60 protein-coding genes and 2 pseudogenes (1 of these 62 cut by a window edge) are annotated in these 55,532 nt (G+C 54.2%); 34 read left to right on the top strand and 28 right to left on the bottom strand.

Annotated elements, in window-relative coordinates; all coding sequences use genetic code 11:
• The 6 genes from ACE3MN_RS15835 to ACE3MN_RS15860 all read right to left on the bottom strand — a co-directional run.
• A protein-coding gene (locus ACE3MN_RS15835) for a Dam family site-specific DNA-(adenine-N6)-methyltransferase (protein WP_375364108.1) crosses the window boundary here: on the bottom strand, positions 1-348 show its start. The gene continues 588 nt to the left of window position 1, outside the view; 348 of the gene's 936 nt are visible here — the first part of the coding sequence; the start codon lies at positions 346-348; its stop codon lies off the left edge, out of view.
• Positions 349-580: 232 nt separating this feature from the next.
• The gene (locus ACE3MN_RS15840) at positions 581-1,147 is read right to left on the bottom strand and encodes a 3'-5' exonuclease (RefSeq protein WP_114261171.1); all 567 of its coding nucleotides are present in this window, start codon (positions 1,145-1,147) and stop codon (positions 581-583) included.
• Positions 1,144-1,368 carry a hypothetical protein gene (locus ACE3MN_RS15845; protein WP_004213098.1) on the bottom strand — a complete coding sequence of 75 codons (225 nt, stop codon included), beginning with the start codon at positions 1,366-1,368 and terminating at the stop codon, positions 1,144-1,146. Before ACE3MN_RS15845 ends, ACE3MN_RS15840 begins: the two co-directional genes overlap by 4 nt.
• 68 nt (positions 1,369-1,436) lie before the next feature.
• Positions 1,437-1,709, bottom strand: a complete 273-nt coding sequence (locus ACE3MN_RS15850; protein WP_004213097.1) for a hypothetical protein — start codon at positions 1,707-1,709, stop codon at positions 1,437-1,439.
• A 15-nt stretch (positions 1,710-1,724) separates the two neighbouring features.
• The gene (locus ACE3MN_RS15855; protein ID WP_105890092.1) at positions 1,725-2,102 is read right to left on the bottom strand and encodes a hypothetical protein; all 378 of its coding nucleotides are present in this window, start codon (positions 2,100-2,102) and stop codon (positions 1,725-1,727) included.
• Between the two features lie 15 nt (positions 2,103-2,117).
• Entirely contained in the window at positions 2,118-2,336 is a 219-nt protein-coding gene (locus ACE3MN_RS15860) for a hypothetical protein (RefSeq protein ID WP_049070281.1), read from the bottom strand.
• Positions 2,337-2,469: 133 nt separating this feature from the next.
• Here ACE3MN_RS15860 and ACE3MN_RS15865 point away from each other — a divergent pair, with 133 nt between their 5' ends.
• Complete coding sequence (locus ACE3MN_RS15865) at positions 2,470-2,685, top strand: hypothetical protein (RefSeq protein ID WP_375364109.1); 216 nt, start codon at positions 2,470-2,472, stop codon at positions 2,683-2,685.
• Between the two features lie 104 nt (positions 2,686-2,789).
• Here ACE3MN_RS15865 and ACE3MN_RS15870 read toward each other — a convergent pair whose 3' ends face one another.
• Complete coding sequence (locus ACE3MN_RS15870) at positions 2,790-3,059, bottom strand: regulatory phage cox family protein (protein WP_023300861.1); 270 nt, start codon at positions 3,057-3,059, stop codon at positions 2,790-2,792.
• Between the two features lie 122 nt (positions 3,060-3,181).
• Between ACE3MN_RS15870 and ACE3MN_RS15875 the strand changes: the two genes are divergently transcribed.
• The 6 genes from ACE3MN_RS15875 (at position 3,182) to ACE3MN_RS15900 (ending at position 6,356) form a co-directional block, all read left to right on the top strand.
• Positions 3,182-3,481, top strand: coding sequence for a helix-turn-helix transcriptional regulator (locus tag ACE3MN_RS15875; protein WP_038423230.1), 300 nt, complete (start codon positions 3,182-3,184; stop codon positions 3,479-3,481).
• A gap of 115 nt (positions 3,482-3,596) precedes the next feature.
• Complete coding sequence (locus tag ACE3MN_RS15880; protein WP_375364110.1) at positions 3,597-4,580, top strand: tyrosine-type recombinase/integrase; 984 nt, start codon at positions 3,597-3,599, stop codon at positions 4,578-4,580.
• A 263-nt stretch (positions 4,581-4,843) separates the two neighbouring features.
• Positions 4,844-5,857, top strand: a complete 1,014-nt coding sequence (locus tag ACE3MN_RS15885) for a sensor domain-containing diguanylate cyclase (protein ID WP_049089987.1) — start codon at positions 4,844-4,846, stop codon at positions 5,855-5,857.
• A 57-nt stretch (positions 5,858-5,914) separates the two neighbouring features.
• Positions 5,915-6,016 (top strand): YoaK family small membrane protein, encoded by a 102-nt coding sequence (locus tag ACE3MN_RS15890; protein ID WP_004101234.1) that lies wholly within the window; start codon positions 5,915-5,917, stop codon positions 6,014-6,016.
• Between the two features lie 20 nt (positions 6,017-6,036).
• Positions 6,037-6,090: a hypothetical protein gene (locus ACE3MN_RS15895; RefSeq protein WP_367400250.1), complete on the top strand. Its 54-nt coding sequence runs from the start codon at positions 6,037-6,039 to the stop codon at positions 6,088-6,090.
• 140 nt (positions 6,091-6,230) lie between these two features.
• Entirely contained in the window at positions 6,231-6,356 is a 126-nt protein-coding gene (locus ACE3MN_RS15900; RefSeq protein ID WP_004138323.1) for a hypothetical protein, read from the top strand.
• Positions 6,357-6,404: 48 nt separating this feature from the next.
• Here the strand turns inward: ACE3MN_RS15900 and ACE3MN_RS15905 are convergent, their stop codons facing one another.
• The 3 genes from ACE3MN_RS15905 to lpxP all read right to left on the bottom strand — a co-directional run bounded on the left by ACE3MN_RS15905 (position 6,405) and on the right by lpxP (position 8,438).
• Positions 6,405-6,668 (bottom strand): DUF2534 family protein, encoded by a 264-nt coding sequence (locus tag ACE3MN_RS15905; protein WP_004131510.1) that lies wholly within the window; start codon positions 6,666-6,668, stop codon positions 6,405-6,407.
• A 128-nt stretch (positions 6,669-6,796) separates the two neighbouring features.
• On the bottom strand, positions 6,797-7,435 hold the full coding sequence (leuE, locus tag ACE3MN_RS15910; protein WP_049085394.1) for a leucine efflux protein LeuE: 639 nt from the start codon (positions 7,433-7,435) through the stop codon (positions 6,797-6,799).
• A gap of 88 nt (positions 7,436-7,523) precedes the next feature.
• Positions 7,524-8,438: a kdo(2)-lipid IV(A) palmitoleoyltransferase gene (gene lpxP / locus ACE3MN_RS15915; protein ID WP_004138325.1), complete on the bottom strand. Its 915-nt coding sequence runs from the start codon at positions 8,436-8,438 to the stop codon at positions 7,524-7,526.
• An 879-nt stretch (positions 8,439-9,317) separates the two neighbouring features.
• On the opposite strand from lpxP, the gene fecI reads away from it, so the two are divergent.
• The 7 genes from fecI (at position 9,318) to fecE (ending at position 16,884) form a co-directional block, all read left to right on the top strand.
• On the top strand, positions 9,318-9,839 hold the full coding sequence (fecI, locus tag ACE3MN_RS15920) for a ferric citrate uptake sigma factor FecI (RefSeq protein WP_024359511.1): 522 nt from the start codon (positions 9,318-9,320) through the stop codon (positions 9,837-9,839).
• Complete coding sequence (gene fecR / locus ACE3MN_RS15925) at positions 9,836-10,783, top strand: ferric citrate uptake sigma factor regulator FecR (RefSeq protein WP_131930781.1); 948 nt, start codon at positions 9,836-9,838, stop codon at positions 10,781-10,783. The genes fecI and fecR overlap by 4 nt, the downstream gene beginning before the upstream one ends.
• 96 nt (positions 10,784-10,879) lie before the next feature.
• Positions 10,880-13,210 carry a TonB-dependent Fe(3+) dicitrate receptor FecA gene (gene fecA, locus ACE3MN_RS15930; RefSeq protein ID WP_131930780.1) on the top strand — a complete coding sequence of 777 codons (2,331 nt, stop codon included), beginning with the start codon at positions 10,880-10,882 and terminating at the stop codon, positions 13,208-13,210.
• A gap of 58 nt (positions 13,211-13,268) precedes the next feature.
• Positions 13,269-14,171 (top strand): Fe(3+) dicitrate ABC transporter substrate-binding protein FecB, encoded by a 903-nt coding sequence (locus ACE3MN_RS15935; protein ID WP_131930779.1) that lies wholly within the window; start codon positions 13,269-13,271, stop codon positions 14,169-14,171.
• The gene (gene fecC, locus ACE3MN_RS15940) at positions 14,168-15,166 is read left to right on the top strand and encodes an iron-dicitrate ABC transporter permease FecC (RefSeq protein WP_064411092.1); all 999 of its coding nucleotides are present in this window, start codon (positions 14,168-14,170) and stop codon (positions 15,164-15,166) included. Before ACE3MN_RS15935 ends, fecC begins: the two co-directional genes overlap by 4 nt.
• Positions 15,163-16,116, top strand: a complete 954-nt coding sequence (fecD, locus tag ACE3MN_RS15945) for a Fe(3+) dicitrate ABC transporter permease subunit FecD (RefSeq protein WP_131930778.1) — start codon at positions 15,163-15,165, stop codon at positions 16,114-16,116. Before fecC ends, fecD begins: the two co-directional genes overlap by 4 nt.
• The gene (fecE, locus tag ACE3MN_RS15950) at positions 16,117-16,884 is read left to right on the top strand and encodes a Fe(3+) dicitrate ABC transporter ATP-binding protein FecE (RefSeq protein ID WP_131930777.1); all 768 of its coding nucleotides are present in this window, start codon (positions 16,117-16,119) and stop codon (positions 16,882-16,884) included.
• 36 nt (positions 16,885-16,920) lie between these two features.
• Here the strand turns inward: fecE and fraE are convergent, their stop codons facing one another.
• The gene (fraE, locus tag ACE3MN_RS15955) at positions 16,921-17,964 is read right to left on the bottom strand and encodes a fructose-asparagine asparaginase (protein WP_024359518.1); all 1,044 of its coding nucleotides are present in this window, start codon (positions 17,962-17,964) and stop codon (positions 16,921-16,923) included.
• A gap of 278 nt (positions 17,965-18,242) precedes the next feature.
• On the opposite strand from fraE, the gene ACE3MN_RS15960 reads away from it, so the two are divergent.
• Together ACE3MN_RS15960 and ACE3MN_RS15965 are read left to right on the top strand one after the other, a co-directional pair.
• Complete coding sequence (locus tag ACE3MN_RS15960; RefSeq protein WP_024359519.1) at positions 18,243-19,430, top strand: HD-GYP domain-containing protein; 1,188 nt, start codon at positions 18,243-18,245, stop codon at positions 19,428-19,430.
• A 75-nt stretch (positions 19,431-19,505) separates the two neighbouring features.
• Positions 19,506-21,290 (top strand): sensor domain-containing diguanylate cyclase, encoded by a 1,785-nt coding sequence (locus tag ACE3MN_RS15965; protein ID WP_024359520.1) that lies wholly within the window; start codon positions 19,506-19,508, stop codon positions 21,288-21,290.
• A 71-nt stretch (positions 21,291-21,361) separates the two neighbouring features.
• Here the strand turns inward: ACE3MN_RS15965 and ACE3MN_RS15970 are convergent, their stop codons facing one another.
• Positions 21,362-22,246 (bottom strand): LysR substrate-binding domain-containing protein, encoded by an 885-nt coding sequence (locus tag ACE3MN_RS15970; protein WP_131930776.1) that lies wholly within the window; start codon positions 22,244-22,246, stop codon positions 21,362-21,364.
• A gap of 100 nt (positions 22,247-22,346) precedes the next feature.
• On the opposite strand from ACE3MN_RS15970, the gene ACE3MN_RS15975 reads away from it, so the two are divergent.
• Together ACE3MN_RS15975 and ACE3MN_RS15980 are read left to right on the top strand one after the other, a co-directional pair.
• Complete coding sequence (locus ACE3MN_RS15975; RefSeq protein WP_024359522.1) at positions 22,347-22,649, top strand: carboxymuconolactone decarboxylase family protein; 303 nt, start codon at positions 22,347-22,349, stop codon at positions 22,647-22,649.
• 5 nt (positions 22,650-22,654) lie between these two features.
• Entirely contained in the window at positions 22,655-23,041 is a 387-nt protein-coding gene (locus tag ACE3MN_RS15980; protein WP_004138337.1) for a tautomerase family protein, read from the top strand.
• Positions 23,042-23,197: 156 nt separating this feature from the next.
• Here the strand turns inward: ACE3MN_RS15980 and ACE3MN_RS15985 are convergent.
• The 5 genes and pseudogenes from ACE3MN_RS15985 to ACE3MN_RS16005 form a co-directional block, all read right to left on the bottom strand.
• A pseudogene (locus ACE3MN_RS15985) lies at positions 23,198-23,365 on the bottom strand (isocitrate/isopropylmalate family dehydrogenase); the annotation flags it as partial.
• 634 nt (positions 23,366-23,999) lie between these two features.
• Complete coding sequence (locus ACE3MN_RS15990; RefSeq protein WP_014228923.1) at positions 24,000-24,692, bottom strand: EAL domain-containing protein; 693 nt, start codon at positions 24,690-24,692, stop codon at positions 24,000-24,002.
• A gap of 354 nt (positions 24,693-25,046) precedes the next feature.
• Positions 25,047-26,105, bottom strand: coding sequence for a diguanylate cyclase (locus tag ACE3MN_RS15995; protein ID WP_004224164.1), 1,059 nt, complete (start codon positions 26,103-26,105; stop codon positions 25,047-25,049).
• A gap of 422 nt (positions 26,106-26,527) precedes the next feature.
• Positions 26,528-27,955 (bottom strand): tail fiber domain-containing protein, encoded by a 1,428-nt coding sequence (locus tag ACE3MN_RS16000; RefSeq protein WP_014907806.1) that lies wholly within the window; start codon positions 27,953-27,955, stop codon positions 26,528-26,530.
• A gap of 68 nt (positions 27,956-28,023) precedes the next feature.
• Positions 28,024-29,403, bottom strand: a pseudogene (locus ACE3MN_RS16005) (DUF1983 domain-containing protein); the annotation flags it as partial.
• Between the two features lie 366 nt (positions 29,404-29,769).
• Here ACE3MN_RS16005 and ACE3MN_RS16010 point away from each other — a divergent pair.
• Genes ACE3MN_RS16010 through ACE3MN_RS16020 form a run of 3 tightly spaced genes read left to right on the top strand, consistent with a single transcriptional unit; the run spans position 29,770 to position 31,754 of the window.
• Positions 29,770-30,348 carry a 3'-5' exonuclease gene (locus ACE3MN_RS16010; protein ID WP_110184620.1) on the top strand — a complete coding sequence of 193 codons (579 nt, stop codon included), beginning with the start codon at positions 29,770-29,772 and terminating at the stop codon, positions 30,346-30,348.
• Positions 30,349-30,400: 52 nt separating this feature from the next.
• Positions 30,401-30,646 (top strand): excisionase, encoded by a 246-nt coding sequence (locus ACE3MN_RS16015; protein WP_012542206.1) that lies wholly within the window; start codon positions 30,401-30,403, stop codon positions 30,644-30,646.
• Positions 30,627-31,754 carry a site-specific integrase gene (locus tag ACE3MN_RS16020; protein ID WP_014228877.1) on the top strand — a complete coding sequence of 376 codons (1,128 nt, stop codon included), beginning with the start codon at positions 30,627-30,629 and terminating at the stop codon, positions 31,752-31,754. The genes ACE3MN_RS16015 and ACE3MN_RS16020 overlap by 20 nt, the downstream gene beginning before the upstream one ends.
• A 117-nt stretch (positions 31,755-31,871) precedes the next feature.
• On the opposite strand, the gene icd is transcribed toward ACE3MN_RS16020, so the two are convergent.
• A complete protein-coding gene (gene icd / locus ACE3MN_RS16025; RefSeq protein WP_014228876.1) occupies positions 31,872-33,122 on the bottom strand; it encodes an NADP-dependent isocitrate dehydrogenase in 1,251 nt (416 codons plus the stop codon).
• Positions 33,123-33,358: 236 nt separating this feature from the next.
• On the opposite strand from icd, the gene rluE reads away from it, so the two are divergent.
• The 5 genes from rluE to purB are packed head-to-tail and all read left to right on the top strand — an operon-like array spanning position 33,359 to position 37,726.
• Positions 33,359-34,009, top strand: a complete 651-nt coding sequence (rluE, locus tag ACE3MN_RS16030) for a 23S rRNA pseudouridine(2457) synthase RluE (RefSeq protein ID WP_004138338.1) — start codon at positions 33,359-33,361, stop codon at positions 34,007-34,009.
• Between the two features lie 20 nt (positions 34,010-34,029).
• Positions 34,030-34,506: an NUDIX hydrolase gene (locus tag ACE3MN_RS16035; protein ID WP_004138340.1), complete on the top strand. Its 477-nt coding sequence runs from the start codon at positions 34,030-34,032 to the stop codon at positions 34,504-34,506.
• Positions 34,507-34,544: 38 nt separating this feature from the next.
• Positions 34,545-35,651: a tRNA 2-thiouridine(34) synthase MnmA gene (mnmA, locus tag ACE3MN_RS16040; RefSeq protein ID WP_004138341.1), complete on the top strand. Its 1,107-nt coding sequence runs from the start codon at positions 34,545-34,547 to the stop codon at positions 35,649-35,651.
• Positions 35,652-35,710: 59 nt separating this feature from the next.
• On the top strand, positions 35,711-36,352 hold the full coding sequence (gene hflD, locus ACE3MN_RS16045) for a high frequency lysogenization protein HflD (RefSeq protein WP_049130905.1): 642 nt from the start codon (positions 35,711-35,713) through the stop codon (positions 36,350-36,352).
• A 3-nt stretch (positions 36,353-36,355) separates the two neighbouring features.
• Positions 36,356-37,726: an adenylosuccinate lyase gene (gene purB / locus ACE3MN_RS16050; RefSeq protein WP_004131470.1), complete on the top strand. Its 1,371-nt coding sequence runs from the start codon at positions 36,356-36,358 to the stop codon at positions 37,724-37,726.
• A gap of 54 nt (positions 37,727-37,780) precedes the next feature.
• Here the strand turns inward: purB and ACE3MN_RS16055 are convergent, their stop codons facing one another.
• From ACE3MN_RS16055 to ACE3MN_RS16065, 3 genes are all read right to left on the bottom strand, one after another.
• A complete protein-coding gene (locus tag ACE3MN_RS16055; protein WP_102650269.1) occupies positions 37,781-38,143 on the bottom strand; it encodes a cupin domain-containing protein in 363 nt (120 codons plus the stop codon).
• A gap of 82 nt (positions 38,144-38,225) precedes the next feature.
• On the bottom strand, positions 38,226-39,032 hold the full coding sequence (locus ACE3MN_RS16060; protein WP_049130909.1) for an AraC family transcriptional regulator: 807 nt from the start codon (positions 39,030-39,032) through the stop codon (positions 38,226-38,228).
• Positions 39,033-39,119: 87 nt separating this feature from the next.
• Positions 39,120-40,349, bottom strand: a complete 1,230-nt coding sequence (locus ACE3MN_RS16065; RefSeq protein WP_064411136.1) for an MFS transporter — start codon at positions 40,347-40,349, stop codon at positions 39,120-39,122.
• Between the two features lie 100 nt (positions 40,350-40,449).
• Here ACE3MN_RS16065 and ACE3MN_RS16070 point away from each other — a divergent pair, with 100 nt between their 5' ends.
• The 4 genes from ACE3MN_RS16070 to ACE3MN_RS16085 all read left to right on the top strand — a co-directional run bounded on the left by ACE3MN_RS16070 (position 40,450) and on the right by ACE3MN_RS16085 (position 44,326).
• Positions 40,450-40,896, top strand: coding sequence for a winged helix-turn-helix transcriptional regulator (locus ACE3MN_RS16070; protein ID WP_004138352.1), 447 nt, complete (start codon positions 40,450-40,452; stop codon positions 40,894-40,896).
• Positions 40,897-40,980: 84 nt separating this feature from the next.
• Entirely contained in the window at positions 40,981-41,655 is a 675-nt protein-coding gene (gene phoP, locus ACE3MN_RS16075) for a two-component system response regulator PhoP (protein ID WP_004101181.1), read from the top strand.
• On the top strand, positions 41,652-43,118 hold the full coding sequence (gene phoQ, locus ACE3MN_RS16080; RefSeq protein WP_024359527.1) for a two-component system sensor histidine kinase PhoQ: 1,467 nt from the start codon (positions 41,652-41,654) through the stop codon (positions 43,116-43,118). Before phoP ends, phoQ begins: the two co-directional genes overlap by 4 nt.
• An 86-nt stretch (positions 43,119-43,204) precedes the next feature.
• On the top strand, positions 43,205-44,326 hold the full coding sequence (locus ACE3MN_RS16085) for a cupin domain-containing protein (protein WP_004131462.1): 1,122 nt from the start codon (positions 43,205-43,207) through the stop codon (positions 44,324-44,326).
• A 116-nt stretch (positions 44,327-44,442) separates the two neighbouring features.
• Here the strand turns inward: ACE3MN_RS16085 and pepT are convergent, their stop codons facing one another.
• Entirely contained in the window at positions 44,443-45,672 is a 1,230-nt protein-coding gene (gene pepT, locus ACE3MN_RS16090; protein WP_102650270.1) for a peptidase T, read from the bottom strand.
• 257 nt (positions 45,673-45,929) lie between these two features.
• On the opposite strand from pepT, the gene potA reads away from it, so the two are divergent.
• From potA to potD, 4 genes are read left to right on the top strand one after another with little or no spacing between them, the layout of a single operon-like run.
• Positions 45,930-47,066: a spermidine/putrescine ABC transporter ATP-binding protein PotA gene (gene potA / locus ACE3MN_RS16095; RefSeq protein WP_004138358.1), complete on the top strand. Its 1,137-nt coding sequence runs from the start codon at positions 45,930-45,932 to the stop codon at positions 47,064-47,066.
• The gene (gene potB / locus ACE3MN_RS16100; RefSeq protein ID WP_004131456.1) at positions 47,050-47,907 is read left to right on the top strand and encodes a spermidine/putrescine ABC transporter permease PotB; all 858 of its coding nucleotides are present in this window, start codon (positions 47,050-47,052) and stop codon (positions 47,905-47,907) included. The genes potA and potB overlap by 17 nt, the downstream gene beginning before the upstream one ends.
• Entirely contained in the window at positions 47,904-48,689 is a 786-nt protein-coding gene (potC, locus tag ACE3MN_RS16105) for a spermidine/putrescine ABC transporter permease PotC (protein ID WP_004138360.1), read from the top strand. The genes potB and potC overlap by 4 nt, the downstream gene beginning before the upstream one ends.
• The gene (gene potD / locus ACE3MN_RS16110) at positions 48,686-49,732 is read left to right on the top strand and encodes a spermidine/putrescine ABC transporter substrate-binding protein PotD (RefSeq protein ID WP_024359528.1); all 1,047 of its coding nucleotides are present in this window, start codon (positions 48,686-48,688) and stop codon (positions 49,730-49,732) included. The genes potC and potD overlap by 4 nt, the downstream gene beginning before the upstream one ends.
• Before the next feature lie 346 nt (positions 49,733-50,078).
• On the opposite strand, the gene ACE3MN_RS16115 is transcribed toward potD, so the two are convergent.
• The 6 genes from ACE3MN_RS16115 to lolC are packed head-to-tail and all read right to left on the bottom strand — an operon-like array spanning position 50,079 to position 55,370.
• Complete coding sequence (locus ACE3MN_RS16115) at positions 50,079-50,384, bottom strand: hypothetical protein (RefSeq protein ID WP_102650272.1); 306 nt, start codon at positions 50,382-50,384, stop codon at positions 50,079-50,081.
• Between the two features lie 28 nt (positions 50,385-50,412).
• Positions 50,413-51,258, bottom strand: a complete 846-nt coding sequence (cobB, locus tag ACE3MN_RS16120) for a Sir2 family NAD+-dependent deacetylase (protein WP_024359530.1) — start codon at positions 51,256-51,258, stop codon at positions 50,413-50,415.
• Between the two features lie 14 nt (positions 51,259-51,272).
• Entirely contained in the window at positions 51,273-52,184 is a 912-nt protein-coding gene (gene nagK, locus ACE3MN_RS16125; protein WP_024359531.1) for an N-acetylglucosamine kinase, read from the bottom strand.
• Positions 52,185-52,232: 48 nt separating this feature from the next.
• A complete protein-coding gene (gene lolE, locus ACE3MN_RS16130) occupies positions 52,233-53,477 on the bottom strand; it encodes a lipoprotein-releasing ABC transporter permease subunit LolE (RefSeq protein ID WP_024359532.1) in 1,245 nt (414 codons plus the stop codon).
• On the bottom strand, positions 53,477-54,178 hold the full coding sequence (lolD, locus tag ACE3MN_RS16135) for a lipoprotein-releasing ABC transporter ATP-binding protein LolD (RefSeq protein WP_004138368.1): 702 nt from the start codon (positions 54,176-54,178) through the stop codon (positions 53,477-53,479). Before lolD ends, lolE begins: the two co-directional genes overlap by 1 nt.
• Complete coding sequence (lolC, locus tag ACE3MN_RS16140; RefSeq protein ID WP_004131430.1) at positions 54,171-55,370, bottom strand: lipoprotein-releasing ABC transporter permease subunit LolC; 1,200 nt, start codon at positions 55,368-55,370, stop codon at positions 54,171-54,173. Before lolC ends, lolD begins: the two co-directional genes overlap by 8 nt.
• Between the last annotated feature and the right edge of the window lie 162 nt (positions 55,371-55,532).

Below are 55,532 nucleotides of genomic sequence, written 5' to 3' on the forward strand. Positions count from 1 at the left end.
AAATGATGCAGCCCACCGTACAACGTAATCATCTGCACACTCGTCATCCCACGACAGGTGGTTGAACAACTTGCGCTCTTCGTAATAGCTATCTTCGTTATTGCCATTTCTGAATAGGTTCCTGGCGATCAGTATCAATCTTTCAGGGTCTTCCCTGAGCGCGAGGAAGAAATTGATCAATGCGCGATTGCTGTCACAAAGCACATAGCGGCGGTATTCCGTATTCATAAAGACTGTGCCACTGCCTACAAAGGGCTCAATCAAGCAATCGGCTTTAGGTAAGTGCTTCAGCAGCTCCGGCAACACGCGGGTTTTACCGCCAGCCCACTTAAGAGGTGACTTAATCATTTGCGGCATTCCTGGTTATAGGTTTCATGGGTCATCAGTCGCCACTGCTTACCACCGTTTTTGCTGAGCAAACGCCAACGGAGGCCAATGCGGATCACGAGATAGGCGTGTGGCTTGACGCGGGTGTAATTACGCTGTCCACGAGCAAAGCAATTCAGGGCGGCAAGCGCCCTCTTACAAACCGGCAACGGCGCGTTACAAACAACAGATAAATGCGAATGCATGGCGGCCCTCACAGCGATCCAATGTGTGGAGAGGTCAATCGCTGCCAGATTTCGCAGACTTGTTCCGCTTGATATCGCGCGTCAGTGAGCGTGTAACGTGCCAGAGCGCTTCTCGCATGAGGCGCATAGTCTGTGGCCGCAGCAAGGTCGAGAAGTGAACGAATGCAGCGGTATTTTGTGCCTTCAGGAAAAATGCCTGACACCTCTGAGCGATCCACTGCATAGCGAAGTGAAACCAGTTTTTCCGGGGTATCTTTGAACCATACGAATAACGCCGCGTTCCGGGGATAGGTCTTATCGGCGATGAAAGCAGCAAGGCTGCAAAGTACATCTTCTTCAGCTTCGGTTGCGCTCATTACTTCGGCGCGCCAGTGAGAATCTTTTTTCATCCAATCGAATGCCGTACTAATGCTGATACGGCCCTTCAAGCTTTCAGATTTACGAATGTCTATCGAAGAATAAAAAACCTTTCCGATCTGCCCTGTTGAGGGTTCAAAAAACACAGCTTCAATGGCGCACAGAGGTGATGACGGTTCCTTATTAACGTTAATCAAATCGATCATTAAGTGATTCATGGTCTACTGCCCTCGCTGGTGATTGTTTCGTGGTTGGCTATCCACTGCTCAAGTGCTGAATAAATCTCTTCGGGGGTAAGGCCTTGCTCTTTCAGCAGGCCCATACGAATGCGCAGCAATCCGAGTAAGTGGGCGCGCTCGCCTTTGCGCGCATTGGTGCTGATTCCCATAAACTCTGGATCGCTTATTCCGCCTTCCGGCTTTATTGACGTAACCGACATGCAACCTCCTGAAAAAGGCAAAACGAATCCCCGGCAAAGTGAATGCCGTTATTTTTAAAGCGGGTTAATTAATTGTTTGGACGCGATTTTCTTTTAATCTGCTTAAATATCCTTTCATGCCAGTAATACATGAAATCAATAAAGGTCATTCGCGCGCGATCGTGATTACCGCGAATTGCTTTTTCGAGCCCGTAAATTATTAAATCTTTAGACGGGCTTTTTGAGCTAATGGTGATACGAGCACCATTTTTTAGATGTACAGTGAACCCCTGCTCGGCACTTTCCACTGCTTCTCGAATCAGCATTTCCTGTTCCCAAGATGTTTTTTCTTCGGTGAACATGGCGTACTCCGATGATCAGTTAAAGCGAGGGGGCTCCAGCCGCCAGGAGGCTCTAGCTCCCAGTTTCAGGTGTTCCAGGATCTCCGGTGTAATCTCTACGGTTACAGCCTGCGGTTGAACAAACTTCATAGCCTTCTTCAGTTGCTCAGCGTCCAGAGATAGAAGGTCGTATGGTTTAGGGATATCACCATCGGTCACGGAAATAATGATGTTGCGGAGTTCTTCAAGAGTGCATTCATCATTCTCGCCTTGAAGCATTGCGAAATGATAAAGGTGGGATACGCCATGGCGTAAAAGCTGGAGAGAGTAATCATGATTCCATTCCAGAAACTCTTTATTGAAATGGAAGCATTGTAAAAGCGAGTTAATTTTGTCTGCATATTCGAGTTTCATTTTCGCCCCCAGAGATTAAAAAGCAATAAACCGCTTTTTACTCATGATTCTGTCAATCGTTCGGCATGCTTCTGATAAAGCAAAGTCAATGCCGTAATAATGGCCTGTGTGCGTAATTTGATAGCGCTGGCGGTTGTACGGTTTTTTGCGTGGGAGTTTCAGAATAGTAAAGCCACAGTAAAGACTGGTTTTGCTATTCAACTGCAACACCCCCTTACCAACCCCACTCTTCATATGAGAACTCCGTCAAACAAAAGATATTCATTGAATTGTTAAGCCATTCATGATGGCTTGTTTATGGTATTTTTTTATGGCCTGCATTCCGCCAAGAATGGGCAGGCAACTACACATAAAACAAGGAGTTTCAATGTCTAGTAATGAAGTTCGTAAGGATCCCTATGTTATCGCCAAGCAATATGGTTACGTCGAAGGCGAATCTGGTATGGCTTTTATTGGCTTTGGCTTCCCGCAAAAAGTCTCCATTCCATCCACCGACCGTTTCTTTGTTGGGCTCGCCTTGGATGAGATCGAAGAGTTGGCCGCCATTCTGCAAGAACACGTCAACAGAAATCGTGGCAAGTAATTGCTTGTAGGGAACCAGCGCCACCAATGTGGCGCTTTTCATATCGCCACGGTAGAAAATTTGCCCTTGTAATGCACTATCTGATTCAGCAGGGTCGAGCATTTTCATTCTCCCAGTCCAAGCCACATCAACCACCCTTCCCTGATCTCCTTCGGACGACTTTCGTAGGCCAGTTTCATGCCGTTGTTCCAGGCTGGAAGGTAAACCCAGTACTCGCCCGCACGGCCAGAAGTAGACTGGGGATCGGTCATCTCGATTACAGGAAGCTTCCCTTTTTCGATCATGCCCTTCACCGCAGCAGGGGTTTTCCCGATGAGTCTGGCGAACTCCTGATAAGGCACAGCATCCGTGCTACTTACAAGCTGTTTGCTCATCTGTTACATTCTCCTTTGGTGTAATTAATTGCTCCTAATGGGCAATAGTTGCTCCTATTGGTTATTCATCTATCGATTAAAAACATCATCGATAGGTTTAATATTCTACTATAGGTGATTTCATGTCAACACCGATCCATGAAAAGATAAAGCTCATTCGAGAGTCAGAAAGGTTAAATAGAAGGCAATTCAGCGACTTAACAGGCCTCGTATATGGTTCATTTTGTAGCTATGAGGCTGGAGATAAAAAGCCTGGGATAGAGCCAATTATGAAAATCCTTCAGCACCCCCGCTTTATCAAATACACACTGTGGTTTATGACCGATCAGGTATCCCCTGAATCCGGTCAAATCGCACCGGCCCTCGCACACTTTGGGCAAGACTTAACAACCTCGCAGCACTCAGACCAAAAGACTGGTTAACAATTAACCGGTCTTACATACATTTCAAATGTCTATTATTGGTCGAAAAGTATTCATCACATAATTGCAACGCGTTAAGGCCTAAAGGCAAACGCCCCCATCGGAGGGTTTTCTTATGACTATTAAGAAACTCGATGATGGTCGATATGAAGTGGACATCAGGCCTGCTGGTCGCAATGGAAAGCGTATCCGCAGGAAGTTTGATAAGAAAAGTGAAGCGGTAGCGTTCGAGAAGCATACCCAGTTCAACCATCACACCAAAGAATGGTTATCAAAACCGACGGATAAGCGGCATCTGTCTGAACTGATACAGCTTTGGTGGAATTTGAAAGGCAAGCATGAGGAGCACGGTCGGATAAACCGCAACAAGTTAGACGTGTTTTGCAGGATTACAGACGATCCTTGTGCTTTTCAGATTACGAAAGCGCTGATTAGTCAGTATTACGCGGCAAGAAGAAGCCAGGGTATTAAAGCTTCCACCATTAACCGCGATCTCAACAGTATCAGTGGTATGTTCACAGCGCTTATCGAGGCCGAGTTGTTTTCGGGTGAACATCCGATCAGAGGGCGGAAGAAGTTGAAAGAAGAAGTCCCAGAAACTGGCTATCTGACAGAGGACGAAATCAAGCACTTGCTCTTTAAACTGGATGGCGACAACAAGAAGATAGCTATTCTGTGTTTAAGTACTGGTGCTCGCTGGGGTGAAGCGGCTCGACTCAAGGCAGAAAACATCATACAGAACCGTGTGACGTTCGTTAAAACCAAGAGTAACAAGCAGCGGACTGTTCCAGTTTCAGCGGAAGTGGCAAAACTCATAGCGGATGGTAAGCGAGGGTTGTTATTTGGTAAGGCGTCTTATTCTGACTTCAGACAGATACTCAGGGAAGTAAAACCTGATCTTCCGACCGGCCAGGCGACGCATGCACTACGCCACAGTTTCGCGACGCACTTTATGATTAATGGGGGAAGCATTATTACGTTACAGAGGATCCTTGGGCATGCACGAATTGAGCAAACTATGGCCTACGCTCACTTTGCGCCCGAATACCTCCAGGACGCGATCTCGCTTAACCCGCTGAGAGGTAGCGCTGATGTGTGAAACGTCCACATAATGTCCACAGATGGGTAATTAGTTATGGCTTTCAATGGTCTTGCGTGCCGCGCAATCCCGCATTGTACCGTTGAAAGCCCCTTGTTCCGGGTGTTTCCAACGCACCCGACGGGGCTTTTTTTCCCGCCGCGGATGCAGGTATTCTCCTAACAGATGTGTTAAATTTTATGTATCTATGTTAATTCTGCGCTGATTGTTGTTTAGCATAACTTGCTGGTAGTTATGATTAGCGTTCGGGAGCCGTATTCCTCATGTCCGATTTTATTCTCGCGCGCGTGACGCAAACGCTAGCCAATGAACACTCCCTCGAAGCATTGGTGCGACAGCTGCTTGAGATGCTGGAGCTTGTTACCCGAATGGAATCCACCTACCTGACGCGTATTGACTTCGACGCGCAGCGACAGCTGATTATGTATGCGCATAACAGCAGCGAAATGCAGATCCCAGAAGGGTTCTCCGTCCCATGGAACGACTCGCTATGTAAACGTGCGCTCGACGAGCGTTGCCTTTTCAGTAACGATGTCGCCGAACGCTGGCGTTCGTGTATCGCCGCGCAGGATTTGGGCATCGCCACCTTTTTTAGCATTCCTGTGCGCCTGACCGACGGCTCATTATTCGGCACGCTGTGCGCCACCAGCCGGGTAAGACAACCCTATAACCTTGAGGGTGAGCAGGTCATGAATTTGTTCGCGAACCTCATCGCCCACTACGTTGAAAAAGAGACGCTAGTGCAGCAGCTTCGCTCGGCCAACGTCGCGCTTGAAATGCACTCATACACTGATGAGCTTACCGGTTTACCGAATCGCCGCTCGCTGTTTAAGTATCTTGCCGCGCAGTTTCCGCGGGCCCGCGAGCAGCGGCGCAGCATGCTGCTGATTTTTATCGATCTCGACGATTTTAAAGCAATCAACGATCGATTCGGCCATCCGTGCGGCGATAACTTTCTGATTCAGGTTGGCGAACGTCTGGCGGCTCACGTACGCAGCGGTGATATTGTCGGCCGTCTCGGCGGCGATGAATTTTTAATTGTCGGACCGGGCCCCGAATTAGCCGACCAGCAGGAGTATATCGCCGCGTTACGTCAAGCGCTGACGGGGATCTATTTCCTTGGCGAGCACCGGATTAACTACCCGGGGGCCAGCATTGGCGTTATTGAGGCCGACCCGCAGCAGATTGACGTAGAACAGGCGCTACGCGCCGCCGACGACGCGATGTATCTGGATAAGCAGTCTCGTCGTCAGGGAAGATTTTTTCATATTGACTAATCTACGGTGAAATCCCGTATGATATTCGCCACGACTTGCACTTACAGGGGCTCAATAATGAGGCTGGGTATTCTATTTCCGGTGGCTATTTTCATCGTCGCCGTTGTTTTTCTGGGCTGGTTTTTTGTCGGCGGCTATGCGGCGCCAGGCGGAGCGTAATGAAAAAAAGCACCATTATTATGCTTATTGTCGCCATCGTCGCCCTGGCGGGAACGCAATTGGGTTGGTGGTAAATCCAGGAATATTCGCGCCGCTCTTCGGCAAAGATTGCAGAATTATCTCATCTACTCAATAACTTAAAAGAATACACTCACATCATCAGCCGATACCGCATGGCCGTTTCTGCGGACGGATTTAACTGGAGAAGTGAGAAATGAAAAAACCGATCGTGTTGCCGTTGATTCTCGCGCTTTGCACGCTGTTATCGGGATGTATTGTCGACCCAGGCTATCACCACCATCGCCACCATCATCATCATGACGACAGAGACTGGCGATAAAGCGGACAACATCATAAGGCGAACTTCGGTTCGCCTTATTGCATGGGATCAGTCCCGACGGTCGGAACCTAAAAAGAGGAAACCCAGCGGGATAGAGAACAGCAGCGTAAACACAATGCTATAAACCGTCACCATCGCCCCCTGCAGGAAGAACATTGACGTCGTCCACTCTGAGTAAGGCATATTGTATTCGCTCACCACGCCGCCGAAGGTCGCACGCCCAACCACGATAAGCGCGATAGCGAATATCGCCGCTATCGACAAAAAGAACTTCTTGCTATTTTTATTGCTGGTGAGTTTCTGCAGAATCATCCGGGTTCCCTTTTTTCTGAACGATAATCGGCTGTATATGTAACACCAATGCAATCAAAATTGAAGGATTTTTGTTACAAGAAAGAGCCAATCGCTATCGGGCCGGTCGCGCGTCCCGGCCGCAACGATTACGACTGCAGCGTCGCCAGACGGGCGGCAAAACCAACAAATACAAGGCCTATCAGACTGTTGCCGATTTTCGCCAGTTTCTTTTTCGTCTTCACGTAACGCGTAACGAACGAGCCGGAGAGGATCAGAAAGCTCATATAGATGAAGCTAATAATCTCCAGGGTCAACGCCAGGATAAAGAACGCCAGCCCGGGCGTTTTGGCGCTGACGTCAATAAACTGCACGAAGAATGAGACATAAAAAAGAATGGCCTTTGGATTCGTCAGGCTGAGGGTCAGCGAACGTTTAAGAATCGCGCTCCCCGGCTCGGAATCAGCAGACGAATGACCGTCACGCTGGGTTAACACCGCGTAGAGCATCTTACCGCCCATCCACAGCAGATAAATCGCCCCCAGGTATCGAACGATATTGAACAGTACCGGCGTGGTCTTGATAAGCGTCGCAACCCCGGCAAAAGCCAGGAACATCAGCACCGCATCACCGATAAATACGCCAGCGGCCGCCAGATACCCTTTCCTGACGCCATGGGCGACGCCGGTCTTGAGGACAAAAAAGGTATTCGGGCCGGGAACCAGGATGATAAAGATAGCCCCAACCAGGTAGGTCAGGTAATTCAGTACACCAAACTCAGCGAACACAACGCACTCCTTCGCTTACAACAAAATATGATCCCGCGCACGTTAACGCAACCGGGACCATTTTGAAAGCGCCGCGAGTGCGGATGCCTTAATAGAGCGAAGTTTCACCCAGCGGACGGGTTTTAAAGCGGCGGTGAACCCATAGATACTGCTCCGGCGCGCGCAGGATTTCTTTCTCAATAACCTTATTGATATAGCTTGCCGCATCCTGTTTATCTTCGCCAGGATAGTCGCTCATTACGTCGCTGATGTGCAGGCTATAACCCCGGCGATCCGCTTTACGCACCATGCTGATGGTGAGCATTTTCGCGCCCGACAAACGAGAGAGCACGTAGGTGCCGTTGGTCGTTGCGGCCTGCTGTACCGAGAAGAACGGGGCAAATACGCTCCCCTTCGGACCGTAGTCCTGATCCGGCGCAAACCACACCGCTTCACCCGACTTTAGGGCATGCACCAGACCGGATAAATTACGACGGTCGATCATCGCCTTGTTCGAGCGCAAACGACCGCGCGTCTGCACCCACTCCATTAACGGGCTATTGTGCGGACGGTAGGTCGCCATCATCGGACGACACAGCCCCATCGTACGGCCGCCCAGCTCAAGAGACATAAAGTGGACGCCGACAACCATCACGCCTTTTTGTTCGCTCAGGGCATTGTTGAGATTAACCATGCCTTCGACGTCAAACCATTTCTTGACGCGTTCATCGCTCCAGAACCATGCCATTCCCGTTTCGATCAGGCCCATCCCTAGTGACATGAAGTTCTGCTCAATAAGCTTTTCGCGCGCCGCGGGCGACATCGTGGGGAAGCAAAGTTCGAGATTACGTCTGGCGATATGCTCACGACGCTTAAGGAAGCGCCGGGATGCGCGACCGGCGCTGGTACCGATAAGATGCAATACGGGATAAGGGAGCTGGACGATAAGCCAGAGCACGCCCAGGCCAAACCAGGTCCCCCAATTACGGGGATGAAGCAGTTTTTTATTAAAAGCGTAAGACATGTTTTTTCCTGTAAACATTAGAACACGAGGTAACGCTTAAGGAAAAAACGAGTCCCTTCATCTGTCATTAGGCGGTACGTGTAGCAGTTCAGACAATAATAATCCTGGTAAATTCACTCCGGCAAGTAAAAAAAGAGCCCAGTAGCAAAAAACACAATACCAGCACTCCTGTAACAAAATGTAAAATAAAAAATGAAGAATAGTCAACAAATATCCATCACAAGAATGATTAACACGCTAATCATTCAACATGAAGCGGCGTGCCAGCAGATCAGAACGCGGCGGCTTCAGCCCCGCTAAGCGCCGCTGAAACCGTACCGCGCGGCACCTGGGACCCGGCGAGATCGGGATAGGCTTTCCTCTCCGTTATCCATTTAACAACGTTTGCCGATACGCTATTCCTTTATGTTCTATAAGCCTCACTGACATAAAAGAGAAATATTTAAAAGGAATCCAGGGGTAAAGCCTAAAATAAGAATCAGCTTATTTTAGTTTCCTGACAATAATTAATATTTATCGACAATTATCCATATTGCCGCAGCTTATTTCAGACTTTTTACCTCCGTTGCTTTAACAGAACAGCAGGCAATAAAGTTAAGGTGCCTTTTCTGGCGTTGAAAAAAGCGCATCATACTTACAAATCCCGGACGTTTCTCGCTCTTCAACACCCCGCCCGTTGCAGACAATTTTAAGCGCCTGTGTGCATTCAGCCTGATTTGAAGCCAATTCCGCGATCGGCATAAAAATCTATTCAATATTTAACAATAACTTATTGTTACTATTGTGCGGTATCGCGCCGTGACGATCGCGCTTCAATTGAAATGATAACCATTCTCATATTAATATATGTCGTATTGATCAACTTTTCTGAATCTGGCTATGTCCCCTTCTTCCGCCATCGCCTCTCCGCTGACGCTTGCCTCGCTGTATAGCGACCATCACGGCTGGCTGAAAAAATGGCTTACCCATAAGCTGCAATCCGTTTATGACGCCGACGACGTAGCGCAGGATACCTTTGTCCGAATTATGGCCGGCGGGTCGCTGTCGACCATTCGCGACCCAAAATCTTTTCTTTGCACAATTGCCAATCGGGTGATGATCGATCTGTTCCGCCGAAATGCGCTGGAGCGCGCATGGCTCGAGATGCTCTCTCAGCTACCGGAAGAACTCTCCCCTTCCCCGGAACAGCGACAAAGCCAGCTTGAATTGTTACAGCAGATTGACGCCATGCTGGACGGGCTTAACGTCAAAGCCCGGGAGGCCTTTTTACTCTCGCAGCTTGAAGGATTGACCTACGCCGACATCGCCAGCCGCCTGGCGGTTTCCGTCAGTTCGGTTAAGAAATATATCGCGAAAGCCACCGAGCACTGCCTGCTGTTTCGTCTGGAGAATGGCCTGTGAAACCAATGCTAAGCGACTCCCGCCGTCAGGCGCTGCGTTCCGCTTCGCACTGGTACGCGGTCCTCAGCGACGGGCGCGTGAGCCCGCAGCAGGAGGCCCGCTGGCAGCAGTGGTATGAACAAAACAACGAAAATCAGTGGGCGTGGCAGCAGGTAGAAAACCTGTGCCAGCAGATGGGGCAGTTGCCGGGCGGGCTGGCCAGCCGTGCCCTTCACGATAGCCGCCTGGCGCGTCGTCACGTGCTGAAAGGGCTGCTGCTTTTACTGGTCGCCGGCGGCGGCTGGCGGCTCTGGGAGTCCGAGCTGGCGGAGGGGCTGCGCGCCGACTACCGAACGGCGAAGGGTATGCCGCGCCAGCAGCGGCTTGCCGACGGTACGCTGTTAACCCTGAATAGCGAAAGTGCCGCCGATGTCCGTTTTGACGCCCGGCAGCGGATGGTGCATTTACGCTATGGCGAAATCGCCATCACCACCGCTCAAGACAGCCGGCGGCGGCCATTCCGGGTGCAAACCCGCGAAGGCACCCTCACCGCGCTCGGCACCGAATTCACCGTCCGTCAGTTTGCCGGCGGCACCCGGCTGGCGGTACAGCAGCATGCCGTAGAAGCCGTTTTACCGTCCGGCGGCGCCCAAATCGTTAACGCCGGGGAAAGCCTGTGGTTTACCCGCGATCGTTTCGCCGCTCTGGTGAAGCTCAACGGCGGCGAGGATAGCTGGACCCGAGGCGTGCTGACCTTTCGCGATACCGCGCTGAGCGAGGTGGTCGCCACCCTCGCCCGCTATCGCACCGGAGTGCTGCGCTGCGATCCCGCCGTGGCTGATTTACGCCTGAGCGGCACCTTTCCGCTGCGCGATCCGGACGCCATCCTGCAGGTCATCGCGCAAACGCTGCCGATTAAATTGCGGTTTGTCACCCGCTACTGGGTCACGCTCGCCGCGGCCTGAGAAAAAAACGAAAAAATTCTCATTCTCCTTTGTCCCTTTTCCCCTGCTCGTTCGACTTATTAGGTGAATACAACCAAAAACGATCGTGGAGAAAACATGACGCCCTTACGCGTTTTACGCAAACCGATGCCTCTGGTGATGGTCATCCGTTTAAGCCTGCTGCCGTTCGCGGCGCTGGCTGCCGCGCCGGCATTTGCCGCCGCGCAGTTTGATATTGCCGCCGGAGATTTAGATACCGTACTGAACCAGTACGCCGCCCGCAGCGGTATCACGCTCTCTGCCGACGCCAGCCTGACGCGCGGCAAGCATAGCCCGGGCCTGCACGGCAGCTTTGAAACCGAAGAGGGCCTGCATACGTTGCTGAACGGCAGCGGATTACGGCTAAAGCCGCTGGGCAATAAGGTCTGGACCCTGGAGCCCGCGCCCGTTAGTTCAGAATCCACCCTCACCGTCGTCGGGGACTGGCTCGGCGACGCGCGCGAAAACGATGTCTTTGAGCACGCCGGCGCCCGCGACGTTATCCGTCGGGGGGATTTCGGCAAAACCGGCGCCGCCACGATGCGCGAAGTGCTGAACCGGATCCCCGGCGTTAACGCGCCGGAAAATACCGGTACCGGCAGTCACGATCTGGCGATGAACTTTGGTATTCGCGGCCTCAATCCGCGCCTTGCCAGCCGTTCCACGGTGCTGATGGACGGTATTCCGGTTCCCTTCGCCCCCTACGGCCAGCCGCAGCTTTCTTTGGCGCCGGTCTCGCTCGGCAATATGGACGCCATCGATGTCGTGCGCGGCGGCGGCGCGGTGCGCTACGGGCCGCAGAGCGTCGGCGGCGTGGTGAACTTCGTCACCCGCGCAATCCCCGAGAATTTTGGCATTGAGGGCGGCGTTGAAGGACAGCTCAGCCCCACCTCGTCGCAAAACAACCCGAAAGAGACGCATAACTTCGCGATCGGCGGCACGGCGGAAAACGGTTTCGGCTCCGCTCTGCTCTATTCTGGCACCCGCGGCAGCGACTGGCGCGAACGCAGCGCGACGCGGATTGATGATGTGATGCTGAAAAGCAAATACGCGCCCAACGAAGTGCATACTTTTAACAGCCTGCTGCAATACTACGACGGCGAAGCCGATATGCCCGGCGGCCTCTCTCGCGCCGACTATAACGCCGACCGCTGGCAGTCGACCCGACCTTACGACCGCTTCTGGGGGCGTCGTCAGCTCGCCAGCCTCGGCTACCAGTTTCAGCCGGATGCGCAGCATAAGTTTAATATTCAGGGGTTCTATACGCACACCCTGCGCAGCGGCTACCTGGAACAGGGCAAGCGCATTACCCTCTCCCCGCGCGAATACTGGGTCCGCGGCATCGAACCGCGCTACAGCCAAAGCTTTATGATCGGCCCATCCGCCCACGAAGTCGGCGTCGGCTATCGCTACGTCAACGAATCGACCCACGAAATGCGTTACTACACCGCGACCACCAGCGGCGAGCTGCCCAGCGCCGCCAGCCCGTACGATCGCGATACCCGCTCCGGCACCGAAGCGCACGCCTGGTATATCGACGATCGTATGGATATCGGCAACTGGACGATTACGCCAGGGATGCGCTTCGAGCACATTGCGTCTTATCAGGACAACGCTCTGCTGGGCACCCGCGAACGGGTCAGCTATAACGCCCCGCTCCCGGCACTGAACGTTCTCTATCACCTCACCGACAGCTGGAATCTTTATGCCAATACAGAAGGTTCATTCGGCACCGTACAGTACAGCCAGATTGGCAAGGCTGTGCAAAGCGGCAATGTGGAACCGGAAAAAGCGCGCACCTGGGAAGTCGGCACCCGCTACGACGACGGCGCGCTGACCGCCGAAATGGGGCTGTTCCTGATCAACTTCAATAATCAGTACGACTCCAACCAGACCAATGACACGGTGACCGCCCGGGGTAAAACGCGTCATAGCGGCCTGGAAGCGCAAACCCGTTACTCTCTCGGCGAGCTTTCACCCGCCCTTGATAATCTCTCGCTCTACGCCAGCTATGCGTACGTCAACGCTGAAATCCGCGAAAAGGGCGATACCTACGGCAATCAGGTTCCCTTCTCGCCGAAACACAAAGGCAGCTTTGGCGTCGATTACAAGCCCGGCAGCTGGACGTTTAACCTCAACAGCGACTTCCAGTCCAGCCAGTTTGCCGATAACGCCAATACCGTTGCCGAAAGCGCCGATGGCAGCACCGGCCGTATTCCCGGCTATATGCTGTGGGGCGCTCGGGTGGCCTACGACTTTGGCCCGCAGATGGCCAATCTCAATCTCGCGCTGGGGGTGAAAAACATCTTCGATCATGAGTACTACACCCGCTCATACGACGATAACAACAAAGGGCTTTACGCCGGCCAGCCGCGCACGCTGTACCTGCAAGGGTCGATGAAGTTCTGATGAGAATGGATTGCCGGACAGCGGTATTAGCGCCCTGTCCGGAAAACGGGAGTTGATTATGTTTAGCCTTGTTCGCCTGTGTATTTTCAGCCTGCTGTTTCTGGCAGGCCCGGTATTCGCCGTCACCGTGCAGGATGAGCACGGTCGCTTTACGCTTGATAAAACGCCGCAGCGCATCGTCGTGCTTGAGCTCTCCTTCGTCGACGCGCTGGCGGCGGTCAACGTCAGCCCGATTGGCGTGGCCGATGACAACGATCCGTCGCGTATTCTGTCGGACGTACGCGCGCGCCTGAAGCCCTGGCAGTCGGTGGGCACCCGCGCTCAGCCTTCGCTGGAAGCAATTAGCGCGCTGCATCCCGACCTGATCGTTGCCGATAGCAGCCGCCATGCCGGGATCTACGCCGCCCTGCGGCAGATTGCCCCGGTACTGCTATTGAAATCGCGCAATGAAACCTGGGAAGAGAACCTGCAGTCCGCGGCGATTATCGGCAAAGTCGTGGGTCAGGACGAGGAGATGCAGCGGCGTCTGGCGCAGCACCGGCAAAAAATGGCGGCGTTTTCCCGTCAGCTGCCGGCTGGCGCCAGCGTGCTGTTTGGCACCTCGCGCGAACAGCAGTTTAATCTTCATTCATCGCAAACCTATACCGGCAGCGTGCTGGCGGCCCTTGGCCTGAAGGTTCCGCTGCCGAACGGCGGCGCGCCGATGGCGGCGATAAATCTCGAACAGCTGCTGGCGCTAAATCCGCAATGGCTGCTGGTCGCCCACTACCGCGCTGAAAGCATCGTCACAAAATGGCAGCAGGACGCGCTGTGGCCAATGCTGCAGGCCGAGCAAAAACAGCAGGTCGCCGCCGTCGATAGCGACAGCTGGGCGCGGATGCGCGGGATCGTTGCCGCCGAGCGTATCGCCAGCGATATGGTGAAAATCGTCCACCACCAGGCCGTCAATATCGCGCCATGAAACTCTTCCATCGCGCGCGCTTTATCTGGGGATTGCCGCTGCTGGCGCTCACCGGCCTGTTCTGGTTGAGCCTGTTCTGCTATTCGCCGATCCCGATTTCGCCGTTAAACGCGCTTCACGCCCTGCTGGCGCCAGATACGCCTGCGCTTGCGGAGGCGCTGGTGCTTAACCTGCGCCTGCCCCGCAGCCTGGTAGCGATAATGCTCGGCGCCTCGCTGGCAATGTCTGGGGCCTTATTGCAAACGCTCACCCATAACCCGCTGGCGTCGCCTTCGCTGCTGGGCATTAATAGCGGCGCGGCGCTGGCGATGGCGCTGACCAGCGCCTTCAGTCCGGCGCCGCTGGCAGGCTTTTCGCTGGCGTTGATAGCCGCCTGCGGCGGCGGACTAAGCTGGTTGCTGGTGATGACTGCCGGCGGCGGCTGGCGCCAGCAGCTGGATCGCCATCGGCTGATCCTCGCCGGTATTGCTCTTTCGGCGCTATGCATGGCTCTGAGCAGAATGACCCTGCTGCTGGCGGAAGATCGCGCCTGGGGCATTCTGACCTGGCTTGCGGGCGGCGTTTCTCACGTGCGCTGGGCCGAGTTCTGGCAGCTTTTCCCTTTTTTCGCGCTCATTGCTCCCGGCGTATTCCTGCTGGCCAACGCGCTTAATCTGCTCAACGTCGGCGATACCGCGGCCCATTCGCTGGGAGTGAATTTGCCGCGCCTGCGCCTGCTTATCAACGCGGCCGTGTTGCTGCTTACCGGCGCCAGCGTCAGCGTCGCCGGGCCGGTGGCCTTTATTGGCCTGCTGGTTCCGCATCTGGCGCGCTTTTGCGCAGGTCACGATCATCGTTTTCTTCTACCCATGAGCGCGGTGTTGGGCGCCCTGCTTATGCTGCTGGCCGATATTCTCGCCAGAGCGCTGGCCTGGCCAGGTGAACTGCCGGCGGGCGCGGTGCTGGCGCTGGTCGGGGCGCCTTGTTTTGTCTGGCTGGTCAGGAGGCGGGGATGAGACGACGCATCGCTTTTTTACTGCTCGCGCTGACGATGTTAACCCTCTTCTCGCTGCGGATGGGCGCGATCCCGCTGCCGTGGCAAGTGCTGCTCAGCGGGTGGCATGCGGGCAGCGAGTATCACTATGTCCTTATGCAATATCGCCTGCCGCGCGTCGTGCTGGCGCTGATTATTGGCGCCGCGCTGGCCGTTTCCGGGGCGCTGGTTCAGGGTGTGGTGCATAATCCGCTGGCCTCGCCGGACATTCTGGGAATTAACCACGGGGCGAGCCTGGCCTCGGTGGCCGCATTGTGGTTTTTGCCGTCCCTGCCCCTGCCGTGGTTGCCGCTGCTGGCCTTTATCGGCGGGATGGCGGCGATGACGATCGCGATCGCGCTTGCCGGGTTTTCCCGTCCAATGCGCCTGGCGCTCACCGGCATCGCGCTGTCGGCCTGCTGGGCCAGCGTGACCGATTACCTCTTACTTTCCCGGCCGCAGGAGATCAATAACGCGCTGCTGTGGCTGACCGGCAGCCTGTGGGCCAGGGACGGTTCGTTCGTCGTTATCGCCCTGCCCCTGCTGGCGATTTTGCTGCCCTTAAGCTTCGCCCTCAGCCGCGATCTTGACCTACTGGCGTTAGGCCGCGACCGCGCGGGAACCCTCGGCGTCAACGTGCGCCGGCTTAACGGCTACGCGTTGACGCTGGCGGTCGCCCTCGCGTCGATCGGCGTGGCGGTTTGCGGCCCCATCGCCTTTATCAGCCTCGTGGTGCCGCATCTTGTGCGTCGCCTGTTCGGCGGTCGCCACCGCTATTTATTGCCCCTGTCCGCGCTGACGGGCGGGCTGGTTCTGCTACTCGCCGATCTGCTGGCGCGAACGCTGCATCCGCCGCTTGAGCTGCCGGCAGGCGTATTGACGGCGATTATCGGCGCGCCCTGGTTTATCTGGCTACTTGTGAGAATGCGTTAAATGGAACTGCGAACCCAAAAGCTCACCGCCGGCTATGGCGGCAAACACGTTATCAATCATCTCGACCTGACGCTGCCCGGCGGCAAAATCACCGCGCTGCTGGGGCCAAACGGCTGCGGTAAATCAACGCTGCTGAAGTGTTTCTCCCGCCTGATAACGCCGCTCGCCGGCGAGATCTGGCTCGGTGATGTCGCCTTAACGCGCCTCTCCGTGCGTCAGCTGGCGCGCCGACTGGCGCTGTTGCCGCAGCAGCATCACGTTCCGGAAGGCGTCAGCGTACGCGAGCTGGTCGGCTATGGCCGCAGTCCGTGGCTACCGCTATGGGGTCGGCTTACAGAGCACGATCGCCAGCTGGTCGACAGCGCGCTACAGCGCACCGGCATCGCTGCGCTGGCGGAACAGCCGCTGACCGCCCTTTCCGGCGGCCAGCGGCAGCGGGCTTTTCTGGCGCTGCTGCTGGCGCAGGATACGCCGCTGGTGCTGCTCGATGAGCCAACGACCTGGCTGGATATTAATCATCAGGTGGAACTGATGACGCTGATGCGCGAGCTGCAGCGGATGGGAAAAACTGTGGTTACCGTGCTGCACGATCTCAACCAGGCCAGCCGCTACTGCGATCATCTGGTGGTGCTTGAAGGGGGTCAGGTGCGGGCTCAAGGTTCAGCGGAAACGGTGCTGACGCCGGAGATGCTGCGGGAGATCTTTCACCTGGAAGCGGAAATTCACCCGGAGCCGGTGTCGCAGCGCCCGATGTGCGTGGTGAAATAACCCGGGTAAGGCGCCCTGCGCCCTACCCGAAGTTAATCAGTAGGTGTGGAAGTACTGCTGGATCACCTGCGGATTTTTCGTTTGCGTCAGCGCCGTCATCAGCAGGATGCGCGCTTTTGCCGGGTTGAGCGAATCGGATACCAGCCCCGGCTGGCCATCATCAACCGGCACGACGCCGCTGCCGGTGCGCGAGGCGCGAACCACCACGATACCGGCTTTTTCCGCTTTTTCGATCCCCGCCGCGCTGCGTACGGAGACCGATCCCGCGCCGGTGCCCGCATAGATAATGCCGTCTGCATGGTGCGCGATCGCCGCGTCATACATATATTCAGGGTCATCCTGATAGCCATAAATAATGACTACCTTCGGCAGCGCGTTAAGCTGGCGGACGTCAAAAACCGAGCGCACGGTATGAATTTTATCCACGCGCGTTTCGAACTGCGGTTTGCCGCTCACGATAACGCCCAGATAGCCCTCTTCCGGCGCCTTGAAGGTATCCAGCGTTGTGGCATTGGTCTTCGTAACGAAACGCGCGGCGCCAATGCGATCATTGAGGACCACCATCACGCCGCGGCCTTTCGCTTGCGGATCGGCCGCCACGGTCACCGCTTCCAGCAGGTTCATCGGGCCGTCGGCGCTGATGGCCGTGGCCGGACGCATCGCCGCCGTGAAGACCACCGGTTTATTGCTTTTTACCGTCAGGTTGAGGAAGTAAGGCGTCTCGTCCAGAGTATCGGTGCCGTGGGTAATCACCACGCCGTCGACATCATCGCGGGCCAGCAGCTCATTGACGCGTTTTGACAGCTTGAGAATAATGTCGCTGGTCATATTTTCGCTGCCGATATTGGCAACCTGTTCGCCGTCAACGCGGGCGACTTTGCTCATCTCAGGCACGGCGTTAATCAGCGTCTGGACGCCAATCGCGCCGGCTTTGTACCCGGTAGTCTGGGTATTGCTGGCTGCCGAACCGGCAATCGTTCCTCCGGTCGCCAGGATAACGATATGCGGCAGACGCGTATCACTAAATGCAAAAGCGCTTATCGTCAGTAACGTAATTGCCAGTAATGCTCTAAAATTCATCATGACTCATCCCAAAATAGATATTAAATATATTCGCGCAGAGAGAATGCAAACGGCTTGCCAGGATTTAATATATTTTACCTGTTAAAAGTGATTAACTATCAGACAAAAAAGGATTTTTACTTCGTTCTGAGCGCTACTTTGGTGCAGGAACGCGCTAAAAACGGGCATGACATAAAAGCGAAATCAGAATCAACTTATTCAATCTATTTTGTCGTGTCGGCATCGCTATCAACGAAATAGACCAACACGATGCGGGTAATGCGATGGAGAAAACGATGCGTATCGCCTTAAAATCAGCATTGATGCTTACCTCCCGCGTCATACAAGTAATTAATCCCGAATTACACCTGCATATGCAACGCACGGCGCTGATTGCGCTGGAGCTTGCGCAGGCATCGGGCCTATCGCGCCGGCAGCAGCAAACTATCTTTTGCGCCGCGCTGCTGCACGACATTGGCGTGCTGGGCGATAAAAGGGCGTTTTCGTCGCTGAACGCCATCGATAACCTCAATGACCCACATCAGCACCGGGGAGCCGAAATGCTGGCCGGGTTAGCCACCCTGGCCCCCATCCTGCCGATTATCCGCGATCACCATTTTAGCCCAAACCACAGAGGCAGCCTCGAACAGCATATTGTCTATTTTGCCGACGTTTTTGAACGCCAGCTCCCTGGTGATAAGAGCGCAACCACCTATCAAACCGATATGAGTATTGATAACTTCCGCGCGCTTTACCAGGCGATCGACCCGCCGCTGTGTCAGACCTTGTGCCAGCTCGCAGAAAAAGAGCATTTTTGGCTGCATCTTAATCCCGGACATATTCAGCGAATGTTGGAAATCATCGGCCCCATCAACGATGTGTATATCGATATCGACGGACTGAAAGATATCTGTCTACTTATTGCCAAAATTGTCGATACCTACAGCAGCTTTACCGCCAGCCACAGTCTGAAGGTTGGTCAAATTTCGCGCGCCCTCGCCGCTTATATGAGTCTGCCGGATCTGGAGTGCAGGAAGATTGAGATTGCCGGTTATTTGCACGATATCGGCAAAGTGTATATTCCGCTGGCAATCCTCGAGAAACAGGGTGAGCTGAACGACGAAGAGTTGCTTCAGGTTCGCGAGCATAGCTATATGACCGGCGAAATTCTTAGCACCTTCAGCGAACTCGGCGAGATAATTAACTGGGCCGCAAACCATCATGAAAAACTGGATGGCAGCGGTTATCCGCTTCATCTCAATGAGGATTACCTGCAACTACCGGATCGGATTATCGCCATCGCGGATATATTCACCGCGCTGACCGAAGACCGCCCCTATCGCCCAGGAATGCGCCGTCAGCAAGCGTTACAGCTGATAGAGAGTGATGTTATAAATGGCGCGTTGGATAAAGATGTGTATCGCATATTGCATCAGCATGCCGAAGCGCTGCACGCTATTATTACTCACACGCTGCCCCCTTAATCACCGGCTTTTTCTGGTGAAGCCGGTGCGCAACGATAAAAACAAAATAATTCATCTGCACGCAAGGAATATTCGGTGAGAATCGCCACCATGACCAACTGGGCCTACGGGATCACCGTCGCCCTGACCCTCGCCTCAGGCATCGCAATGCTGATGGCTTCAAGTGCGGATAATGCCGAACGCCGCGCCGTCGAACAACGCCAGGTGTTCGACCAGCTAAGCGAAGAAGTGGAAAGCGGCGCCTGGGAGCTTTCCGATCTCGCGCGACTTTACATCATCAAAAAAAATCAGGATGTGCTGCAGGAGTACCGGCAGCAAACTCAGGCCATCACCGCCATTGAACGCCGGCTAGTAAAGCTGAAAGACAATGGCGCAACCGCTGAAGAGCTGGCGCTGCTGCGCGAGGGGTTACAGATGGCCGATGAACTCCAGGACGAGCAGCGGACGGCGCTGGCGCAGGTTGCCAGGGGCGAGGAAAAAGAGGCGGTCAACCTGCTTTACGGCACCGCCTATGAGCAGGAGCTCGAGCGGGTCCAGACGCAGCTTGACCACTTTCGCCTGATGCTCGAAGGCCGGGTGAATAAAACCATTGCCGAGGCGACGGAGAAATCGCGGATCTGGCGTACGCTCTCTGAGGTCATGGTTGGGCTCACGGCGCTGATGTTCCTGTTTGTGCTGGGCTTTATTCTTAAGCGGCGGGTGCTGTATCCCGTCGTCCGTCTGAGCGATGTCGTGCAGCGGCTGGCCTCGCAGGATTACGCGGTTGAAACGCCGCAGTTTACCCAGATTGATGAAATTGGCGATATGGCCCAGGCCATTCGCATCTTTCGCGAGAACGGGCTGGCGCGCCAGCGGCTGGAACAAGAGCGCGACGCCGATTGGGCGGTCCGCGAGCTGCTGGCGCGGATGACCCAGCGTTTACAGGGCTGCGAATCCTTCGAGGACGTGATCAAGGTTGCCGAACTGTTCGCGCCGAATATCGCCCCGGCGATCCCGGGGCGACTGTATATTCTTGATACCGATCCCTGGCAGATGCGCTGCGTGGCGCAGTGGCTTTCTCCGCCGCTTGAAGCGGACGTCTTTCATCCGGATAACTGCTGGGCCGTGCGGCGCGGGCTGAGCCATCCGCCGGTCAACGGTGAGCCGGATATCGCCTGTTATCACCTGTCGGAATCGCAGGCTAATCAGTCGCTATGCGTGCCGCTGATTGCGCAGGGAGAAGCGATTGGCCTGCTCTCCTTCAGCAACGTTACTTCCGCGACTGCCCCTTCCCGCGCCTATCTTGAACTGATGGCCGAAGCGCTGGGTCTGGCGCTGGCGAATCAGCGTTTGCGCAACGCGCTGCTGGAAAAGGCGCTGTTTGATTCATTAACCGGCCTGCGTAACCGCCACCACCTGGATGACGCTCTGCATACCCAAATGAATCTGGCGGTTCGCAACGGCACGCCGCTGAGCTGCCTGATGATCGATATAGATCACTTTAAGGCGATTAATGATAGTTACGGTCACGAGGCGGGCGACCTGGTGATCAAAAGCGTCGCCGCGATTATTCAACGCGCGGTGCGCGATATCGGCATGGCCTTCCGCTATGGCGGCGAAGAGTTCCTGGTGCTGCTGGGTGGAACCGATGAACAGTCCGCGATGGTCTGCGCGAACGATATCTATAACAGCGTGCACCTGTTGACCCTACGCTACGGCCTCGCTGAGATTGGCCAGATCGATGTCTCCATCGGCATCGCCAGCTACCCCCAGCATACGCAAAGCGACAGCCTGCTGCGCGCGGCCGATGCAGCGCTCTACCGGGCCAAAGAGCTGGGGCGGTCGAGAATTGTGAGTTTTGGGATGTTAAAGGCGGATTGAGCCTCGTTCCAGAAGGCGAAGATGCCCTATTCACCCGTGCTCATGAAAGCCGACGCGCGGGTGAATAACGCTCACATCGCGCTTAATAGCGCGTCTTCCATCAGTTGCCCCAACAGCGCCCGCGCTCCGTGAACCCCGTCGTTCCCCTGGCCGTGCGTCAGCGTAATACCGAGATTCCCCGGCGATGGCAGCAGGCTTCCCGCCACGCGCAGGTTGCCGGGCATGCCGATGCGCGTACGTACGGTAATGCCCAGTCCGGCCTGCACCGCCGCCCAGATGCCGCTCAGACTATGGCTGATAAACACCACCTGCCAGGCGATGTTGGCCCGGTCCAGACAGTCGATGGCGCGGGAACGCATCAGGCACGGGCTGTCCAGCATCACCAACGGCAACGGCTTGCCCTCCGCCAGCAGCGTGCCGATGTCCAGTTTCGGGTGCGTTATCCACTCCAGCGGACACTGAGCAATCAACTTGCCATCACGTTGTGCGCTTTCCGGCTGCCAGAGCAATGCCATATCAAGCGCGTTGTTATTAAGCGCCTCGAGCAGCGCCCGGTTGCGATCAACGCGGGCAATCATTCGCATCCCCGGATGGTGGCGCTTGAACTCGCCAAGTATTCCGGGCATAAGCGATTCGCCAAAATCTTCCTGCATACCAATACGTATTTCACCCTGTAACAGTTCGCCATTCAGGGCTCGCAGCGCTTCATCGTTCAGCGCCAGCAGACGCCGGGCATAGCCCATAATTATCTCGCCATTCTGCGTCAGCGCCAGGTGGCGGCCTCTCTTCTCCACCAGAGCGGTGCCGCACTGCTGCTCCAGCTTTTTCAGCTGAGCGCTCACCGCCGAGGTTGAACGGCAGAGGCGACCTGCCGCCTGCGCAAAGCTGCCGCATTCAATACCGGTGACAAAACTGCGCAGCGCGTCGAGATCGAACGTGAGTGGGAGCTTGTTCATGATTGTCCTGATAAACGGGATGAACGGTCTAATATAATTCAATTTTCAGGATTGAAACAGCGCGCCAGAATGACGTTATTGTCAATACGGAGAGATAACGATGGCCAACCCCCTCGATCGTGAAACCCTGGCTCGCATCGCGCCGAAGCTAGCCGAGCTGAGTCAGAATGTACTTTTTAATGATATCTGGACGCGTGAACCGCTTTCTCCCCGCGAGCGCAGCCTGGTGACGCTCGGCGCGCTGACGGCGCTGGGCCGCGTTCAGCAGCTCCCCTGGCATATCCGCTTCGCCCAGCAAAATGGCCTGACCCGTGAAGAAATCGTTGAGGTTTTCACCCATCTGGCATTCTACGCCGGCTGGCCCGCGGCGGTTTCCGCCCTCGAATGCCTGCAAGAGGAGTAACGCCGATGCCCTTTACCCGCATTAGCCTCCATCAGAGTTATAACGATACGCAAATCATGCAGATTTCCGACATTCTGCAACAGAGCCTTGAAACAGAATTTGCCGTCCCGCCCCACGATCGCTTTCAGGTTTTCGAACGGCTGCCGGCGAACCAGCATGTGTTCGACCGCCGCTATAAAAGCGCTGGCCGCAGCGACAGTTTTATTCAGTTCCATCTTCTGGCAGGTAAGCCTCGTTCAGTGGAGCAGAAGAGGAACTTCTGCCGTACCCTGTGCCAGCGGCTGCAGACGAAACTGCATATTAGTCCGGATGATGTGATGGTGATGATGCAGTTCAATACCGCCGATGAGTGGAGTTTCAGCCACGGGCTGCTGCTCTCTGAGGAGGCGTGATGATGGTGATGCCGTATCGTTTTACCTGGCGGGGCCGACTCCCCAGGACTCTCACTGACCGACGCATTGAGCAAAACGGCGCCAGGCTTATCATTCAGGTGTAATAAAAAAACGGGAGCCCATCGGCTCCCGTTTTTGTCTAACCCAGAGACGGGATTACATGTTCGCGATGATCGCGTCGCCAAACTCTGAACATTTCAGCAGCTTAGCGCCTTCCATCAGACGCTCAAAGTCATAGGTCACGGTCTTGGCAGCAATTGCGCCTTCAGTGCCTTTGACGATTAAGTCTGCGGCTTCGAACCACTGCATGTGGCGCAGCAGTAGTTAACCAATAACATCATTACTTGTTGATTTAAATAGAAAAATAGGTATTTTTGATACGTTATTAATGTGTTCAACCTAAGCCCTAACCTATTGAAATTCATTAGTATATTTTCAGTTTTGATAACTGGCTTTGAGTTTTTCAGCTCATCTGGATAGTGAATTATTAGCCAATAATACTTACTCCCTGTGAGTCGGGTTAAATATCTCCGGTGTTATAACTCATGATTTGAAAAGAAAATAAAAAAGCCTCGGAATCCGAGGCTTGCATTGGAACAAGCAGCGCCATTATATTATTTAATTACTACCTACCATGTAATGATTGCTCTTTTCCAAACCATCTTCCCTTTTTGTTCTTCTTTTATATGCAGAATCCTTTTCATAATAAAATATAAAATAAGAGAAAACGCAATGATAGCAATATATGTCCCGATACCGAAAGATACCAGAAACACAACCAAGATCCCAAAGAGCGCTACCAGTAAAGATGTGCAGATAGATATCAAATTAATTGTCTTGCGTGCGTCTCTTGATACATAGCCTTTAATCTTAAATGCATGGCAGCTGTGGCAGTGGTCCTCATTAATTAAAACTGCACCACAAAATGGACATTTATCATCTTTTGTTGTCATTTATTTTAAATCTCAACATAATAGTAATCACTCATCCACAACCTTCCCTGGCAAGCGCAATCAACAACAGAATGTACTTTATTTTTTTGTTCTATTGTCTCAACTCCCTCAACAATCACGAAATTGCAGTATGATTTTATTTTATTTATTCTTTTAAAGAATTCGCTCTCACTCTGTATTTCCCAGAAATAATCTTTATCAATTTTTATACATTCAAAATTAAACATATCAATAATTGTTAAACTTGTTAAGCCCCTTCCAAAATCATCCAGCCATACTGGACACAATTTTGAAAGACACTTTAAGTCAACCATACAGCATTTAGTATTGAATTCATGAAAATACTCGTTAATCTCAAAAGCAATGTTTTTTTGGTTTTTTAAGTAATCACCAATATATTTATCGTTCAAAATACAATCGCTAATAAGACTGTCAACATTCAACGAAACTGGCTTGAACTTCAATTTTGATGCATCAAGCTTTTCAATTGTCAATATCTGTCTCTTAAACACATCGATTTTTTCTTTATCGCTTAGCGAACTGAAGCAAAAAAGACCTTCATTAGCATGATAATCATTAGCGTTCTTTTTTTTAACACTTTTCGTGAGAATTTCCCAAGAATGAATAGAACCATCTTTTTTGTAAGATGGTTCTAAAACAAACCTGCAGGATTCTATTTCCACACTGTTCTTTAACATAAAAAAACACCGGAACTAAGAATATTCCTAATCGTGTCATAATTATAAATGAAAGAGAAATAGTTTAAAATGATCGATCATGATCGAACAATAGTCAAAACCTATCACACGCCACAAATTGATCGGTAATTCAAATCAAATGAAGTGAAAGGTAAAAATAGAAACATGATTTCATTATAAATCACAATAAAATCAATGTGTTATTAAATACTAATAATTTAGTGCCAGATATCAAACGTTAGTTGAGAAGGTGTCTGAGGTTCCGAAGAAATTTATCTGCGATGATAATGCCGATAATAAACCATCTTAAACATTTATAGGTATAACATCATAAGAAAATAAATCATTTCATCTTCAATTATTCGGCATGCAATATCCATTCTTCCCATTACGTTTAACTTCATATAGCATTTGATCAGCCTCTTTGATCCACTCGATAATTGATTCTTTATTTTCTGCACAAGAAATACCGATACTGACAGTACAGTACATATCTTTATGAGAAGGCAATGAAAGATCTTTAATTTTTTCCTGAATTATATCAACCATGGCTATAACAAGCTTGCTATTACTGTTGTTAACAATAATAGCCAACTCATCGCCACCAAATCTTGCTGGCACATCCTTCTCGCCAGCGCACTCTCGTAATATTGTTGATATACGAGATAACACCGCATCACCTACTTCATGACCATATGTATCATTAATTTTTTTAAAATTATCAACATCAATGAGCATAAGATAAGAATGAATTCTCTTTTTACGCGTCGCACGAAAAGCACTTTCCATTTTTTGCTCAAAAAATCGGCGATTTGGCAGATCTAAGCCAGGATCCATCAGCGCCTGTTTTTCCAGTAACTCCCTTCTTTTCCTCAACTTTATAGATAAGTGCCTTGAAACAACACTCAACACTATGGGATAACAGGTTGCCAACGGTAAAGAAAGCAATACCGTTCGGGTGCTGAATTCTATAGTATATCTGAAATCATTTGCTAACCAAACTATCACGAAACTAATCATCATCCACGTTAATGCTGGTTTTAAAATTTTCCATCCACCAGCAGCATAGCGATCAGCTATTTGAACGGAGATTATGAATAATGATGGAATTGGGCTAGCTTGCATTACGGCTATCCAGATACCAGCCCAGAATGAATCGAGTACCATATTCTTTTTTTCAGTACTCAGCATATCCTTCGACATCATGCTTGCCAGATAAGCAACCGATGGCCAGATGAGTGCATTCAAAATTAACAGGGCTATCGTTATTTTTTGATGTGACTGTTCCTGGAGGACTGAATATATAGGAAGAAAGCAAAGAACGACACCTATCTGACGTAAGAAATATACTCTTTTAATAAACGATGAATTTCTGTCAGATATGTATTTTTCATCTGGGAATTTTGTTAACATAGAAAGCCTATTATAAATCACTAAGAGCCGCTATCACTTTAAACCACTAAATTACAAGATAAAACCGCCCTGCATTACAAAGTTATAACATGGATGTGAAAATTACAAGATTGCACTTCAATTATTGATAAACGTATCAATAATAACATTTTGCATCCATTTTCTTGAATCTATCTGTAAGTTTTAAATCTAATGAAAGGCAATACTTTAGGGTTATATCCTTAAACATGAAAACCCAACAGGATTTATCACTATTGCATTATTAATTTTGGTAGATTATTAAACAACGACACAACATCTGACCAGTAAAAATTTACTTGAACTTACTTATCGTTTACTCCAAATTATTCTGTGATGTACACAGCAATTAATGTCGTTACAGTTGCCCCCGGCAAGTGCCTCCGGGGGATTTTTTATGCTCCTCAACTTTCTAGTGCGTCAACTCGCCTAATCAAATCCTGCACCACTGTTACCAAATCGGCGATGATGGCCGTGTAATCAACATTCATCACCCTGAATTTTTCGCCATCGATCTCCTGCTCGATGCCGAGGAAAGTATACAGATCATCAGCTTTTTCAGCCTGCTGAGCGATAAAACCACGCCTCCGGCGCGTTTCGCCTTTCATATTGAACTCGCATACCCCCAGCGCATTAATGCGCCTGGAGGCCCCTTCCTGAGGTTCTGTAAACCCGTCTTTCAGACGAACGTCAGAACCGGTAGTCATGACGTCACCTTTGCCGGTGGTGATTGTGCCGCCAGGCCGAAATAGCCAGGCATCGGTTCTTCCGAAACCGTCAGAGTACAGCACGATCCGGTGCTCAGTGCCGACCTTCTCCTCCATGTACATTTGCACGTATGCGCCGTCCGGGTCGCCGTAAGCGCCTCTTCCCAACATCTGAGACCGCACAGGTGCGGCGGTGACCTGCTGGCCGACTGCGATATTGCCGGGCATTGTTGAGCCAGCGGTTAAATTGCCATCGGTAACTAACAAGCTGGCATTGCCCTGAATATTTAGTCTGTTTTGCCGGTCCTGGATAATGCGGGCGGTAAAGTCGGCGATGCTGCCGTTGAAATGAAAGTCGATGTATGGCGTGCTCATCGATAGCTCTAACGCCTGGGAATACAGCTTGCCCTTTGCCGTATTATCGAAACCACCACCGACAACCAAATCTCCGGGCAACGTCGTCTGGTTATTGGTGCCAATAACGAGGATGTCATCAAAGGTGTCTGCCGGTGATACAGTGGTCGCTCTTGAACGCTGAACCCTAAACGGTGTTCCCGAGCCAACGGCAATTGTCCCGCCTTGCCCCTGTTTTTTGAGCAGAGCCAGATCTGAGTTCTTACCGAGTATAAAACCGGCATTATCGCTGGTTATAACCTGCGAGCCGTCGAGTTTGTTTCCTCCGGTGAGTTTTGCCAGCGCGTTAAGATCCGAGGCCTTCGCCATCCCGGCTATCGCCGGCACGGTCACCTGCTTTCCTGTGATCGGGTCAGTCAGGGTGATATTGCCGCTGCCGGTCAGGGCCATCGACCAGCCCTCCACTACACTACGCCAGAATGCAAACGCGCTGGCCAACTGGTTAGCAAACGACGAGGTGCTGGCGGTTTCAGCGGTAATAATGCCGTAACTGGCACCGGAAAATGCGGTGGTGATATTCCGGGTCAGCGTCAGTTGCGTGTCGCTGTCCACGGATTTGATCGCATACAGGTCAGCACTACCGCTGCGGTAGACCACTAGAATCGACCCGGGCAGTATCCCCAGCGCCTCCTGTGACCATTTTGTTGTCGCACCTGTCACCCGTGCCTGCGACGCGGCACCCGTGACGGTACCGACTTCATACATCGCCATAATAAAGTTCCTCCTGGATGGTTTTCCCTGGAAAAAGAAAAGGCCCCTTGCGGGGCCATATATTGTTATCAGGTTGATGAACCGCGAATTACGTTGTTATTGCGCGCGGCGAAGGCGTCGAATCTTGAGAGGATGGTTAATACCATCTGTCCGTTACGGTCCAGGTAACAGCCATATCGCAGAACAGCGTCGCCAGTACCGGCAGGGACGACAAATGACATGTTGTCTACGTTCATTGACTCTTGCGCCGTTAACAGGCGTGTTGCTCCACCTGTTTCATACATAAGCTCAATGCCTAGCTCCATACTGCCGCCACCAGACGTAGCGCCTGTGCCACGAAGAAGCATTGCATACGACAGATAGCCAGGATTCAGTCCGCCGTCAGCCCCTGGCGCGTAGGACATCCCCGCTCTGAGTTTCGCGCCGCCGTCGATAGTGATGCTATCCGTCTGGAGGAGTCCACCGCGAATATTGATCACCTGGTCGAAATTCTGCCGCCGGAACCGGGCCAGCTCAAACCACTGCCATGTAGCCTTCGGCACCTTGCGCGTGCGGTGCTGAGCGATGTTGATCGCAAATGACCCGATGTCGCCCTCGATGTGGTTCGCATATACCGTCCCCTGGAACCAGCCGTCAGTCGCATAAACCGCACCGCGAACGATCACGTTGTTGAACTGCGAAGAGCCATCCTTGGCGATACGCCAGCCGCGTGACCCGTCAACAAAGTCATTCGAGCGGATCTCGTTGCCGATCTTCGCGTTCGTGATGGAACCGTCCGCGATTTTGGTTGAGGTCAGGGAACTGTTTTTGATACGTGCCGTATCGATATACAGCTCATTGCCTTCGGCAACCATCACCGGAACAGCCGTCGCATTATTACGGTTAAACAGCGAGAAGCGGTCAGCGTAGAGGATCATGTCGCTCGTTTCACCATTGCTGCCCAGCGTAATCCCCGCGCCAACATTCTTCCCGTTAACCGTCTCAACCTTCATCGACCACAGCGAACTCACCGTACCATTCACATCCGCCACGGTTTTGGCGGTGTTCTGAACGGAAGCGCTGAGATCCCCGACACTGGATGTCAGGGTCGTCTGCTGCGTTGCCAGCGCCTCCAGTGCCGTTGCATGCGTCTGCTGGGTACTGGTGATACTGGCCACCGATTTAATCGTGTTGTCCAGCGTCGTCTGGTTTTTGATGTTGGCGGCCGCCTGCGCGTCAATCTGCGACTGAAGCGAGGTATTCAGGCTGGCCTGTGTGCTCTGGCTGTCGCTTAGCGTCTTCGCCATGTTATCGACGCGGGAGTTGGCATTATCCACTTTCGTGGCCAGTGCCGTCTGCTGCTGCGCCTGGGCGGTGATTTTCCCTTCAGCATCCGTTACGCGAGCCGTCAGACCGCTCACGGCACTCGCCGTCGCGTCAGAGGCATCCTGTGCAGCTTTCGCATCGGTAGCAGCGCAAAACTGGAAACACTCTCCTCCGACATTAAAGCAGTTGGTGCCGAACTGGTAAAAGAGGCTCAAAAGCAACGTCCGGACGCTAATCAGGTTCTGGCCGCCGAGCGCGGCGAATATGTTGAAGGGGTTAGCGACCCTACGGATCCGAAGTGGGTAACCGAAGACCTTACCAAGACCAGGCAGCCTGAAGTTTCAAAAATTGGGGACGGAGTATTTTCCATTGAAGGTCTTGTTGACGTTACGGGCAAGGTTAACCAAAAAGAAAAAACAGATGAAGTTGTTCATCAAACGGATTCTGTAGATATTGAATCCGGTCATCATAATAAGGAGGAAGATCAGCCAATTGATTATGTTCACGTTATGGTTGATCTGGAAACCATGGGTAAAAAACATAACGCCCCTATCGTCGCTATTGGTGCGGTTGTTTTTGACCCGGCAACCGGCTCTATTGGAGAAAGTTTCTATAAAGTCGTATGCCTTGAATCCTCCGTGAACTGGGGCGCCGTAATCGATCCATCTACTGTTATCTGGTGGCTTAAGCAGTCCTCCGAAGCACGCTCTGCGATCGTAAATGATGATGCTATCCCGTTGCAGGATGCATTACTCCAGTTCAGAGAATTTGTTTCTGATAATGTCGCTGGTGGGAGCAAAAAGGCGCAGGTATGGGGTAACGGTGCGTCATTCGACAACTCTATTCTGCGTTCTTCTTACGATTGCATTGCTGAAGATTATCCGTGGGAATACTGGAACGATCGGGACGTACGAACAATGGTAGAGCTCGGCCAAGCCATTAGCTTCGACCCCAAAACAACGATCCCGTTTGAAGGGTCTCGTCACAATGCCCTCGCTGATGCTATTCATCAGGCCCGCTATGTATCAGCGATCTGGCAGCGAATAATTGCCGGCAATCAGGTGCTGCAAAAATTGATGCAAAACTGATTTTGTATTTTCAGATACTGGCCCAGCAATGGGCCATGATGAGGTAAAACATATGCTCCAGATGTTAACCCTTGAAGAGTGGGCAAACGAGAAATACAGAAGCAATCCTCCAAGTGTTTCCACTCTCAGGAATTATGCTAAACAGAATATGTTTTCTCCCCCAGCCAAAAAAGAAGGTCGATTCTGGCGCGTCAGGGAGGATGCTGAGTTGGTCGGTACATTGACCACTCCTGTAGTAAAGAAAAGCGACCCTGTTCTTTTGCAGAGGATTTTGAACGATGGCTGCCAGACCACGTAAAAATAATATATCTATTCCAAATTTATACCCGCTCTTCAGCAGAAAGGTTAATAAAGTATATTGGCGTTATAAGCACCCGATAACTGGTAAGTTTCATAGTCTAGGAACAGACGAAGCAGAGGCCACGGCAATAGCTATTGAAGCAAATAAAAGACTGGCGGAACAACAAACCCGCCAGATAATGGCAATCACTGACAGAATTTCCACCAGCTCAGGAAAATCAATATCAACTAACACCTGGCTTGAACGTTACTGGAAGATTCAGCAGGAAAGATTGAAGTCCGGAGATATTAAAGAAAACACTATCAAACAAAAAGCAAAACCAGTATCTCTGCTTAAGGAACGGGTAGGAATGAAATTAATATCCGCTGTCAATGTTCGAGATGTTGCGCAAATTCTTGATGAATATTTAGCAGAGGGACAACCCAGAATGGCTCAGGTCATTCGCTCTGTCCTAATAGATGTTTTTAAAGAAGCTCAGCATGCGGGAGAAGTACCTCCTGGTTATAACCCTGCACTAGCAACTAAACAACCTCGTAGAAAGATCACTCGCCAGCGCCTCACTCTTGAGGAATGGCAAAAGATTTTTGATATAGCCGATGAAAATCACAAATACATGGGGAACGCCATGCTTTTAGCCATAGTAACAGGACAGCGACTAGGTGATATATCCCGTATGAAATTCTCGGACATCTGGGACGATCATCTACACGTTGAGCAAGAGAAAACCGGAAGCAAAATCGCTATACCATTAGCTCTGCGTTGCAACGCAATCAACTGGAGCCTCCGAGATGTAATCAGTCGTTGCCGGGATTATGCAGTAAGCCCTTATTTGGTTCATTTCTTTAGAACCACCTCACAGGCTGAGCGAGGAGCACAGGTGAAACCCAGAACACTGACCATGAATTTCAGCAAGGCAAGAGACAGTGCAGATATTGACTGGGGACAAGGTACACCGGCAACTTTCCATGAACAAAGATCGCTTTCCGAGCGGTTATATAAAGCCCAAGGTATAAACACGAAAGATTTACTTGGACATAAAACTCAACAACAAACGGATAGGTACCATGATGATCGTGGGAAGGGGTGGACAACGGTGGCCTTATGAGGTTTTTCGGGAGGGGTTTTGATAACTTGTTTTGATAAAATTTTGATAACCGTTCGAAAACTAATAATAAAAACGGGAACCACCAGGTTCCCGTTCTGACATAATCTGGGGGCCAGATTACATGTTCGCGATAATCGCGTCGCCAAACTCTGAACATTTCAGCAGTTTAGCGCCTTCCATCAGACGTTCAAAGTCATAGGTCACGGTCTTGGCGGCGATAGCACCTTCCATGCCTTTGACGATCAGGTCTGCGGCTTCGAACCACTGCATGTGGCGCAGCATCATCTCAGCGGACAGGATGATGGAACCCGGGTTCACTTTATCCTGGCCGGCATATTTCGGCGCAGTACCGTGGGTCGCTTCGAACAGCGCGCACTCGTCGCCGATGTTCGCACCCGGGGCAATACCGATACCGCCAACCTGCGCCGCCAGGGCGTCAGAGATATAGTCGCCGTTCAGGTTCATACAGGCGATAACATCGTATTCCGCCGGACGCAGCAGGATCTGCTGCAGGAAGGCGTCGGCGATAACGTCTTTCACGACGATCTCTTTCCCGGTGTTCGGGTTTTTGATCTTCAGCCACGGGCCGCCGTCAATCAGCTCACCGCCGAACTCTTCGCGTGCCAGCTGGTAGCCCCAGTCTTTGAACGCGCCTTCGGTGAATTTCATGATGTTGCCTTTGTGCACCAGGGTTAGTGAATCGCGATCGTTGGTGATGGCGTATTCAATGGCGGCGCGAACCAGGCGTTTGGTACCTTCTTCAGAGCACGGCTTGATGCCGATACCGCAATGTTCCGGGAAGCGAATTTTCTTCACGCCCATTTCATCGCGCAGGAATTTGATCACTTTATCCGCTTCGGCAGAATCGGCTTTCCACTCGATACCGGCGTAGATGTCTTCGGAGTTTTCGCGGAAGATAACCATATCGGTCAGTTCAGGATGTTTAACCGGGCTCGGAGTACCCTGATAATAACGAACCGGGCGCAGGCAAACGTAGAGGTCCAGTTCCTGACGCAGGGCAACGTTCAGAGAACGGATACCGCCGCCGACTGGCGTGGTCAGAGGGCCTTTGATAGCAACACGATATTCACGAATCAGATCAAGAGTTTCGGCAGGCAGCCAGACATCCTGGCCATAAACCTGGGTCGATTTTTCACCGGTGTAAACTTCCATCCAGGAAATTTTACGCTCGCCCTTATAGGCTTTCTCGACGGCAGCATCAACCACTTTCAGCATCGCCGGAGTCACGTCAACGCCGATACCATCGCCTTCGATGAACGGGATAATCGGGTTATTAGGGACGTTCAGCTTGCCGTTTTGCAGGGTGATTTTTTGACCTTCCGCCGGAACTACTACTTTGCTTTCCATTAACCTCTCCTTCGAGCGCTTCTGGTTCTGCTCTTCCCTCTTCACGCTAGCCGGGCGTTGGCTTTATTCGCCCACTCCCGTCATCGGAATATCCCGCTAACCGGAGATTTCGCGTCCGTGTCGCCTTCCTGTAATGCGAATCGGTTTGAGCAACCTTTTTGTTAATAAGTTGTAATGAGCATGTCAATACTACCTGAATGTTTGCGTCCATGAAAGGCATTCGTAATTAGGCTATAATGCGGCAATTGATTGAGTCTGAAAATACCATGCAAAAAACTTCTTTTAGAAAACATCGCGTTGAGCGATTCAGCACGCAACAAGTCACCAGACAACGCAAAGAACGCCAGCCAAAAACTGTGATCTTGTTCAATAAACCATATGATGTATTGCCGCAATTTACCGATGAAGCCGGACGCAGCACGCTTAAAGATTTTATTCCGGTTGCTGGCGTCTACGCTGCCGGTCGGCTGGACCGCGATAGCGAAGGCCTGCTGGTGCTGACTAACGACGGCGCGCTGCAGGCGGCCCTCACCCAGCCGGGCAAGCGCACCGGAAAGATTTATTATGTCCAGGTGGAAGGCGAACCCACGGCGGACGCGCTGGCCGCCCTTCGCGACGGCGTCACGCTGAATGACGGCCCCACCCTGCCTGCGGGAGTCGAGCGGGTGGCGGAGCCAGAGTGGCTATGGCCGCGAAATCCGCCCATTCGCGAGCGCAAATCCATCCCTACCAGCTGGCTTAAAATCACCCTCTATGAAGGACGCAACCGCCAGGTGCGGCGGATGACCGCCCACGTCGGCTTTCCGACGCTACGTCTGATTCGCTACGCGATGGGCGGCTATACGCTGGATGGCCTGGCCAACGGCGAATGGCGCAAAATTGATTAACAGTAGCCTAAGGAAAATCAATGTTTAAACCGCACGTCACCGTCGCCTGCGTGGTTCACGCGAAAGGCAAATTCCTCGTTGTTGAAGAGACGATCAACGGAAAAGTGCTGTGGAACCAGCCTGCGGGCCACCTCGAAGCCGATGAAACGCTGGTTCAGGCCGCAGAGCGCGAGCTCTGGGAAGAGACCGGCATTCGCGCCACGCCGCAGCACTTTCTTCGCCTGCATCAGTGGATAGCCCCGGATCGCACCCCATTTTTGCGCTTCCTCTTTACTATCGAGCTTAACGATACGTGCGCCACCGAGCCCCATGATAGCGATATCGATCGCTGCCTGTGGCTTAGCGCTGAGGAAATTCTTAACGCGACAAACCTGCGTTCTCAACTGGTTGCTGAGAGCATTCGCAGCTATCAGCAGGATCCGCGCTACCCGCTGTCGCTCATCGGTGAATTTAACTGGCCGTTTACAGGGGGTGCCTCAACCGAGGACGCGTGCTAGAATACGCCGCCTCGAAGTTCAATGTAGTGAGTATTCCAATGTCAGAAAGCCAGAAAAAAGTGATCGTCGGCATGTCCGGCGGGGTTGATTCCTCAGTTTCCGCCTACCTGCTGCTCCAGCAAGGGTATAAGGTGGAAGGCCTGTTCATGAAGAACTGGGAAGAAGACGACGGCGAGGAATACTGCACCGCAGCGGCGGATCTTGCCGACGCGCAGGCCGTTTGCGATAAGCTGGGAATTGAACTTCACACCGTCAATTTTGCCGCAGAATACTGGGACAACGTATTCGAGCTGTTCCTGGAAGAATACAAAGCCGGACGCACGCCGAACCCGGATATTCTGTGTAACAAAGAAATTAAATTTAAAGCTTTCCTCGAATTTGCCGCAGAAGACCTCGGCGCCGACTACATCGCTACCGGACACTACGTGCGCCGCGCCGACGTTAACGGCAAGAGCCAGCTGCTGCGCGGCCTCGACGGTAACAAAGACCAGAGCTACTTCCTTTATACCCTAAGCCACGAACAGATCGCGCAGAGCCTGTTCCCGGTGGGGGAGCTGGAAAAGCCGCAGGTGCGTAAAATCGCCGAAGAGCTGGATCTCATTACCGCGAAGAAAAAAGACTCGACCGGTATCTGTTTTATCGGCGAACGCAAATTCCGTGAGTTCCTTGGCCGCTACCTGCCCGCTCAGCCGGGAAAAATTATCAGCGTTGACGGCGACGAAGTTGGCGAGCATCAGGGCCTGATGTACCACACCCTTGGGCAGCGTAAAGGCCTCGGCATCGGCGGTATCAAAGACGGCGGCGAAGACCCGTGGTACGTGGTCGACAAAGACGTCGAAAACAATATTCTGGTTGTCGCCCAGGGCCACGACCATCCGCGTCTGATGTCCGTTGGGCTGATTGCCCAACAGCTGCACTGGGTCGATCGCGAGCCGGTTACGGGCACGCTGCGCTGCACGGTGAAAACCCGCTACCGTCAGACCGATATCCCCTGCAGCGTTAAAGCGCTGGATGACGACCGCATTGAAGTCATCTTTGATGAGCCGGTTGCCGCCGTGACGCCGGGCCAGTCTGCGGTCTTCTACCGCGGCGAAGTCTGCCTCGGCGGCGGGATTATCGAACAGCGCTTGCCGCTGCCGGCTTGACAGACATTTCAGCCGCTGAATGCGCCGCTCGGGCATTTGGCGGTTTATAAGGAGAATGTGTGGCGAAGAATTATTATGACATTACGCTGGCGCTGGCCGGCGTTTGCCAGGCCGCGCGTCTGGTTCAGGAACTGGCGCACCAGGGGCACTGCGATAGCGATGCTCTGCATGCGTCGCTGAACAGCATCATCGACCTCGATCCGGATTCAACGCTGGCGGTGTTCGGTGGTAGCGAAGCCAATCTTCGCCTCGGGCTGGAGACCCTTATTGGCGTGCTGAATACCAGCAGCCGCCAGGGGCTGAACGCCGAACTTACCCGCTATACTTTAAGCCTGATGGTGCTGGAGCGTAAGCTTGCCGCCAGCAAGGGAGCCATGGATACACTCGGCAACCGTATCGGTGGCCTGCGCCGTCAGCTTGAACATTTCGATCTGCAATCCGAGACGCTGCTCAGCGCGATGGCCGGCATCTATGTTGATGTCATTAGCCCGCTGGGCCCGCGGATTCAGGTGACCGGCTCTCCCGCCGTGCTGCAAAGCCCTCAGGTTCAGGCGAAGGTTCGCTCTGCCCTGCTGGCCGGAATTCGCTCCGCGGTGCTCTGGCACCAGGTCGGCGGCGGGCGCCTGCAGCTGATGTTTTCTCGTCATCGTCTGGTTAACCAGGCAAAACAAATTCTTGCTCATTTAACCCCGGAGTTGTGATCTATGGAATTATCCTCACTGACCGCCGTTTCCCCAGTCGACGGCCGCTACGGCGACAAAGTCAGCGCGCTGCGCGGTATCTTCAGCGAATTCGGTTTGCTGAAATTCCGCGTTCAGGTAGAAGTGCGTTGGTTGCAAAAACTGGCCGCGCACGCAGCGATCAAGGAAGTTCCTGCTTTTGCTGCCGACGCAAACGGTTACCTTGATAAAATCGTCGCTGATTTCAGCGTAGAAGATGCAGAGCGCATCAAAACCATCGAGCGCACCACCAACCACGACGTCAAAGCGGTTGAGTATTTCCTTAAGGAAAAAGTCGCCGATGTCGCTGAACTGCACGCGGTCTCCGAGTTTATCCACTTTGCCTGCACCTCCGAGGACATCAACAATCTGTCCCACGCGCTGATGCTGAAAACCGCTCGCGACGAAGTGATCCTGCCCTACTGGCGCAAGCTGATCGACGCGGTGAAAGACCTGGCGGTGCAATATCGCGATATCCCGCTGCTTTCCCGCACTCACGGCCAGCCGGCCACGCCGTCGACCATGGGGAAAGAGATGGCGAACGTCGCTTACCGTATGGAGCGCCAGTATCGTCAGCTGAATCAGATTGAAATCCTTGGCAAAATCAACGGCGCGGTGGGTAACTATAACGCCCACATCGCCGCCTACCCGGAAGTCGACTGGCACCAGTTCAGCGAAGAGTTCGTCACCTCGCTGGGTATCCAGTGGAACCCGTACACCACCCAGATTGAACCGCACGACTATATCGCCGAACTGTTCGACTGCGTCGCGCGCTTTAACACTATCCTGATTGATTTCGATCGTGACGTCTGGGGCTATATCGCGCTCAACCATTTCAAGCAGAAAACGATTGCCGGCGAAATCGGATCTTCCACCATGCCGCATAAAGTGAACCCGATCGACTTCGAGAACTCCGAAGGCAACCTCGGTCTGGCCAACGCGGTGATGCAGCATCTGGCGAGCAAACTGCCGGTTTCCCGCTGGCAGCGCGACCTGACCGACTCCACCGTCCTGCGTAACCTCGGCGTCGGCATCGGCTATGCGCTGATCGCGTATCAATCCACTCTGAAAGGCGTGAGCAAGCTGGAGCTGAATCAGGACCGTCTGCTGGATGAACTGGACCACAACTGGGAAGTACTGGCCGAGCCGATCCAGACCGTTATGCGCCGCTACGGCATCGAGAAGCCTTACGAGAAGCTGAAAGAGCTGACCCGCGGCAAGCGCGTGGACGCCGAAGGCATGCAGCAGTTCATCGACAGCCTGGCGCTGCCGGAAGCGGAAAAAGTTCGCCTGAAGGCCATGACGCCGGCCAACTATATCGGCCGCGCGACCACCATGGTTGACGAACTGAAGTAAACCTTTCCACCCTCTTTCCGCTCTGGGAAGAGGGTTTCCCTGCCCCCGCGATCGTTAAATCCAGACGTCGTTCACCGCGGTCCGATCTCCGCCCTCATGCCCGGTATTCAGGACGCCGCGCGGCTCGATCAGCATAAGTTTGGTTTCGGTTTCCGCCGAGGTTTTATGCTCAACGCCCCGAGGCACCACGATCATTTCGCCGGCCTGGAGCAACAGATGCTTATCGCGAAAATCCAGACGCAGCACGCCCTCCAGCACAATCAGGGTTTCATCCGTTTCCGGATGGCTATGCCAGATAAAGTCGCCGAAGATCCTGACCACCTTGAACTGATAATCACTCATTTCGGCCACCACCTTCGGCTGCCATTGCTCGGTAAAGAGAGTGAATTTCTGCGCAATATTAATCGATTGATACATGAGCTGACTCCTTGTGATAAAGGCTGTCAGCATAGATAACTCCCTACCGCAGAGATTGAACGATTGTGCAACTTGCGGCGCGTCAGGGGCGGACAAACTTCAGCCAGCGGCCGGGAGAGAGGCCAAAGCGGCTGATGAACTGGCGCGTCATATGGCTTTGGTCGGCAAAGCCCGCGTGGGCTGCGATATCTGCCAGATTATCCCCTGCCAGCATCCGCTGGCGGCAAAATTCGAGGCGCCTCATCATCACATAACGCCAGGGGCTGGCGCCAAACAGCGCCCTGAAATCGCGGCTCAGGCTCCAGCGGTCTCTGCCGCTGACGTTCGCCAGAGTGTCGAGGGTGATGTTCTGCGCAAAACAGGCGTGGATATACTCCCGGGCCCTTTCCGCAGCGGGGTAATCGAAGGCCCGGCGTCGAAAGCGCTGGCCACCGACGGCGGCCAGGGTCTGCGCCAGATCGTACAGCGCGTCCTCCTCCTCCAGAGGCGCGAAGTGGGCATTGACGTCTTTCAGCAACGGCAGCGCGGCGTGCAGCAAGCGCGGATCGCTGGATATTCCCCCGGGGATAAAGGGCAACGGCCTGCCGCCAAGGATCTTTTGAATCAGCGCGGGCTCAATGTACACCATCCGGTAGCGAAACCCCTCCTCGGTCCCTGCCTCGCCGTCATGGACCTCATCGGGGTGCAAAACCATCGTCCCACCGGGGAGGCTGTGCTGGAGGCCGCCGCGATAGTGAAAGCGCTGCACGCCGGAGAGCGTCTGGCCAATGGCGTAAGTATCATGCCGGTGAGGCTCATAACCGTGGCCGCCGAAAAAGGCTTCGATACGCTCAATATGCGCGGGCGACTGGGCCAGGCGGACCCAATCCGCACGTTTCTGTTGTGGCATGTGATTTACGCTCCCGCGCGCCATTAAAAACGACATCCGCTATTCCGCTATATTACACAAAAAATTAACATCGCCGCTCGTTCTCCGCTACCCTTCATCACCGTTATGGTTGGTCATCACGCCCCGAGTCATCAACCAGAACAGCAGCGCCAGCAGACTGACCGATGCCCCCAGCAGGCAAACGCCCTGCCATCCCGCGCGCGCATATACCGCGGTCGTACTAACCGCCCCCAAACCGCTGCCAAGCGCATAAAACAGCATATACAGACCGACCAGCCTGCTGTGCGCTTCGGGTCGGGTACGGAAAATCATGCTTTGATTAGTGACATGCAGCGCCTGACCGCCGAGATCCAGCAGCACAATGCCAGCCAACAGCGCCGCTGGCGACCATGCCATCAGCGATAATGGCCACCAGGCCACCAGCAACATGACCAGGGCCACGGCGCTGGTGCGCTGCCCGTATCCGCGATCGGCCCATTTACCGGCTCGCCCCGCCGCCAGGGCGCCGATAGCCCCCACCAGGCCCAGGGCGCCGATCTCCGTATGCGAAAAGCCGAAGGGCGGAGCGCTCAAGGGCAAAACCAGCGCGCTCCAGAAGATATTGAAGGCGGCAAACATCAGTAACGCCAGCACGCCGCGCACCTGAAGCACTTTTTCCTGACGCAGCAGAGTCAGCATCGATGCCAACAGGCGCGGGTAGCTCAGGGGGGTCGACGCTACCGCTAACACCGGCAGCCGACGCCACAGCGGCAGCGCAATGCCCAGCATCAGTAAAGCGGCAAAGATGTATACCCCGCGCCAGCCGAAGAGATCGCTTACGCCCCCTGAAAATACCCGCGCCAGCAGCAGCCCGATAAAGACTCCGCTCTGCGCGGCGCCCACCACGCGTCCCTGTTCATGGGGCGAAGCGGCGCTGGCGGCATAGGCGATCAACCCCTGGGTCATCGCGGTACCCAGCAGGCCAACGGCAAGCATGCCGCCCAACAGCATCACGGTGGTGGACGCCAGACTCACCGCCGTCAGCGCAGCGATCAACAGAAAAACCTGCGTCGCTATCAGGCGGCGGCGATTGACTCTGTCGCCCAGCGGTACCAGCAAGAGCAACGCCATCGCGCAGCCAATCTGAGTCGCCGCAATCACCCCGCCAATCGCGGCGTCACTGATGGCAAAATCTCGCGCCAGCGCGTCGAGCAGCGGTTGTGCGTAATAAACGTTCGCCACGCTCAACCCGCTGGCGAGAGCAAACAGCCACACCAGGCTACGCGGCATAACCGTTTCCGGGTCTATTAGCGATGGGGATAACATTGACGCTTTCATGATTCCAGCCTTAATAATCTAGTTTCAAAATAAAACCAGTTGTAGGCTAGAACAGGGAGTTTTAAAATGCAACTAGTTTACCCGACCGTTTGGAGAGCCCATGCCTGCGCGTGAAAAAATGAAAAACGAAACCTGCCCCGTCGCCCGAAGCGTGGATATTATCGGCGATCGCTGGTCCTTGTTGATTGTGCGCGACGCCTTCGATGGTATGCGCCGCTTTAGCGATTTCCAGCGAAGCCTCGGTATGGCGCGTAATATTCTCTCTGACCGTCTGCACAAACTGGTAAATTCAGGTATCCTCACGACGCAAGCCGCCTCGGACGGCACGGCTTATCAGGAATACGTACTGACGGCAAAGGGGGAGCGTTTGTTCCCTGTGGTGGTTGCGCTACGCCAGTGGGGAGAGCAGCATCTGTTTGCCCCTGACGAACCCCATTCCGTCCTGATCGATAAACGTACGCTGCGCCCGGTTCCCATGATGTCGCCCGCGGCCGAAGACGGACTCGTCCTGACGCCTCACGAGACTGAGGTACAAAAAATCAAATAAAATTCTTTATTTAACAGCTGTTTATGTTAAAGGTGTATAATAAGCGCTAAACTATTCAAATCATAAATAAAATGGAGAACGGGCATGCGCGTACTCGTGGTTGAGGATAACGCTCTCCTGCGCCATCACCTGAAAGTTCAGCTGCAGGAGCTGGGACATCAGGTCGATGCGGCGGAAGACGCAAAGGAAGCGGATTACTATCTGGGTGAACATGTTCCGGACATCGCCATCGTCGACCTTGGCCTGCCGGATGAAGACGGCCTTTCGCTGATTCGTCGCTGGCGCAGCCACGACGTGTCGGTGCCGGTGCTGGTGCTGACTGCGCGCGAAGGCTGGCAGGATAAAGTCGAGGTGCTGAGCGCCGGCGCGGATGATTACGTCACTAAGCCGTTCCATATCGAAGAGGTCGCGGCCCGCATGCAGGCGCTGCTGCGGCGTAACAGCGGCCTGGCGTCACAGGTCATCTCCATACCGCCTTTCCAGGTGGATTTATCGCGTCGCGAGCTGTCGGTCAACGACCAGCCCATCAAGCTGACGGCATTTGAATACACCATTATGGAAACCCTGATCCGCAACCGGGGCAAAGTGGTCAGCAAAGATTCGCTGATGCTGCAGCTCTATCCCGACGCCGAGCTGCGCGAAAGCCATACTATCGATGTGCTGATGGGACGACTGCGCAAAAAAATACAGGCTGAGTATCCGCAGGATGTGATTACCACCGTGCGCGGCCAGGGCTATCTGTTCGAACTGCGCGGATGAAAGGGCTACTGCGGCATATTCTGCCGCTGTCGTTGCGCGTCCGCTTTCTGCTGGCAACGGCCGCCGTGGTGCTGGTGCTATCGCTTTCCTATGGCATGGTCGCGCTGGTGGGATATAGCGTTAGCTTCGATAAAACCACCTTCCGCCTGCTGCGCGGCGAGAGCAACCTGTTCTATATGCTGGCGAAGTGGGAAAACAACACCATCGAAGTTGATATTCCCGATAACCTCAATATGCAGAGCCCCACGGTAACGCTGATTTACGACGCTCACGGCCAGCTGTTGTGGGCGCAGCGCGATGTTCCGTGGCTCGTCAAGCGTATTCAACCTGACTGGCTCAAAAATAACGGCTTTCATGAGATTGAGGCCGACGTAGACAGCAGCAGTATGCTGCAGCACAACAATCATGAGATTCAGCAACAGCTGGACGCCATCCGGGAAGAGGACGACGGCTCCGAGATGACCCACTCGGTGGCGATCAACATCTATCCGGCCACCAGCACCATGCCGCAGCTCAGTATCGTGGTTGTCGACACCATTCCGGTGGAGCTGAAGCGCTCCTATATGGTGTGGAGCTGGTTTATTTACGTCCTGGCAGCCAACCTGCTGCTGGTGATCCCGCTATTGTGGGTCGCGGCGTGGTGGAGCCTGCGCCCTATCGAATCGCTGGCCAAAGAGGTGCGCGAACTGGAGGAGCATCACCGCGAGATGCTCAACCCGAACACCACCCGGGAGCTTACGCGGCTGGTCAGCAATCTCAACCGCCTGCTGAAAAGCGAACGCGAACGCTATGATAAATACCGCACGACGCTGACCGACCTCACCCACAGCCTGAAAACCCCTCTCGCGGTGATGCAGAGCACGCTGCGTTCCATGCGCGGCGAGAAGCTGAGCGTCAACGAAGCAGAACCGGTGATGCTGGAGCAGATTAGCCGCATCTCGCAGCAGATTGGCTACTATCTGCATCGCGCCAGCATGCGCAGCGGCGGTTCGCTGCTCAGCCGCGAACTGCACCCCATCGCTCCGCTGCTCGACAGCCTGACCTCGGCGCTGAACAAAGTCTATCAGCGCAAAGGCGTGAACATTACCCTGGATATCTCGCCGGAAATTAGCTTTGTCGGCGAAAAGAACGATTTTATGGAAGTCATGGGCAACGTTCTCGATAACGCCTGCAAATATTGCCTGGAGTTTGTGGAAGTCTCCGTTCGTCAGACCAACGACAATCATCTGCATATTCTGGTTGAAGATGATGGCCCGGGGATCCCGGCAACGATGCGCAGCGCGGTGTTCGATCGCGGCCAGCGCGCCGATACGCTGCGCCCCGGGCAGGGCGTGGGCCTCTCGGTTGCCCGCGATATCGTTGCCCAGTACGACGGCCGTATCCTGGCCGAGGACAGCCTTCTCGGCGGCGCCTGCATGGAAGTGATTTTTGGCCGTCAGACCCTCGAAGATAAAGAGAGCTAAAACAGTCGGTTTTTTAACGGCGCCTGCATCATGCTGGTGCCGCATCCGTTATAATCCCTATCAGACACCTGCTGTGGAATATAAATATGGATTATCAATTAACGCTTAACTGGCCCGACTTTATCGAACGCTACTGGCAAAAACGCCCTGTAGTGCTAAAACGGGGCTTTGCTAATTTCGTCGATCCGTTAAGCCCGGACGAGCTGGCCGGACTGGCGATGGAGAGCGAAGTCGATAGCCGCCTGGTCAGTCATCAGGACGGTAAATGGCAGGTTAGCCACGGCCCCTTCGAGAGCTACGATCACCTGAGCGAGAATAACTGGTCGCTGCTGGTACAGGCGGTTAATAACTGGCACCAGCCAACGGCGGCGCTGATGCATCCGTTCCGCGCTCTGCCCGACTGGCGCATCGACGATCTGATGATCTCGTTTTCCGTCCCGGGCGGCGGCGTCGGTCCGCATCTCGACCAGTACGATGTGTTCATCATTCAGGGGACCGGCCGCCGCCGCTGGCGCGTGGGCGAAAAAGTGCCGATGAAACAGCACTGTCCGCATCCTGACCTGCTGCAGGTCGATCCGTTTGAAGCCATTATTGATGAAGAGATGGAGCCGGGCGATATTCTGTATATTCCGCCGGGATTCCCGCATGAAGGCTACTCGCTGGAAAATTCGCTTAACTATTCGGTCGGCTATCGCGCGCCAAATGCCCGTGAGCTGTTCAGCGGCTTTGCCGATTACGTTTTGCAGCGCGAACTGGGCAGCCAGCGCTACGCCGATCCGGACGTACCGTCTCGCGACCATCCTGCCGACATTTTGCCGGTTGAACTGGATCGTCTGCGCGAGATGATGCTGGGGCTGATTAACCAGCCGGAGCACTTTAAGCAGTGGTTTGGCGAGTTTATCACCCAGTCCCGCCACGAACTGGATGTCGCGCCGCCGGAGCCGCCATATCAGCCGGATGAAATTTACGATGCGCTGCAGCAGGGGGACAAGCTGTCGCGGCTCGGCGGTCTGCGCGTGCTGCGGATTGATGGCGAGGTATTCGTCAACGGCGAGAAAATCAACTCACCGCACCGCCCGGCGCTGGATGCCCTGGCGACTCATCTGACGCTAAACGCAGAGCATCTCGGCGATGCGCTGGAAGATCCCTCCTTCCTCGCCCTGCTGGCCGCGCTAGTCAACAGCGGCTACTGGTTCTTTGAGGACTGAGCCATCTGTTTGCCCGGTGGCGGCTGGCGCCTCACCGGGCCTATGGGATGGCATTCTACATTTGCCTACCGCACCGTCAGTTTCACCACCTCACCGGGCCGTAGCTTATAGAACCTTTATGCGCCGCGTTTCGCCGTCAGCTCGGCAATGCGTACAATCACCTGCACCGCCTTCTCCATGCCTTCAAGCGTCACAAACTCATGCTTCCCGTGGCAGTTATAGCCGCCGGTAAACAGGTTCGGGCACGGCAGGCCCATAAACGAGAGCTGCGCGCCGTCGGTACCGCCGCGAATCGGCTTTAACTGCGGTTCAATATCGCAATCCACCATCGCCTGGCGGGCGATATCGACCACGTGCGGGTGCGCCATCACCTTCTCATGCATATTGTAATAGCTGTCCTCAATGACCAGCTCGATATAGCAATCCGGATGAAGCCCCTTGCCGACCTTTTTGGCGATCTCCATCATCTTGCGCTTGCGGGCCTCAAACTGCTTCCGGTCAAAATCGCGGATGATGTAGTGCATATCTGCCCGATCGACGGTGCCTTTGATGCTGGCCAGATGGTAGAAACCCTCGTAGCCTTCGGTGGTCTCGGGCGCTTCGTCCGCTGGCACCTCGGCATGAATGCGCGCCGCCAGCGATAGGGCGTTCACCATCACCCCTTTCGCCGTGCCGGGATGAACGTTATTACCCACGATCTTAATCGTCACCGAGGCGGCGTTAAAGTTCTCGAACTCCAGTTCACCCACGCCGCCGCCGTCGACGGTGTAAGCCCAGCGCGCATCGAATGCCGCGACATCAAAATGCTTCGCCCCTTTACCCACCTCTTCATCCGGCGTAAAGGCGACGCGGATATCGCCGTGGGGAATATTCTTCGCTTTTAGCGTCGCCAGCGCGGTCATGATCTCCGCGATGCCCGCTTTGTCATCCGCGCCGAGCAGCGTTTTGCCATCGGTGGTAATCAGCGTCTGCCCGAGCAGCTGGTGCAGTACCGGGAACATCACCGGGGAGAGAACCTCGTCGCCAATACCGAGAGCGATATCACCGCCGCGGTAGTTTTCGACGATCTGCGGATTAACATTCTTACCGCTGAAGTCAGGCGACGTATCGACATGGGAAATAAAACCAACGGCCGGAATATCACCCTCAACGTTAGCCGGCAGGGTGCCCATGACCGTCCCTTTCTCACTCAGCGTCACGTTCACCAGTCCCATTTCTTGCAGCTGCGCCTGAAGCAGACGTAACAGCTTCCACTGACCTTCCGTACTCGGTACCTGACGCACGCCAGGCTTCGACTGCGTGTCTAAAGAAACGTACTGCAAAAAACGCTCAAGCAATTTATCCATGTAGCCACCCTCTTCTTTTGTGACAACATTATTGATAAGCCGGAAAAGACAAATATTGCGTCAGGTCATTTTTAGCCCGGCAAATGAGAATTTAATCCATTTCGCACGATAATGTTGTAAAGGTAGCTCATCATGGCGCATCAATCATTGGCGATTACAATCGTTTGCCGTAGAATGCTCGGCCTTATTATTTTATGTGTCAAACCAAAGGTGGTTAACCACAGACCCCGCATCGGTAAGCTTTCCGCTGCGCCTACATGGGACAGAGTCAAAAATTGAATACACAACCGCGTTCGCGTTCTCCGCTGGTTCAGCTGGCGGGAATTCGCAAAAGCTTTGATGGTAAAACGGTAATATCCGACCTCAATCTGACCATCAACAACGGTGAGTTTCTCACCCTGCTTGGCCCCTCCGGCTGCGGTAAAACAACCGTTCTTCGTCTTATCGCCGGCCTGGAAAGCGTCGATAGCGGCCGAATCCATCTCGAAGATCACGATATCACCCATATCCCGGCGGAAAACCGCCACGTTAACACCGTCTTTCAAAGCTATGCGCTGTTTCCGCACATGACGGTGTTTGAAAACGTCGCCTTTGGCCTGCGTATGCAGAAAACCCCGGCCGCGGAAATTACCCCCCGCGTCCACGACGCCCTGCGTATGGTGCAGCTTGACGCGTTTGCCCAGCGTAAACCGCATCAGCTCTCCGGCGGCCAGCAGCAGCGCGTCGCCATCGCCCGCGCGGTAGTCAACAAACCGCGCCTGCTGCTGCTTGATGAATCTCTCTCCGCACTTGATTATAAACTGCGCAAGCAGATGCAGAATGAGCTGAAGGCGCTTCAGCGTAAGCTCGGCATCACCTTCGTCTTCGTGACCCACGATCAGGAGGAGGCGCTGACCATGTCCGACCGCATCGTGGTCATGCGCGAGGGTAAAATTGAGCAGGACGGCACGCCGCGCGAGATCTACGAAGAGCCAAAAAACCTGTTTGTCGCCAGCTTTATCGGCGAAATCAACATCTTCGATGCCACAGTCATCGAGCGGATCGACGAGCAGCGGGTGCGCGCCAGCGTCGAAGGCCGCGAATGCAATATTTACGTCAGCTTCGCCGTTGAAAAAGGCCAGCGGCTTAACGTTCTGCTGCGTCCGGAAGATCTGCGCGTGGATGAGATCCACCACAGTAACGATGCCGATGGCTTGATAGGCTATATCCGCGAACGCAACTATAAAGGCATGACGCTGGAATCGGTGGTTGAACTGGAAAACGGCAAAATGGTCATGGTCAGCGAATTCTTTAATGAAGACGATCCTGATTTTGACCACTCTCTCGACCAGAAAATGGCCATTAACTGGGTAGAAAGCTGGGAGGTTGTGCTGGCCGATGAAGAACACAAGTAAATTCCAGAATGTGGTGATCGCCACCATCGTGGGCTGGCTTGTGCTGTTCGTCTTTTTGCCCAACCTGATGATCATCGCTACCAGCTTCCTGACCCGCGACGATACCAACTTCGTTAAGCTGGTCTTTACGCTGGATAACTACGCGCGCCTGCTCGACCCGCTCTACTACGACGTGCTGTTGCATTCGTTGAATATGGCGCTGCTGGCGACGCTGGCCTGCCTGGCGCTCGGCTACCCTTTCGCCTGGTTCCTGGCAAGGCTGCCGGAAAAGGTGCGCCCGCTGATGCTGTTTCTGCTGATCGTGCCGTTCTGGACCAACTCGCTGATTCGTATCTACGGGCTGAAGATTTTCCTCAGCACCAAGGGCTACCTCAACGAATTTTTGCTGTGGCTGGGGGTCATCGATACGCCGCTGCGCATTATGTACACCCCCTCGGCGGTCATTATCGGCCTGGTCTATATTCTGCTGCCGTTTATGGTGATGCCGCTCTACTCCAGCATCGAGAAGCTCGACCGCCCGCTGCTGGAAGCGGCGAGAGATCTTGGCGCCAGTAAGCTGCAAACCTTTATCCGCATCATCATTCCACTGACCATGCCGGGCATTATCGCCGGCTGCCTGCTGGTGATGCTTCCGGCGATGGGGCTGTTCTACGTTTCCGACCTGATGGGCGGCGCGAAGAACCTGCTGATCGGCAACGTGATAAAGAGCCAGTTCCTCAACATTCGCGACTGGCCGTTCGGCGCGGCGACCAGCATCACGCTGACGCTGGTGATGGGCCTGATGCTGCTGATTTACTGGCGCGCGGCGCGCTTACTGAATAAAAAGGTGGAGCTGGAATGATTGGTCGACTGCTGCGCGGCGGCTTTATGACCGCCATTTACGCGTATCTCTACATCCCCATTATTATTCTGATCGTGAATTCGTTTAACAGTTCGCGCTTTGGCATCAACTGGCAGGGTTTCACCACCAACTGGTATAGCCTGCTGATGAATAACGACAGCCTGCTGCAGGCGGCGCAGCACTCGCTGACCATGGCGGTGCTGTCGGCCACCTTCGCCACCCTTATCGGCTCGTTGACCGCCGTAGCGCTTTACCGCTATCGCTTTCGCGGCAAGCCATTCGTCAGCGGGATGCTGTTCGTGGTGATGATGTCGCCGGATATCGTGATGGCGATTTCTCTGCTGGTGCTGTTTATGCTGATCGGCATTCAGCTGGGATTCTGGTCGCTGCTTTTTTCGCATATCACTTTTTGCCTCCCCTTCGTGGTGGTCACGGTGTTTTCGCGCCTGAAAGGCTTCGATGTACGCATGCTGGAAGCCGCAAAAGATCTCGGCGCCAGCGAACTGACCATTCTGCGAAAAATCATTTTGCCGCTGGCGCTGCCCGCGGTGGCCGCGGGGTGGCTGCTGAGCTTTACCCTGTCGATGGATGATGTGGTGGTTTCTTCGTTCGTCACCGGGCCGGGTTATGAGATCTTGCCACTGAAGATTTATTCGATGGTTAAAGTGGGGGTATCGCCAGAGGTTAACGCGCTGGCGACCATTCTGTTGGTTCTGTCGCTGGTGATGGTTATTGCCAGCCAGTTAATTGCACGTGATAAAACTCAGGGGACGTTAAAATGAAAAAATGGTCACGCCACCTGCTCGCTGCGGGCGCTCTGGCAGTCGGGATGAGCGCCGCGCATGCGGACGATAGCAAAACGCTCTATTTCTACAACTGGACCGAGTATGTCCCGCCGGGACTGCTGGAGCAGTTCACCAAAGAGACCGGCATCAAGGTTATCTATTCGACCTACGAATCGAATGAAACCATGTACGCCAAGCTCAAAACCTATAAAGACGGCGCCTACGACCTGGTGGTGCCGTCCACCTACTTCGTCGACAAAATGCGCAAAGAGGGCATGCTGCAGAAGATCGATAAGAGCAAGCTGAGCAACTTCGGCAACCTCGATCCTGAAATGCTCAACAAACCCTTCGACCCGAACAACGACTACTCGATTCCGTACATCTGGGGCGCGACGGCCATTGGCATCAACAGCGACGAGATCGATCCCAAAACCGTCACCAGCTGGGCGGATCTGTGGAAGCCAGAGTATAAGAGCAGCCTGCTGCTCACCGACGACGCGCGCGAAGTGTTCCAGGTAGCGCTGCGTAAGCTGGGTTACTCCGGCAATACCACCGATCCCAAAGAGATCGAGGCGGCCTATAACGAGCTGAAAAAGCTAATGCCGAACGTGGCGGCGTTCAACTCGGATAACCCGGCGAACCCGTATATGGAAGGCGAAGTAAACCTCGGCATGGTATGGAACGGCTCCGCGTGGGTCGCGCGTCAGGCCGGTACGCCGCTGGAAGTGGTGTGGCCGAAAGAAGGCGGCATCTTCTGGATGGATAGCCTGTCGATTCCGGCAAACGCCAAAAACGTCGACGGCGCGCTGAAGCTGATCAACTTCCTGCTGCGCCCGGAAATCGCCAAACAGGTAGCGGAAACCATCGGCTACCCGACGCCAAACCTGGCCGCGCGTAAGATGCTGAGCCCGGAAGTCGCCAATGATAAATCGCTCTACCCGGACGCCGCAACGATTCAGAAAGGCGAATGGCAGAACGATGTCGGCAGCGCCAGCACCCTGTATGAAGAGTATTATCAGAAACTGAAAGCGGGTCGTTAATTTCGCCATACTGCCGGGCTTCGGCCCGGCAGTATGCGCTTATCCCGGTAGGCGTTATTGGCGCACGAACAACGCACAGAAACCGGACGTACACGCAGCACGTGAGGATTGTCTCGCTACGCTCGCCCTCCGGGCCGCCCTGAAGGGCGTTCAAAGTACTTCCGTATTGTGTCAAGCACTGCCCAGGTCCAAAATGGCCAGTGAAAGAGTCCTGATGGGATAGGCTCTAAGATGTGTTACAAGGGTTAGTTATCCTGTTGTTCTGTCTTTCAATCTGTCACCAGGCTTTCGCCAGCCTGGGTGAGAGCGAATTACGGCGGCGGCTTTTTTACGACCCGCCAGAGGCCTACTCTTTGCGCTTTCCCTTACGTTTATTTGCGGCGTCGGTGACATAGTTCAGCTGCTTCCAGAGCGCTGCTATCGTAATAAGCGTACCGAACGCGGCGATATCGCCCTGTGCGCTCTGGCCGACCAACAGCAGATAGAGCAGATGAAACAAACATGAAGCGGCGGATCCGATACCGAGAAAAAAACAAATAATAAACAGGATATTTCGGCTATCGGAAAGACGGGGCAGGCAATACTGACTCCACAGCCCAATCCCAACTGCGGCAATAAAAATAATGAAAGATATCACTAACGGGCTATCCATAGCCGCTCCTGTTTTCCATTGCGATTTATCAAAGACGTGGCGTCGACCTGGCGACCTCATGCAGCAATTTTTCCACAAACCTCGGTACTTCTTCGCTTGCCAGGCCATAGTGCTTTTCAGCAAATTCGCTGCCCACCTGGCTTGGTTCGAGGTTTAGCTCAACCGTATGGGCGCCCTGCAGCCGCGCTTCGTGGACAAAGCCGGCCGCCGGATAAACGTGCCCGGAAGTGCCGATGGCGATAAAGATATCGCACTCGGCCAGCGCCAGGTAGATTTCATCCATATCCAGCGGCATCTCGCCGAACCACACCACGTGCGGGCGCAGCGGCGCGGGAAACTGGCAGCAGTGGCATTTATCCTCCGTGGTCACATCGCCGGTCCACTCCAGCACCTGCCCACTCCACGAGCAACGCACCTTCAGCAGTTCGCCGTGCATGTGTATTATCCGCCGGTTACCCGCGCGTTCGTGTAGATTATCGATATTCTGGGTCACCAGCAGGAAATGGTCGCCCAGCGCCTCTTCCAGCCGCGCCAGCGCCTGATGCGCCGCATTGGGCGCAATGTCAGGGCTTTGCAGCTGGCGGCGGCGGTCGTTGTAAAACGCCTGTACCAGCGCCGGGTCGCGGGCGAAACCTTCCGGCGTCGCCACGTCTTCCACCCGATGCTCTTCCCACAGACCATCTGCGGCGCGGAAGGTTTTAATTCCCGACTCCGCCGAAATGCCCGCGCCGGTTAGCACCACGACTCTTGGTTTTTCCATCGTTTCAGGTGTCTCCTTATCTTCGCCGAAGAAAATCCGCTGGCGCAAACGGTCTCGTAACCGGCGCTTGTTGCGGCGAAATCGGCTTAATCGGTGTAAGCGGCGCGACTGCATAGCTACCTCTGTCGTTATTGAGTCAGATGAAGGAAGGCCGCACCGCGCATACCTCCGGCATCGCCATGACGCGCGCGCTCAATACGCGGCACGCTGGCAACGGGAAGCAGATGTCGCGGCAGGCGCTGCGCCAGCCCTTCGGTTATTGCAGTAAAGTTAGACAATCCTCCGCCAAGCACCAGCAGATCGGGGTCGACAATCGTTAAAATATTGCCCAGACACACCGCCAGCAGATCGAGATAGCGCTCAACGTGCTCGCGCGCCTTCGCGTCTCCCTGTTGCCAGAGCGCGACGATCTCGGGTGAGGTTAAGGATTGTTGATAAAAGTGTTGGTATAACCAGGCGAAACCGCGCCCGGAAAGATAGTTTTCAATACAGCCCAGCTGACCGCAGCCGCAGCGGGTCAGAGGAAAATCACGCCCTACCACTTCCAGCGCATCCACCGGCAGGCGGATATGGCCGAATTCGCCGGTAATATAGCGATGCCCGGTAATCGATTTACCGTTAAGCACCAGACCGCCGCCAACCCCGGTGCCGAGGATCAGCCCCATCACCAGCGGATATTGCGTAAATTCATCGTCCCACGCTTCGGAGAGGGCAAAACAGTTGGCGTCGTTATCAAGGCGCACGTCGCGCCCCAGACGCTCGCTCAGATCGGCCCGCAGCCGTCTGCCGCTGGCGGCGGGAACGTTGGCGGCGTACAGCGTGCCGTCTTCAGTTTCCGGCATGCCCGGAATACCAATGCCCACCGAGCCCTGGCAACCAAAGCGCTGGTCAGCTTCCTGTACCAGCGCTTCTACCGCCTGCAAAAATGCTTCGTAGCTCTCTTTCGGCGTGGCGACGCGTTTTTCCCACTGCAGCCGCCGCGCTTTATCAAATATGCCCAGCGCTATCTTGCTGCCGCCAATGTCAAATCCATAGTACATTTCAGCAATTCCTCTTTACTGGTCAGCAAAGCCGACCATGACGATAAATTACTGGCCACTCAGCACCCTCGCCGGGTCAATGCGGCTGGCGCGGCGGGCGGGATACCAGCTGGCCAGCAAACTCAGCAACAGTGCTGTCACCAGCACGTAAACGACGTCCAGCCAGTGCAGTTCAGACGGCAGGAAGTCAATAAAATAGATGTCGCCGGAGAGGAATTTATGCCCGATCAGGTTCTCAATACCGTTAATGATTGCGGTCAGCTTGAAGGCGCAGATAACGCCAATCGCCACCCCAATCAGGCTCCCTACCGAACCGGCAAGTAAACCATACCATACGAAAATCGCGCGGATCAGCCCGTCTTTTGCGCCAAGCGTGCGCAGCACCGCAATATCGCCGCTTTTATCCTTCACCGCCATCACCAGGGTCGAGACGATGTTAAAGCAGGCCACGCCGATCACCAGCACCATCGCGAGGTACATAATGGCGCGGATCATCTGGATGTCGCGGTACATATAGCCATAGGTGCCTATCCAACTCTTAATGTATACGTAGCTGTTGGTCACTTCGCCGGCATCGCGCACCAGGGTGTTCGCGTGGAACACATCGGTGACTTTAATGGCGATACCGGTCACGCTGCTGCCCATTTCAAGGTACTGCTGCGCATCCTGCATGGGGATCATGGCAAAACTATGATCGAGCTGGCCGCTGAGCTGCAAAATACCGGTAACGTGGAGCCTGACGCGCTTTGGCTGCAGCAGCTGGTGGTCGGCATCCGAGTTGGGGATCATGATTGACACCCAGTCGCCCTGCTTAACGTGCAGCGCATCGGCGACGCCTTTACCGAGGATCACCTGCTGCTCTCCGGCTTTAAAGCTGGCCCACGCGTTGTTCTGTACAAAGTTGGGTAGCGAACTGAGGCGGCTCTCCTGCTGCGGATCGACGCCCTTTACCTGGATAGCGCGCATGTTGCTGCCGCTCTCCACCAGCCCGGTGAAGTTAATGTAAGGCGCCGCGGCAACGATGCCTTTGACCTTTTCAACCTTCGCTAGCGCTTCGTTCCAGTTGTTCCACGGCTGGTTCACCGGCTCAATTTCACCGTGCGGCACCACCGCCAGAATGCGGTTGTTGAGCTCGCGCTCGAAGCCGTTCATGGCGCTCAGGCCAACGATCAGCACCGCCACGCCTAGCGCAATGCCGATGGTCGAGATAACTGAAATCAGCGAAACCATCCCTCCGCGCCGCCGTCCGCGGCTAAAGCGCAGGGCAATCAATAATGATAACGGAGAAGCCATTACTCAGCCCCCATCAGGGAGAGTTCGGCGGTCAGGCGCCCGTCGCGCATCTCCAGCTGGCGGCTCATCCGTTTTGCCAGCTGCAGGTCGTGGGTCACCACCAGAAAGGCGGTGCGCTGCGCCACGTTCAGTTCGCCAAGCAGCTGAAAAATGCTGTCGGCGTTGCGGGCATCAAGGTTACCGGTAGGTTCATCCGCCAGCACCAGCCGCGGTTTATTGACCAGCGCGCGGGCAATCGCTACGCGCTGACGCTCGCCGCCGGAGAGCTCCGACGGGCGGTGGTCGCTGCGGTGCTCAAGCCCGACGGCGCGCAGCATCGCTTTCGCCTGACGCTCAATATCCGCCGCCTTCTGTTTACCGATTAACAGCGGCATCGCCACGTTTTCCAGCGCGGTGAAATCCGGCAGCAGGTGGTGAAACTGATAAATAAAGCCCAGCTCGCGGTTGCGCAGATCGGCGCGCGCGGCGGCTGAGAGTCGGCTCATCGACTGACCGGAAAAGATAACGTCGCCGGAGGTCGGCGTATCCAGCCCGCCAAGCAGATGCAGCAGCGTACTTTTGCCGGAACCGGAGGTGCCGACAATCGCCATCATCTCGCCCTCTTCAATGCTGAAGCTGACATCATGCAACACGTCGGTTTGCACGCTGCCTTCCTGATAGCGTTTGCACAGGTTGTCGCATTGCAGCAGGATCTTATTCATAACGTAAAGCCTCAGCGGGTTGAGTGGCGGCAGCGCGCCATGAAGGATACAACGTAGAGAGTAATGCCAGCGCCATTGCCACCAGGGCAATCACGATCACCTGTAGCGGCTCAATGGCTACCGGCAGCGCGGCGCCGTCGAGGAACGCGCCGATAATCGGCATCAAATTATTCAGCTGGCTGGCAAGCAGCGCGCCCAGTCCGGCGCCAAGCAGCGCGCCGACGATCCCGGCGCTCGCGCCCTGGACCATAAAGACCAGCATGATCTGCCGCGGCGTCAGGCCGAGAGTCTGGAGGATCGCCACCTCGCCCTGCTTTTCCATGACCATCATGCCTAGCGAGGTAATGATGTTAAAAGCGGCGACGGCGACGATCAGGCTCAACAGCAGGCCCATCATATTTTTTTCCATCCGCACGGCCTGGAACAGCTCGCCTTTACGTTCGCGCCAGTCCTGCCATTTGGTCCCTTCCGGTAGCGTCTGCTGGCTGAGGGTATCCACCTGTAAAGGCTGATTCAGCCACAGCCGCCAGCCGGTAATATTCCCCTGCGGATAGCGCATCAGGCGCGAAGCGTCGTCGATGTTGGTCAACATCTGATAGCCATCGACTTCGCTGTTGGCGGCAAAGGTGCCGATCACGTTAAACAGACGCTGGCTGGGAACCCGCCCCATCGGGGTGAACTGGCTGGCGGAGGGCACCATCACGCGGATCTGGTCGCCGCGATTGACGCCCAACTGCCCTGCCAGCTGCTCGCCCAGGATGACGTTATACTTTCCGGCCTGCAGATCGCTCTGCTTGACGTTAACCAGGTAAGGCGTCAGGGGATCTTTTTGCGCCGGGTCGATGCCGAGCATTACGCCAACCGCCACGCTGCGGGCGCTTTGCAGCACCACATCGCCGGTGGTCAGCGGCGCCACGCGGGTGACGCCCTGTAATCTGGCCGCGCTTTCCGGCAGCTGTTGCGGGTTTATGGACCCCTGCTTGGCGCTAAGGATGGCCTGCGGCATCAGCCCCAGGATGTTATTTTGCAGCTCGCGCTCAAAGCCGTTCATCACCGACAGAACGGTAACCAGCGCCATGACGCCAAGCGTAATGCCAATGGTCGAGAGCCAGGAGACGAAACGACCGAAGCGGTCGGCTGCGCGCCCACGCATATAGCGAAGGCCGATAAAGAGTGCGGCAGGTTGATACATGTCATCCATCTGATTGCTGATAGCCGATGCCCGAGTATATAAGCGATTATGAGCAGCGTAAATGACTGATACCTGTAGATTTTATTGGCAATAATAACAAAAATTCAATATAAACAACAAGATAGATGAGCAAGTCGTTATTTAACTTTACGCTTATCGGAG

Source organism: Klebsiella grimontii (assembly GCF_042137965.1).
GTDB lineage: Bacteria > Pseudomonadota > Gammaproteobacteria > Enterobacterales > Enterobacteriaceae > Klebsiella > Klebsiella grimontii.

Coding starts and splice junctions, on each gene's coding strand:
- mnmA (WP_004138341.1), top strand. CDS start 34,545: ATGTCAGAAAGCCAGAAAAAAGTGATCGTCGGCATGTCCGGCGGGGTT.
- lolC (WP_004131430.1), bottom strand. CDS start 55,370: ATGTATCAACCTGCCGCACTCTTTATCGGCCTTCGCTATATGCGTGGG.
- nagK (WP_024359531.1), bottom strand. CDS start 52,184: ATGTACTATGGATTTGACATTGGCGGCAGCAAGATAGCGCTGGGCATA.
- ACE3MN_RS15870 (WP_023300861.1), bottom strand. CDS start 3,059: ATGAGCAAACAGCTTGTAAGTAGCACGGATGCTGTGCCTTATCAGGAG.
- ACE3MN_RS15890 (WP_004101234.1), top strand. CDS start 5,915: ATGAGGCTGGGTATTCTATTTCCGGTGGCTATTTTCATCGTCGCCGTT.
- potC (WP_004138360.1), top strand. CDS start 47,904: ATGATTGGTCGACTGCTGCGCGGCGGCTTTATGACCGCCATTTACGCG.
- ACE3MN_RS16065 (WP_064411136.1), bottom strand. CDS start 40,349: ATGAAAGCGTCAATGTTATCCCCATCGCTAATAGACCCGGAAACGGTT.
- ACE3MN_RS15975 (WP_024359522.1), top strand. CDS start 22,347: ATGGCCAACCCCCTCGATCGTGAAACCCTGGCTCGCATCGCGCCGAAG.
- ACE3MN_RS16070 (WP_004138352.1), top strand. CDS start 40,450: ATGCCTGCGCGTGAAAAAATGAAAAACGAAACCTGCCCCGTCGCCCGA.
- ACE3MN_RS15990 (WP_014228923.1), bottom strand. CDS start 24,692: ATGTTAAAGAACAGTGTGGAAATAGAATCCTGCAGGTTTGTTTTAGAA.
- pepT (WP_102650270.1), bottom strand. CDS start 45,672: ATGGATAAATTGCTTGAGCGTTTTTTGCAGTACGTTTCTTTAGACACG.
- fecE (WP_131930777.1), top strand. CDS start 16,117: ATGGAACTGCGAACCCAAAAGCTCACCGCCGGCTATGGCGGCAAACAC.
- ACE3MN_RS16015 (WP_012542206.1), top strand. CDS start 30,401: ATGCTCCAGATGTTAACCCTTGAAGAGTGGGCAAACGAGAAATACAGA.
- lolD (WP_004138368.1), bottom strand. CDS start 54,178: ATGAATAAGATCCTGCTGCAATGCGACAACCTGTGCAAACGCTATCAG.
- ACE3MN_RS16000 (WP_014907806.1), bottom strand. CDS start 27,955: ATGGCGATGTATGAAGTCGGTACCGTCACGGGTGCCGCGTCGCAGGCA.
- phoP (WP_004101181.1), top strand. CDS start 40,981: ATGCGCGTACTCGTGGTTGAGGATAACGCTCTCCTGCGCCATCACCTG.
- fecA (WP_131930780.1), top strand. CDS start 10,880: ATGACGCCCTTACGCGTTTTACGCAAACCGATGCCTCTGGTGATGGTC.
- ACE3MN_RS16035 (WP_004138340.1), top strand. CDS start 34,030: ATGTTTAAACCGCACGTCACCGTCGCCTGCGTGGTTCACGCGAAAGGC.
- rluE (WP_004138338.1), top strand. CDS start 33,359: ATGCGGCAATTGATTGAGTCTGAAAATACCATGCAAAAAACTTCTTTT.
- ACE3MN_RS15865 (WP_375364109.1), top strand. CDS start 2,470: ATGTCTAGTAATGAAGTTCGTAAGGATCCCTATGTTATCGCCAAGCAA.
- purB (WP_004131470.1), top strand. CDS start 36,356: ATGGAATTATCCTCACTGACCGCCGTTTCCCCAGTCGACGGCCGCTAC.
- potD (WP_024359528.1), top strand. CDS start 48,686: ATGAAAAAATGGTCACGCCACCTGCTCGCTGCGGGCGCTCTGGCAGTC.
- ACE3MN_RS15860 (WP_049070281.1), bottom strand. CDS start 2,336: ATGAAGAGTGGGGTTGGTAAGGGGGTGTTGCAGTTGAATAGCAAAACC.
- ACE3MN_RS15970 (WP_131930776.1), bottom strand. CDS start 22,246: ATGAACAAGCTCCCACTCACGTTCGATCTCGACGCGCTGCGCAGTTTT.
- ACE3MN_RS15980 (WP_004138337.1), top strand. CDS start 22,655: ATGCCCTTTACCCGCATTAGCCTCCATCAGAGTTATAACGATACGCAA.
- ACE3MN_RS15995 (WP_004224164.1), bottom strand. CDS start 26,105: ATGTTAACAAAATTCCCAGATGAAAAATACATATCTGACAGAAATTCA.
- fecC (WP_064411092.1), top strand. CDS start 14,168: ATGAAACTCTTCCATCGCGCGCGCTTTATCTGGGGATTGCCGCTGCTG.
- ACE3MN_RS16055 (WP_102650269.1), bottom strand. CDS start 38,143: ATGTATCAATCGATTAATATTGCGCAGAAATTCACTCTCTTTACCGAG.
- ACE3MN_RS15850 (WP_004213097.1), bottom strand. CDS start 1,709: ATGTTCACCGAAGAAAAAACATCTTGGGAACAGGAAATGCTGATTCGA.
- icd (WP_014228876.1), bottom strand. CDS start 33,122: ATGGAAAGCAAAGTAGTAGTTCCGGCGGAAGGTCAAAAAATCACCCTG.
- ACE3MN_RS16085 (WP_004131462.1), top strand. CDS start 43,205: ATGGATTATCAATTAACGCTTAACTGGCCCGACTTTATCGAACGCTAC.
- potA (WP_004138358.1), top strand. CDS start 45,930: ATGGGACAGAGTCAAAAATTGAATACACAACCGCGTTCGCGTTCTCCG.
- potB (WP_004131456.1), top strand. CDS start 47,050: ATGAAGAACACAAGTAAATTCCAGAATGTGGTGATCGCCACCATCGTG.
- ACE3MN_RS15845 (WP_004213098.1), bottom strand. CDS start 1,368: ATGTCGGTTACGTCAATAAAGCCGGAAGGCGGAATAAGCGATCCAGAG.
- ACE3MN_RS15900 (WP_004138323.1), top strand. CDS start 6,231: ATGAAAAAACCGATCGTGTTGCCGTTGATTCTCGCGCTTTGCACGCTG.
- ACE3MN_RS15875 (WP_038423230.1), top strand. CDS start 3,182: ATGTCAACACCGATCCATGAAAAGATAAAGCTCATTCGAGAGTCAGAA.
- ACE3MN_RS16020 (WP_014228877.1), top strand. CDS start 30,627: ATGGCTGCCAGACCACGTAAAAATAATATATCTATTCCAAATTTATAC.
- lolE (WP_024359532.1), bottom strand. CDS start 53,477: ATGGCTTCTCCGTTATCATTATTGATTGCCCTGCGCTTTAGCCGCGGA.
- ACE3MN_RS15960 (WP_024359519.1), top strand. CDS start 18,243: ATGCGTATCGCCTTAAAATCAGCATTGATGCTTACCTCCCGCGTCATA.
- fecI (WP_024359511.1), top strand. CDS start 9,318: ATGTCCCCTTCTTCCGCCATCGCCTCTCCGCTGACGCTTGCCTCGCTG.
- ACE3MN_RS15905 (WP_004131510.1), bottom strand. CDS start 6,668: ATGATTCTGCAGAAACTCACCAGCAATAAAAATAGCAAGAAGTTCTTT.
- fraE (WP_024359518.1), bottom strand. CDS start 17,964: ATGAATTTTAGAGCATTACTGGCAATTACGTTACTGACGATAAGCGCT.
- ACE3MN_RS16060 (WP_049130909.1), bottom strand. CDS start 39,032: ATGCCACAACAGAAACGTGCGGATTGGGTCCGCCTGGCCCAGTCGCCC.
- ACE3MN_RS15840 (WP_114261171.1), bottom strand. CDS start 1,147: ATGAATCACTTAATGATCGATTTGATTAACGTTAATAAGGAACCGTCA.
- ACE3MN_RS16010 (WP_110184620.1), top strand. CDS start 29,770: ATGGTTGATCTGGAAACCATGGGTAAAAAACATAACGCCCCTATCGTC.
- lpxP (WP_004138325.1), bottom strand. CDS start 8,438: ATGTCTTACGCTTTTAATAAAAAACTGCTTCATCCCCGTAATTGGGGG.
- ACE3MN_RS16115 (WP_102650272.1), bottom strand. CDS start 50,384: ATGGATAGCCCGTTAGTGATATCTTTCATTATTTTTATTGCCGCAGTT.
- ACE3MN_RS15935 (WP_131930779.1), top strand. CDS start 13,269: ATGTTTAGCCTTGTTCGCCTGTGTATTTTCAGCCTGCTGTTTCTGGCA.
- phoQ (WP_024359527.1), top strand. CDS start 41,652: ATGAAAGGGCTACTGCGGCATATTCTGCCGCTGTCGTTGCGCGTCCGC.
- ACE3MN_RS15880 (WP_375364110.1), top strand. CDS start 3,597: ATGACTATTAAGAAACTCGATGATGGTCGATATGAAGTGGACATCAGG.
- ACE3MN_RS15855 (WP_105890092.1), bottom strand. CDS start 2,102: ATGAAACTCGAATATGCAGACAAAATTAACTCGCTTTTACAATGCTTC.
- fecD (WP_131930778.1), top strand. CDS start 15,163: ATGAGACGACGCATCGCTTTTTTACTGCTCGCGCTGACGATGTTAACC.
- cobB (WP_024359530.1), bottom strand. CDS start 51,258: ATGCAGTCGCGCCGCTTACACCGATTAAGCCGATTTCGCCGCAACAAG.
- ACE3MN_RS15885 (WP_049089987.1), top strand. CDS start 4,844: ATGTCCGATTTTATTCTCGCGCGCGTGACGCAAACGCTAGCCAATGAA.